Consider the following 56486-nt stretch of genomic DNA (forward strand, 5'->3'; position numbering starts at 1 on the left):
GGTCTCGCTGATCACGTTGAGCGTCGGGTTGCCACGTGTGTAGGGTTTCTGACCTGCGGAATCGTGATTAACCTTCCCGAAAGTTAGGTTAATCGACCGCGAGTTGACGACCCGCGTATGGGTCGGACCGACGACCTGGCGCACCCGGCTGGGGTTCAGCCTGCCGAGTACCGCGCACACGTCCGCCGTGACGAACCACGGTTCCCCGTCGATCATCACGACCCTGATCGGCTGCCCGGTGACCGGGAAGCTCGACCGCACCAGCACCATCTGTTCCCGCTGTTCCTGTTCGTCGTCCATCGGGACGCCCCTCCTTCTTCCGGGTGGTGGCAGGACTGACCGGAACAACGAGGCCGAACAGGTGAGGTGGCTGGTGCCGGGTTGACGCATGGATGCACGAGTGGTGCCGACCCGGCGTGCGGCCGTGCGTGTACGCCGGGTGGCGGGCGCCGGCGGGTCTCAGATGGTGACGGAGAAGTTCGCCAGGACCCGGTCGGCCAGCTCCTTGTCGCCCTCGATCGACACCGGTCCGGGCCGGCCGCGGCCGCAGGCGAGCCGGAGGTACGTCTCCCAGCCCATGGAGAGCTGGACGTCGGGGGCGAGGCTGACCGACTCGTCCACGGTGCAGTGGCCGGTGGCGTCGACCCGGACGGTGCGCAGGAACTCGACCGGGCCGGTGACGTCGAGCACCAGGGCGGTTCCGGCGGGAGCACCGGCCTTGTTGGCGACGGCCTTGGGCAGCAGTTCCAGGAGCAGGTCCCGGGTGATCAGCGCGGCCGGGGCGTCCAGGTTGCCGGGGGCGTCCAGGGCCCGGCGCAGGTCCTGCTCGTGCACCCAGACGTCGAAGGCCCGCATCCGCAGCAGCTCGTGGTACGGGACGTCCCGGGCGAGCGGCCCGGCCGGCCAGCGCACCGGCTCGTCGGGCGTCTGCTTGGCGTTCCGCAGGGCGCGGGAGCGGCGGATGATCGTGTACTCCAGCTCGCTGGTCATCTCCAGCGCGGTGTGGCAGCGGCGCTTGTCGACCGGCAGCTCGACGTAGCGGGCGAACTCGGTGGTCACGTGACGCAGGTCACGCGGCAGCGAGTGGATCGGGCGCGGGTCGCCGAGCAGCTCGGACTCGACCGCGATGACGTGCGAGACGACGTCCCGGACGGACCAGCCCGGGCACTCGGTGGCCCGGTTCCAGGAACCCTCGGGAAGGGGGGCGACCAGCTCCGATATGGACTCGATGCTCTGGGTCCACGCCTCGGTGTAAGCCTGCACGGTCTGGTTGTCCGTCACGGGAATCTCCGGCCCTCCGTCAGCTTCCTTGCCGCCTGCGCCCCGCCGTCACCGCCGGCCGGGTTGGTCCGGCTTCCGGGCGCGCACGCTAACCGCACGTTACGCTGCCGGGAGACAGCTGGGCAGCGCTTTCGGGTGACGATCGTAGGTCTCTTGCGGTGGACGGTGGTACTGTGCGCGCTTCATTGATCCAACTCGCGGTTTCCGACGCCGAGCCGCCCGCCGAGCGGCGGGCCAGGGCGGCGGCACTGGTGCGGGCGCAGCAGGGCGCGGACCTGGTGGTGCTGCCGGAGCTGTGGCCGCTCGGCGGCTTCGCCTACGACCTCTGGTCGGACGGCGCCGAGACGCTGGACGGGCCCACCTCGGACGCGATGGCGGCGGCCGCCCGGGCCGCCGGGGTCTGGCTGCACGCCGGTTCGATCGTCGAACGGGATCCGGACGGGCCGATCTACAACACCTCGATGCTGTTCTCGCCGGACGGCGAGCTGGTGCACACCTACCGCAAGATCCACCGCTTCGGCTTCGACAGCGGCGAGGCGGTGGTGATGGGTGCCGGGCAGGAGATCGTCACCGCGCCCACCGACTTCGCCACCCTGGGCCTGGCCACCTGCTACGACCTGCGCTTCCCGGAGCTGTTCCGGGCGCTGCTCGACGCCGGTGCGCAGCTGCTGGTGGTTCCGGCGGCCTGGCCGGCCCGGCGGCGCGAGCACTGGACGCTGCTGGCCCGGGCGCGGGCGGTGGAGGAGCAGGCCTTCGTGCTGGCCTGCAACACCGCCGGGACGCACGCCGGGGTGGAGCAGGCCGGGCACAGCGTCGTGGTGGACCCGTGGGGCCGGGTGCTGGCCGAGGCGGGGACGGAGGAGCAGGTGCTGACGGTCGAGTTCGACCCGGCCGAGGTGGCGAAGGCGCGGGAGGAGTTCCCGGTGTTGCGGGACCGCCTGCTGGGGATCCCGGCGCCGGTCCAGCGCTGAACCGGGCCGCGCCCCCGGCCGTACCGGAGGGTTGGTTCCGACCCGGCCCCGACGGGTTTGAGAAGATGAGCACTCGTCGTGTTCCCGCCGGCCGAGGGTCGGCCCGATCGGCCCGCCCGAGGAGGTCGCGCCCATGCCTGGCAACGGCGCAGGCGACTCCCCCCGTCCCGTCATCCACCGCAACAGCCTGCGCGAGCAGATCGCCGGCGCCCTGCGCGAGGAGATGATGGCCGGCCGACTGGCGGCGGGCCGCAACTTCACCGTCAAGGAGATCGCCGAGCTGTACGGGGTCTCCGCGACCCCGGCCCGCGAGGCGCTGGTCGACCTCGGCGCGCAGGGGCTGCTGCGGGCCGAGCACCACCGCGGCTTCACCGTGCCCGAGCTGGGCTGGGACGACTTCCTGGAGATCTTCGAGTCCCGGGTCCTGCTCACCGACAGCTTCCACCGGCAGTTCGCCACCCGACGGGCCCTGCCCGACCTCAGCCGGCTGCCCTCGCTGCGCCGCCGCGCCGACGCGGCCGTCCGGGCCGCGCGGGCCGGGAACCTGGACGTGATGGTGGGCTGCGACCGCCGGTTCTGGCAGGAGGTCGCCGGACTGCTCGGCAACCGCCGGATCGCCGACTACCTGGACTGGCTGCGGGTGCAGTCCTGGATGTTCGCCGCCCCCTACCTGCGGGAGATGCCCGACCTGGGCGGAGTCTGCTGGGACCGCCACCCGGACCTGGTCGGCGCTATCGAGGCGCACGACCTGTCCGGCGCGCACCGGATCATCTGCGAGTACAACCTGTCCACCGCCCGGCTGCTGGCCGAGCTGACCGGGCAGCCGCTGGAGTCGGTGACGGTGCTGGGACTGCTCGAGGAGACCACCGGGGCGCTGCCGTCGGCGGGCGCCGTCGACCCGTCGGCCCCGGAGTCCGCGCCCGCGCCGGACCCCGGGGCCGGGGGCCCTGACGCCGGGGGCCCCGCCGACCGGGCCGGCGAGCTCGCCGCCGACCGCGCCACCGGGCCCGCCGGTCGCGGCGAGCGGCCGCTGCGCGGCGACGAGGTCGGCCGGGAGCTCGGCCGCGAGCTGGGACTGGGCCTCGGTCTGGTGCCGCAGCCCCGCTCGGTGCCGTACGGCCGGTTCGGCCGGCGGCTGTCCTCCCCGCCCTCCGAGGCTCAGCGGGGACGGCCCGGTCCGCACGCGGCGCCGGGCCGGTAGGGTGGGCGGGCGTCGGACCGGGCGCCCGCGCAAGGGTCCTCCGGGTGCCGACTCCGCCCCGTCGTCGTCCCGCCCCGCGGGCGATCCCCGCCGCCCGGAGAGGAACTGCCGGCCATGGCCTGCGACCTCTGGCTCGTCCCGCTGGTGGACGTGCTGAGCCACAGCCCCGACAACCCCTTCCGGGACGATCTGGCCCTCTACAACGCGGTGTTGACGTCGCGCGGACTGCCCGAGGTGCCGGTCTACGAGTACGTCCCGGGCTTCAGCGGTGCGGTCGAGCCGATAGCCGCGTTCGACTACGACTCGCTGCACTTCCTGCGCCGCGCCTACCTGCTGGGCCTCACCGGGCTGGACATCACCCCGGTCGACGCGCTCGGCGGCGACTACGAGCAGCTGCTGGAGATGTTCGAGAGCAGCGCCGAACAGTCGCACCTGGTCTGGCACTTCGACCACGCGGGCGCGTACGTGCCGATCGACTTCGCGGTGCCGCTGGTGGACGACGCGCTGCTCGCCACCGGCGGCCCGCTCGGCTCCAGCCACGGACTGCTGCGCGAACTCCAGGCCGTGGCACCGGCGCTGGGCATCGACCCGCTCAACCCGCCGAACCCGACCCGGCCGCTCGGCCCGACCGGCCTGGAGCAGCCGTTCGGGCCGCCGATCGACGACGTGCACCCCTTCGCCCGGGAGCGGCACGCCTGGTCGGGGCTGTACGCGGCGGCGACCAGGAGCGTCACCCAGGGCTCGATGATCGTCTTCGCGTAGGCCCCTCCGAACGCCGCCGCCCGTTCGGAGCTCCGCCGTCCGCTCGGAGCTCCGGGGCCCGCTCGGGCCCCGGGTCCGCTCGGAACTCCGCCGCTCGTTCGGAGCTCCGCCGTCCGCTCGGAACTCCGCCGTCCGCACCGAACCCCGGCGCCCGCTACCGCAGCGGCCCCTCCGGGGGCCGCTGGCGCGGCATGGTGGGCCGGGTGCCCGGCGGCGGCAGCACCCGCACCTGGGCGCCCACCCCCGGCTCGGTGCGCCCGCCCCAGCTCCCGGGGGCCTGGGTGGGCAGCTGGGTCATCGAGGCGCGGAACTCCAGCATCCACTCCGAGGTCTCCGAGCGGACCATGTCCGAGACGTCCTCGCAGAACCGGCGCAGCACGCCCAGGCAGCGCTCGGCGGCCTCGCCCGCGGTGCCCTCGGTCGGGCCGAGCACCTCGCGCACGCACTCCGACGCCCAGTCGAACTGGAAGGCCTCCAGTCGGCGCTGCAGGGCCTGCCCGGTGGAGACGTCCCGCATCCAGCCGGACGTGAGGCCGAAGACCCGGTCGGCGCCGAGGCAGGCGGCGGAGAGCGCCAGGCCGACGTAGCCCCAGCCGGTGCCGTGCGCGAAGCTGCCGGTCAGGTCGACCAGCGGGGCGGTCACCCCGGCCACCGCGAAGCCGGCCGCGGTGAAGCGCAGCAGACGGGCCCACCGGCGCTTCCAGACGCGGTCCCGGCGGTACCACTCGATCGCCTCGACCGCCCGCTCCTCGGACCAGCGGTAGAGCTCCTCCAGCCGCTCGGCGGGCTCGCCCCAGTCCCCGAGCGGGAACTGGCGGGTGCTCAGATCGGTCCGGTGGCGGGTGGAGGCCCGCCGGACCACGGCGGCGGCGGGCGGGTCCTCCTCACCGATCTCCTTGCCCCAGGCACTCTCCTCGGGCTGCATTTCCGGCTGGCTCACCTGTGGGGCTCCCTGTGGCGGGCGGGCGGCTGGGTCTGTCGGCACATCGGCTGACGTGCTGTCCGCCGGTGGTTGTCCAACAGCACTTCTTACCGCCAAATGGCTGACCGTGGGGAACCTTCGCGGTTGATCGTTACCGGTTTCGGCCACCGGAACCCGAGGTGAGCGGGTTGCGGGGCTCGGCGGGATTTCACCCGTCCGAGCGAGGGTCCGGTGACCCGTGGTCGTGACCCGTGCACGCACCGTTCGACGAGCCTCCTCCGATTTGGAGGATTCTCCGCAATCGTCGGCGTACCGACCTCTTCTCCTGGAGGATCCGACGGGACCGGACGGCGGCCGGAACAGGCCACCGACTACGCTTGCGAGGCGTGAAGGTCCTCGTCATCGGCGGCGGCGCCCGCGAACACGCCCTGTGCCGCTCTCTCTCCCAAGATCCCGCCGTGACCGAGCTGCACTGTGCCCCGGGCAATGCCGGGATCGCACAGGTGGCGACGGTCCACCCGGTCGACCAGCTGGACGGTGCGCAGGTCACCGATCTGGCCCGGCGGCTCGACGCCGCCCTGGTGGTGGTCGGCCCGGAGGCCCCGCTGGTCGCCGGCGTGGCCGACGCCGTGCGCGCGGCCGGCATCCCGGTGTTCGGCCCGTCCGCGGCGGCCGCCCAGCTGGAGGGCTCCAAGGCCTTCGCGAAGGACGTGATGGCCGGAGCCGGCGTCCCGACCGCCCGCTCCTACGTCTGCACCACCCCCGAGGAGGCGGCCGAGGCGCTGGACGCCTTCGGCGCCCCCTACGTGGTCAAGGACGACGGGCTGGCCGCCGGGAAGGGCGTCGTGGTCACCTCCGACCGCGAGGCCGCGCTGGCGCACGCCGCCTCCTGCGAGCGCGTGGTCATCGAGGAGTTCCTGGACGGCCCCGAGGTCTCGCTGTTCGCGATCACCGACGGCACCACCGTCGTCCCGCTGCAGCCCGCGCAGGACTTCAAGCGCGCGCTGGACGGCGACGAGGGCCCCAACACGGGCGGCATGGGCGCCTACTCGCCGCTGCCGTGGGCGCCCGACGGCCTGGTCGAGGAGGTCCTGGAGACCGTCCTGCAGCCGACCGTGGACGAGCTGCGCCGCCGCGGCACCGAGTTCTCCGGCCTGCTGTACGCGGGCCTGGCGCTCACCTCCCGCGGCACCCGGGTGATCGAGTTCAACGCCCGCTTCGGGGACCCGGAGACCCAGGTCGTGCTGGCCCGGCTGCGCACCCCGCTGGCCGCCGTGCTGCTGGCCGCCGCCACCGGCACCCTGGACCAGCTGGAGCCGCTGCGCTGGGACGAGGGCGCGGCGGTCACCGTGGTCGTCGCCTCCGAGGGCTACCCGGAGGCGCCGCGGACCGGCGACCCGATCGAGGGCCTGGCCGAGGCCGAGGCCGACGGCACCGCCTTCGTGCTGCACGCCGGGACGAGGGCGGGCGAGGACGGGCAGGTGCTGAGCGCCGGCGGGCGCGTCCTGTCGGTCACCGCGACCGGCGCCGACCTGGCCGAGGCGCGCGAGCGCGCGTACGCCGCCGTGGACCGGATCTCGCTCAAGGGCGGCCGGCACCGCACCGACATCGCGCTGAAGGCGGCCACCGCGTAGGGAAGTTCGGCCGCGCCGGGGGCGCTGCGAGCCGTGGGGACCAACCCCCATGGACGCAGCGCCCCCGGCGTTTCGGGACGGGAGTGGTGCACGGGGCGGACACACCGTTCGGTCGACGGATTCCAGCCCATCGGGTGACAGCACCCGCATCCGGCTGACGTAACGGGGCGCCCGGCCTTATGGTGCGCTGGATCGCAGCGCGCGGGGCCCGTGCGCCGGGGTCGCCGCCGGGTAGCGGCGCTTTCGCGGGGGGATGCTGGACGGCGTCCGGCCGGGGCGGTCGCCGGGTGCTTCGCACCGGACCGGTCGCGGCGTCCGGAATCCGGGCGGCGTCACCGGGACGAGTGGAAACCGGGGCGATCCGGAACGACGACCCGGACCGGGGAGTCGAAAATGTCAGTAACGCCACGCAGCATGCACTACCGGGATCGGACGCCTCCGCTTCCCGGTCGGAACTGATCGTTTCGAGTCGGCTCAGGGCCCGTAGCCGGGCACCCGAGGACTCCGAAGGGGGTGCCGCACCGTATGGCCGCTGTCGACACCGCGCGCGCTCACGCCCAGGCGGTGCTGCGTGTCCGAGGCCTCGCCCGGGCCGCCGCCGTCCTGCCCGCCGCCGTGGCGGTGGTCCTGCTCGCCGGCCGGTTCACCGGCCGGATCGGCGCGCCCGGCGCCGCCGACGCGGCCGGCTGGGACGCCGCCCGCTGGGCGGTCGGCGCGGTCGCCGCGCTGACCCTGCTGGTCGCCGGGCTGACCGCCCGCGCGCTGCGCCGGGCCGAGCCGCCCCGGACCCCCGCCGTTCCGCTGGACCGCACCGCGGCCCCGGAGCTGTACCGGCTGATCGACGAGCTGGCCGACCGGCTCGACGTCCCCGCACCCTCCGCGGTCGCCCTCACTCCGGACTGCGACAGCTGGCTGGAGGACGTCCCGTCGGCCGTCCGGCCGGGCCCGCTGCGACCGCACCCCGAGGCGCCCGCCCCGGTGCTGGTGATCGGCTCGCCCTTCCTCTGGTGGATGCGGGCCGGCGAGCTGCGGGCCCTGCTCGCCCCCGTGGTGGCCGGCACCGCCGCCTCCGCCGACCCGGAGATCGCCGCCGCCCGCCGCTTCCTGCGCAGCCTGGACGCCTGCCTGGACTCCGGTCGGGGCGCGGCCCCCGGGCTCGGCGGCGGCACCCTGGCCGCCCCGCCCCGGCCGCCCCGGCGCGGCCCGGCCGGGCTCGCCGACCGGGTCACCCGCCGGATCACCCGCCGCCTGCTCACCGCCTGCCGAGGCCACTCCGCCGAGCTGGAGCGCTCCGTGGCGAGCTGGGCCTCCGAGCAGGCCAGGGCGGTCGACTACGGCCTGCGGATCGCCGCCCAGGAGCAGGTCGGCCTGGCCTACGCGGGCTGGGACCGCCTGCTCACCCGGGTCGCGCTGCCCGCCTGGCGGCTCGGCCGCCACCCCGCCCACCTCAACGCCGGCGTGGTCGCCGCGCTCACCGAGCTGTCCCGCCGTGACCGGCTGGCCGGCGGGTACGGCAGCCGGCTCGGCGACCGCCCCGCCTGCGACCTGCTGGAGGAGCCCGGCGCCGTCGACCGGGCGGTCTCCCGGCTCGCCGCCGAGCTGTTCTTCGGCCGCCCGGCGGCCGGCGCCTGGCACGAGCTGGAGTGGGCCGACTACCCGGCCGAGGTGGTGGACGCCGGCTGGCGGGCGGGCGCCACCGCCCTGCAGTCCGCCCTGGACCGGCTCGCCCCGCAGTCCCGCCCCGGCTCCCCGACCCTCACCCGGCTGCTGGTCCGGCTCGCCGAGGGCGACGGCGAGCGGCTGGCCGCCGCCCTCGCCGCCCAGCTGGCCCGCACCACCGCCCCTGCCCCGCTGCTCGAACCCGACCGCAGCGGCCGTGACCTGCTGGTCGACCACGTCACCGCGATGGTCTGCTGCGCGGCCGTGGACACCGCCGGCGGCGCGCCCGGCCTGGACTGGCTGGACGGCCCGGTGCTGCAGCTCGGCGGGGTCCGCCGCACCGACCTCGCCGGACCGGTCGCCCAGGCCGTCGAGCAGGGCCAGGACGGCCCGCTGCGCGCCTGGCTGGACGCCGCCGACGTCCGGCTGGAGAAACCCGTACGGCTGTGACGGACGGGACGGCGCTCGGCGCCGCCGCACGCGCCCCCGGACCGGTCGGCCGCCGGTCGTCTCCGCAGGCCGGAGCCCCCCGCCGGAGCGGCCGCGAGAATCGCGGCACCAATCGGCACCGGAGGGTGACGGAGTGCCAGCACTCTGTGGTGTATTGGACGGCACGCACATCCGGGGGGCACGTGCCAACCGGGGCCTCGGTCGAGCGAGGAGTCACGGAAGTGCACTGGGAGGGGCGCGTGGGCACCGAACTCAACCGCCGCTGGGAGTCCGGAACGCACGCGTACAGCGTCTCCGACCCCTTCGGCCAGGGCCCGCTGCCCTGGCTGCGCAGCCCGGACCAGTACCTCGCCGGGGCGGAGGGCGCCGTCCCCTGGTACGTCTCGGTGGACGCGCCCGGTCAGCAGCCGCTGACCGCCGGCGCCCGGCCCAAACCCCCGGTCGGCACCCCGCAGAGCGCCAACGACGTGGACCAGCAGATCAAGGGCTTCGCCTCGGCCGGAGTGATCCGCCCCGGCGGCTCGGTCGACCTCCGGGTCACCGTCAACCCGCCCCGCGAGTTCACCGTGGACGTCTACCGGATCGGCCACTACGGCGGCGACGGCGCCCGCCACATGACCTCCAGCCCGCTGATCGCCGGCCTCGTCCAGCCCGCCCCGATGGTGGCCGACCGGACGGTCTCCTGCCACCACTGGTGGCACTCCTGGCGGCTGCAGGTCCCGGTGCACTGGAAGCCCGGCTCGTACGTCGCCGTGCTGACCACCGCCGACATGCTGCACCGCAGTCACATCCCTTTCACCGTCAGGGACTTCGAGGACCAGGGGCACACCGCCGAGCTGCTCCTGGTGCTCCCCGACGTGACCTGGCAGGCGTACAACCTGTTCCCCGAGGACGGCCGAACCGGCGCCAGCCTCTACCACGCCTGGGACGGCCGGGGCGGCCTGGTCGGCGAGCCGGAGGCGGCCGTCACGGTCTCCTTCGACCGCCCGCACGCCACCGCCGGGCTGCCGCTGCACGTCGGCCACGCGTACGACTTCATCCGCTGGGCCGAGCGCTACGGCTACGACCTGTCCTACGCCACCGCCACCGACCTGCACGCCGGGCTGGTCGACCCGTCCCGGCACCGGGCGCTGGTCTTCCCCGGCCACGACGAGTACTGGTCCGCGCCGATGCGCCGGGCCGCCGAGCGGGCCAGGGACGGCGGCACCTCCCTGGTGTTCCTCTCCGCCAACACCATGTACTGGCGGGTCGAGCTGACCGCGGCCGCCTCCGGCGAGCCCAACCGGCTGCTCAACTGCCGCAAGCGGCAGAAGGTCCGGCCCGGCAGCCCGGCGGCCGGGGTGCCCGGCGCCTCCAGCGCGCTGTGGCGGGACGCGGGCGAGCCCGAGCAGCACCTGCTCGGGGTGCAGTACTCGGGCCGGGTCGCCGCGCCCGTCCCGCTGGTCGCCCGGCACACCGCGCACTGGCTCTGGGACGGCACCGGGCTGCGGGAGGGCGACGAACTGCCCGGCCTGGTGGCCGGCGAGGCCGACCGCTACTACCCCAAGGTGGCGCTGCCCGAGCACACCGAGCGGGTGCTGCTGGCGCACTCCCCGTACCGGGACCTGGCGGGCCGCACCCGCTACCAGGAGACCTCGCTGTACCGGGCGCCCAGCGGCGCGTACGTCTTCGCGGCCGGCACCTTCGCCTGGTCGCCCGCGCTGGGGCGCCCCGGGCTGACCGACGAGCGGATCCAGCGGGCCACCGCCAACCTGCTGGACCGGCTCTGCAAGAACTGAGGTCCACCGGAAAGTCCGCCCTTCGGCGGGCGTGAAAGACTGCGGGGGCAGTGACCTCCCCTTTCGCAGTGCCCCACGCCCGCGAACGACCCCTGAGGACTGAGACACCTTGAGCGGATTTGTCACCAAGCCCGAGCCGGTCCAGGTACCCGGCCTGGTCCACCTGCACACCGGCAAGGTGCGCGACCTCTACCGCACCGAGTCGGGTGAACTGGTCATGGTGGCCAGTGACCGGACGTCCGCCCACGACTGGGTGCTGCCGAACGAGATCCCCGACAAGGGCCGCATCCTCACCCAGCTCTCGCTGTGGTGGTTCGAGCGGATCGCCGACATCGTCCCCAACCACGTGATCTCCACCGAGGTCCCGGCCGGCGCCCCCGCCGACTGGAAGGGCCGCACGCTGGTCTGCCGGAGCCTGGAGATGATCCCGGTCGAGGCGGTCGCCCGCGGCTACCTGGCCGGCTCCGGCCTGACCGAGTACGAGGAGAGCCGCACGGTCTGCGGCATCGCGCTGCCGGAGGGCCTGGAGAACAGCTCCGAGCTGCCCGCCCCGATCTACACCCCGGCGCTCAAGGCCGAGGTCGGCGAGCACGACGAGAACGTGCCCTACGAGGAGACCGCCCGCCGGATCGGCGCCGAGCTGGCGAGCCGGCTGCGCCGCACCACGCTGGACGTCTACGCCCGGGCCCGGGACATCGCCCGGGAGCGCGGCATCATCCTGGCCGACACCAAGTTCGAGTTCGGCCTGCTGGACGGCGAGCTGGTGATCGGCGACGAGGTGCTCACCCCGGACTCCTCCCGCTACTGGCCGGCCGACGACTACGAGCCCGGCCGCTCCCAGGCCTCCTTCGACAAGCAGCTGATCCGCGACTGGCTGGTCTCCCCGGCCTCCGGCTGGGACCGCTACAGCGAGCAGCCGCCGCCGGCGCTGCCCGCCGAGGTGGTCGAGCGGACCCGCGCCAAGTACATCGAGGTGTACGAGCGGCTGACCGGCACCACCTGGGCCTGAGCCGTCCGGAGCGCCCGCGGGCGGCGGCCGGGCTCAGATCCAGCCGTGCTCGCGGGCGATCCGCACCGCCGCGTGCCGGTTCTCCGCGCCCAGCTTGCCGACCGCCGAGGACAGGTAGTTGCGGACGGTGCCCTGGGAGAGCGAGGCCCGCTCGGCGATCTCGGCGATCGAGGTGCCGTCGGCGGCCAGCTCCAGGACGTCCGTCTCGCGCGGCGTCAGCGGGGTCTCCCCGGTGCTGATCGCGTCCGCCGCCAGCTCCGGGTCCACGTACCGGCCGCCGGAGCGCACGGTGCGGATGATGCCCGCCAGGTCGGCGGCCGAGACGGTCTTCGGCAGGAAGCCGCGGACCCCGACCTCCAGCGCCCGCTTCAGGTAGCCGGGGCGGCCGTCCGGCGATCACCTCGGCGACGGTGCCGGTGGTGACGACCTGCCCGCCGTGCATGATGGCCAGCCGGTCGGCCAGCTCCTCGGCCTCCTCCAGGTAGTGCGTGGTGAGCAGCACGGTGGTGCCCTGGGCGCGCAGCTCGCGGACCAGCCGCCAGACGGCGGCCCGCGCCTCGGGGTCGAGGCCGGTGCTGGGCTCGTCCAGGAACAGCACCTCGGGGCGGCCGAGCAGGGCCATCGCGAGGTCGAGCCGGCGCCGTTCGCCGCCGGACAGCTGCTTGACCCGGACGCCCCGGCGGTGGCCGAGGCCGACCAGCTCCAGCGCCTCCTCGACCGGGCGCGCGCCGCTGGTCAGCCCGGACCAGACGCGGCCGGTCTCGGCGGCGGTGAGGTCCCCGGAGAAGCCGCCCTCCTGGAGCATGATGCCGATCCTCGGCCGGACGGCGGCGCGCTCCAGGTGGGGGGTCGTGGCCGAGCACCCGGACGGTGCCGCCGCTGGGGGCGGCCAGGCCCTCGATGAGCTCCATGGTGGAGGTCTTGCCGGCCCCGTTGGTGCCGAGCAGGGCGAACAGCTCGCCGCGGCCGACGGTCAGGTGGACGCCGCGGACGGCGTGGAAGCCGGTGCTCCCGGTGCCGTAGTGGCGGTGCAGGTCGGTGACCTCGATCACGCTGTCGCTGGGCCCGGAGGGGCGGCTCGTTTCCATGCCCCCAGCCTTCCGCCGCCGGGAGCGCGCGGGCAGTGCGCGCCGTCATGACCTCGCGGTGGGGATCCACGGGTCGGCGGTGACAAATGTCACGGACGACGGTCGGGAATGCCGAAGGGCCCCCTCGATCGAGGGAGCCCTTCTTTCTGAGCGGACGACGAGATTCGAACTCGCGACCCTCACCTTGGCAAGGTGATGCTCTACCAACTGAGCCACGTCCGCAGGTCAAACTATTGAGTTGTGCTGTGCTCGCGCACTGCGAGCGGACGACGAGATTCGAACTCGCGACCCTCACCTTGGCAAGGTGATGCTCTACCAACTGAGCCACGTCCGCGTGGTGCCCGGTGGGGCACCCGCCGCCTCTTCGGATCTCTCCGTTGCGGCGACGAGGAATACTCTACAGCATCGTTCGGGGTGGTCGCCCCACCCTTTCGGTCCAGGGTGGGCGGGGCGACCTCGGGCGGCGCCCCGGGCGGGTCAGTTCGCCTCGGCGAACGCCTCGTACACGTGCTTGGGGATGCGGCCGCGGGCCGGCAGTTCCATGCCGCGGGACAGTGCCCAGGCGCGGACGGCGGCGGGGTCGGGGGTGAGCGCGGTGCGGCGGAAGGACTTTCCGGTGCGGCTCTGGCGACGGCCGGCGGCGACGAACGGGGCGAGGGCCTCGCGCAGCTTTTCCGCGTTGTCCACGGACAGGTCGATCTCGTACGACTTCCCGTCGACGCCGAAGTGGACGGTTTCCGCGGCGGCGCCGCCGTCCAGGTCGTCGGAGAGCGTGACAACTACACGCTGAGCCATGGGCGTCAATCCTCTCGGCAATTCGGCCACCGGTCCGCGGGGTACGCCCCGGGGCCTGATGTGCACCAACTCGCGCAAGCGCATACGGGCAGGCCCGGTGGCCCGCCTGATACGCAGCACTTGTCGCGACAGGTGGCCCTATTCTGCACCCGAAGGGGGTCGAAATCGAAGAGTCCGGCATTCTTTTCCGGATATTCACGTGTCTTCGCGGGACTGCCGGATACCGATGTGCGGGACGGGCGGTTCTGTCCCCAAGTGCCGTATTCGGGTGTTCTCCGGGGGTGTCGTTCGGGGTGCCGAATCCGTGGAAACCGGCCGCTGGGGGCGGGGGCTCGGGGGCCCGGATCCCTTGCGGCGTAAGGGTCCCGGGTCTACGCGCGTCGCTATCCCCGGCCAGCAATCCTGCCCGAAACCACCGGTAGTCTGGAGTTCCCCCGCCTCACCGAAGACACCACCGGGAGTGCCAGTGGCACGCGTCGTAGTCGACGTCATGCTCAAGCCGGAGATCCTCGACCCCCAGGGACAGGCGGTGCAGCGCGCACTGCCCCGTCTCGGATTCACCGGGATCGCCGACGTCCGCCAGGGCAAGCGTTTCGAGCTGGATGTGGAGGGCCCGGTCGACGACGCGGCGCTCGCCCGTATCCGCGAAGCCGCCGAGACCTTTCTCGCCAACACCGTGATCGAGGACTTCACCGTCCGGGTCGAGGAGGAGGGCAAGTGACCACCCGCGTAGGCGTCGTCACTTTCCCCGGCTCGCTCGACGACCGCGACGCCCAGCGGGCGGTCCGCCTCGCCGGCGCCGAGCCGGTCGCCCTCTGGCACCGTGACAAGGATCTCCACCAGGTCGACGCCGTCGTCCTGCCGGGCGGATTCAGTTACGGCGACTATCTGCGCTGCGGTGCGATCTCCCGCTTCTCCCCGGTGATGGAGACGGTCATCGAGCAGGCGAAGCTCGGAATGCCGGTCCTCGGTATCTGCAACGGCTTCCAGGTGCTCTGCGAATCCCACCTGCTGCCCGGTGCGCTCACCCGCAACGACTCGCTGCACTTCATCTGCCGCGACCAGAAGCTGCGCATCGAGAACGCCGGCACCGCCTGGACCCGGGATTACGCGGCCGGCCAGGAAATCGTCGTGCCGCTGAAGAACGGCGAGGGCCGCTTCGTCGCCGACGAGCACGTCCTGGACGAGCTGGAGGCGGAGGGCCGGGTGGTCGCCCGTTACCTGGACGTCAACCCGAACGGTTCGTACCGCGACATCGCCGGCATCACCAACGCCGCCGGCAACGTCGTCGGCCTGATGCCGCACCCGGAGCACGCCGTGGAGCCGCTCACCGGTCCGACCACCGAGGGCCTGGGCTTCTTCACTTCCGTCCTGAAGCAGCTGGTGAACGCCTGATGAGCCTCGACACCGTCAAGAACGCCGAGCAGACCCCGGACGCCGCCCAGCCCTGGGCCGAACTCGGTCTCAAGGAGGACGAGTACGCGCGCATCCGGGAGATCCTCGGCCGCCGCCCCACCGGCGCCGAGCTCGCGATGTACTCCGTCATGTGGTCGGAGCACTGTTCGTACAAGAGCAGCAAGGTCCACCTGAAGCAGTTCGGCGAGAAGAAGCCCGATTCGGACGCGATGCTCGTCGGCATCGGCGAGAACGCCGGTGTGGTCGACGTCGGCCAGGGCTACGCGGTCACCTTCAAGGTCGAGTCGCACAACCACCCGTCGTACATCGAGCCCTACCAGGGCGCGGCCACCGGCATCGGCGGCATCGTGCGCGACATCCTCGCCATGGGCGCCCGCCCGGTCGCCGTGATGGACCCGCTGCGCTTCGGTGCGGCCGACCACCCGGACACCCGCCGCGTGCTGCCCGGGATCGTCGCGGGCATCGGCGGCTACGGCAACTGCCTGGGCCTGCCGAACATCGGCGGGGAGGTCGTCTTCGACTCCTGCTACCAGGGCAACCCGCTGGTCAACGCGCTCTGCGTGGGCGTCATGAAGCACGAGGACATCCACCTCGCGCAGGCCTCCGGTGCCGGCAACAAGGTCATCCTGTACGGCGCCCGCACCGGTGGCGACGGCATCGGCGGCGTCTCGGTGCTGGCCTCCGAGACCTTCGACGACACCAAGCCGGCCAAGCGCCCAGCGGTCCAGGTCGGCGACCCGTTCCAGGAGAAGCTCCTGATCGAGTGCACCCTGGAGATCTTCCGCGAGAAGCTCGTCAAGGGCATCCAGGACCTCGGCGGCGCCGGTCTGTCCTGCGCCACCAGCGAGCTGGCCTCGGCCGGCTCCGGCGGCATGCGGATCGAGCTCGACACCGTGCACCTGCGCGACCACACGCTCTCGCCCGAGGAGATCCTCATGAGCGAGTCGCAGGAGCGCATGTGCGCGATCGTGGAGCCCGACAAGGTCGACCGCTTCCTGGAGATCTGCGAGAAGTGGGACGTCATCGCCAACGTCATCGGTGAGGTGACCGACGGCGAGCGCCTGGAGATCTACTGGCACGGCGAGCTCGTGGTGGACGTCCCGCCGCGCACCGTCGCCCACGAGGGCCCGACCTACCAGCGCCCGTACGCCCGCCCGAGCTGGCAGGACGCGCTGCAGGCCGACGCCCCGACCGCCGAGCGGCTGGCCCGCCCGACCACCGGCGAGGGCCTCAAGGCCGACCTGCTGAAGGTCGTGAGCCACCCGAACCAGGCCTCCAAGTCCTGGATCACCGACCAGTACGACCGCTACGTGCTCGGCAACACCGTGCTCTCGCACGGCGAGGACTCGGGCATGATCCGGATCGACGACGAGACCAACCTCGGCGTCTCGGTCGCCACCGACGGCAACGGCCGCTTCGCCAAGCTGGACCCGTACACCGGCGCCCAGCTGGCCCTGGCCGAGGCGTACCGCAACGTCGCGGCCGGCGGCGCCAAGCCGCTGGCCGTCTCCGACTGCCTCAACTTCGGCTCCCCCGAGGACCCGGACGTGATGTGGCAGTTCGCCGAGGCGACCCGCGGCCTGGCCGACGCCTGCCTGGTGCTCGGCACCCCGGTCACCGGCGGCAACGTCTCGCTGTACAACCAGACCGGCGACGTCGCCATCCACCCGACCCCGGTGGTCGCGGTGCTCGGCGTCATCGACGACGTCACCCGGCGCACCCCGGTCGCCTTCGCCGAGGAGGGGCAGCTGCTCTACCTGCTCGGCGACACGGCGGACGAGCTCGGCGGCTCGGCCTGGTCCCAGGCGGTCCACGACCACCTCGGCGGTCTGCCGCCCAAGGTCGACCTGGAGCGCGAGCGGCTGCTCGGCGAGATCCTGATCTCCGCCTCGCGCGACGGCATGATCGACGCCGCGCACGACCTGTCCGACGGCGGCCTCGGCCAGGCGCTCGTGGAGAGCTGCCTCAAGGGCGGCCACGGCGCGCGGATCGTCGTGCCCGAGGGCATGGACCCGTTCGTCCTGCTGTTCTCCGAGTCGGCCGGCCGCGCCGTCGTGGCGGTGCCGCGCAGCGAGGAGCTCCGGTTCAACGACATGTGCACCGCGCGTGGCCTGCCGGCCACCCGGATCGGTGTCGTGGACGGCGACAGCATCGATGTCCAGGGGCAGTTCAGCGTGACGCTGGCCGAGCTGAAGGACGCCCACACCGGCGTCATCGAGGCCCTGCTGGCCTGACGCACCCGTCCTGAGGGGTGGTCGGCTCCGTGGAGCCGACCACCCCTCGGCGTATCTTGGGGCCCATGCCTGCCAAGTCCCGTACGTACCAGCCGCAGAAGGTCCGCGCCGCACTGGCCGCACAGACCGGGGCGCTGCGCTCGGCCGTGGACGGCCTCACCGCGGAGCAGCTGGACCTGCCGACCAGGCTGGGGGAGTGGACGGTCCGGGACCTTCTGGCGCACCTCGCCGTCCAACTCGACTTCGTACCGGCGCACCTGGACGATCCGCTCCAGGGCAGGCCGTCCCTGGACCTGTCGGGGTGGGCGGCGGGGGTCGGCACCGTCGCGGCCGTGCTGGACGAGCAGGCCAGGGAGCGGGCCGCGGCGGACTTCGGCGGGGACCCGTCCTCGGTGGCCGCGGCCTTCGGGCGCGCCGCGGACGCGCTGACCGGACTGCTGGAAAGACCCGAAGCGGCCGACCCGACACGGCGGTTCGAGATCCGCCTCGGCTCGATGACGCTCGCCGACATGCTGGTGACCCGCCTGGTGGAGACCGTCGTGCACGCCGACGACCTGGCCGACTCCCTCGGCCTGGACGCCTTCCCGCACGACCGGCAGGCCCTCGCCGCCGTCTCCCGGATGCTGGCCGACGCCTTTGCCGACCGCGCCCCGGGCGGGGCGGTCGAGCTGCGGATCCCGCCGTACGCCGTGGTGCAGGCCGTCGAGGGCCCGCGGCACACCCGCGGCACCCCGCCCAACGTGGTCGAGACCGACCCGCTGACCTGGATCCGGCTCGCCACCGGCCGCACCACGTGGGCCGCCGCGGTGGACGCCGCCGCGCTGTCGGCCTCGGGTGAACGCAGCGACCTGAGCGGGTACTTGCCGGTGCTGGGCTGACGAGAGCGGGGTCGGCCTGCGCTCGGCTCCGCGCCGCCGGGACCGCGCGGTGCGGGCACTACGGGGCTTCGCGGCACCGGCGGATTCACGGCACTGGCGGCTTCGCGGCACTGGCGGGTTCACGGCACTGGCGGGTTCACGGCACCCCTGGGGTCCTGGCACCGGCGGGTTGCGGCACCGCCGGGGTGTCAGGGCACCGACGGCCCGCTCAGGTACGTCCCGTCCGCCGAGTACGGCCAGGCGTTGGGGGTGCAGCCCTTGAGGCCGTAGATCTGCTGCATCATCGCGGGCGCGGGCTTGCCCGGCCCGGGGCAGGTCTCGTGGCCGTGGCCGATCCGGTGGCCGACCTCGTGGTTGACGATCAGTGCCCGGTAGTCCTCGATCGGCCCGCTGAACTGCGGTGAACCAGTGTTCCAGCGCTTGGAGTTGACCAGCACCTGGTCGCCGACGTTGCAGTTGACCTCGCCGTGGGTGTCCAGGCCGGAGGCGCCGCAGATCCGGTCCACGGTGGCGGGCGAGGCGATCTTCACGGTGAAGTTGTACGGGCCGCTCGCGACGAGTTGGAAGCCGTCCTTCTGGTCGGTGGTCCAGCCGCGCGGGTCGCCGAGGATGCCGTGGATCTGGGCGGCGGCGGCCGAGGCGTCGATGCCGATGCCGTCCTCGACCTCGACCCGGTAGCGGCGCACGTTGCCGCGGCCGACCGGCTTGGCGGTGGCCGGGGCGATGGTGAAGGTGCCCGCGCCCTTGGTGGGGCCGGCGTCCGGCTCGGTGGGGGTGGGCGTCGGGGTCGGCGTCGGCGTCGGAGCGGGGGCGGCGGTCGGCGTGGGCGTCGGTGCCGACGCGGGTGCCGCCTCCGCGGGCGGGATGGCCCGGGCCTGGGTGGCGGGAGTGGCCGTCGGCGTGCCGGAGGGCCGGTTCAGCAGGAGCACCGAGGCGCCCAGCACCAGGACGGACAGCACCAGCGCCGTGAGCATGCCAGGGCCGACTCTCCGACGTGGCCGGCGGCGTCTCCGGCCGCCCTTGCGGTTCGGGGCGGCTCGCCTACAGGCGGGTCGGGATTCGGGCACGAGCGTCACCATGACATGGCGAACGGGTGAATGTCCATGTACCCGGTATGCAGATCGCGTGGCGGCCGTCGACCCTCCGCGCCGGGCACCCGCGCGATGCGGCGGTTGACCCCCGCGCCTCGGGTGGCAGACTTCAGGGCATGGCGATTCACAGGAATCTTCTCGACGGTCCCGAACCGACCCTCCTGCCTGAGGAGGAGCGGCCCTACCGGATGCTGGCGGAGGAGTCGGCCTCACCGACCCAGGTGGCGGCCGACTTCCCGGCCTTCTGCCTCGCCTGGGCCATGCTCGCCGACGACGCCTACGCGGCCGGCCGGTACGTCGAGTCGTACGCCTACGCCCGCACCGGCTACCACCGGGGCCTGGACGCGCTGCGGCGCAACGGCTGGAAGGGCCACGGCCCGGTGCCGTGGGAGCACCGCGGCAACCGCGGGTTCCTGCGCTGCCTGGCCGCGCTCGCGCGGGCGGCCGGCGCGATCAAGGAGACCGAGGAGGAGGCCCGCTGCTGGCAGTTCCTGAAGGACAGCAGCGCGGAGGCGTACGCGGAGCTCAAGCAGTAGCAACCCCCGGACGTGCGGGTGCCCCCGGCGGTCCTCCGCCGGGGGCACCCCCGTCCCGTACGGCCGTCGCGGTCGCTCGACGCGACCGCCGGGCTCACTTCAGGCGCTTGCCGGCCGAACGCAGCTGCTCGGCGGCCTCGACCACGCGGGCGGCCATGCCGGCCTCGGCCAGCTTGCCCCAGGTGCGGGGGTCGTAGGTGTTCTTCTTGCCGACCTCGCCGTCGACCTTCAGCACGCCGTCGTAGTTGGCGAACATGTGGCCGGCGACCGGGCGGGTGAAGGCGTACTGGGTGTCGGTGTCCAGGTTCATCTTCACGACGCCGTTCTCCAGCGCGGTGGCGATCTCCTCGGCGGTGGAGCCCGAGCCGCCGTGGAAGACGAAGTCGAACGGGTCGGTCTTGCCGTACTGCTTGCCGATCGCGTCCTGCAGCTCGCGCAGCAGCTCCGGCTTCAGCACGACGTTGCCCGGCTTGTACACGCCGTGCACGTTGCCGAACGAGGCGGCCAGCAGGTAGCGGCCGTTCTCGCCCAGGCCCAGCGCCTCGGCGGTGCGGACGGCGTCGTTGACGGTGGTGTACAGCTCGTCGTTGATCTCGTGGGAGACGCCGTCCTCCTCGCCACCGGTCGGGGTGATCTCGACCTCGAGGATGATCTTGGCGGCGGCGGCCTGGGCCAGCAGCTCCTGGGCGATGGCCAGGTTGTCGGCGAGGGTCTCGGCGGAGCCGTCCCACATGTGCGACTGGAACAGCGGGTTCTCGCCCTTGGCCACGCGCTCGGCGGAGATCGCCAGCAGCGGGCGGACGTAGCCGTCCAGCTTGTCCTTCGGGCAGTGGTCGGTGTGCAGCGCGACGGTGATGTCGTACTTGGCGGCGACGATGTGGGCGAACTCGGCCAGCGCGACGGCGCCGGTCACCATGTCCTTGTTGTGCTGGCCGCCCAGGAACTCCGCGCCGCCGGTCGAGATCTGGATGATGCCGTCGCTCTCGGCCTCGGCGAAACCGCGCAGCGCGGCGTGCAGGGTCTGCGACGAGGTGACGTTGATGGCCGGGTAGGCGAACTTGCCCGCCTTGGCCCGGTCCAGCATCTCGTTGTAGACCTCGGGAGTTGCGATGGGCATGCGATCCGCTCCTGTCGGGTTGCGGCGTACGGACGGTGCTGTCCGACGCTGTGTACGCCTTCTTGACGACTCCGTGCCGGCCCGCCGACGCGCGGCGTTGCGAGGTGGCTCTCCGGCACCAAGGTATCGAGGCGACCTCCGCGGTACGGCCACGAGGGTGGTGGAGCCGCCGCGGACCGGGACGCCTCGGACATCTTCCCAGACTCGTGCCCGCAGGTCAGCAGGAGCCCGCCAGTCGAAACGCCGCGGCCCGGGGCCGGTGGGGCGGGTGGGGCGGCCCTGCCGCGGCGCGGCCACCCGGCCTTGCCGCGGCCCGGGCACCCGGCCCTGCCGCGGCGCGGGCGCGGGCCCCCGGGCCGGGTACGGGGGGCCCGCGGCCACCGTGCGCCCGACCGGTCGCAAGGTACGCCCGCTATCCTGCGCCCGTGGACTACAACCAGCTGGCCGTCAACCTGCTCGACGCCAAATCCCTGATCTCGTCCCTCGGCGCCATCGGGCTGATCGCGATCATCTTCGCGGAGACCGGCCTGCTGGTCGGCTTCTTCTTCCCGGGCGACTCGCTGCTGATCCTCGCGGGCGTCGCCGCCTCGAGCGCCGCCTCGTCGGTGCTCGGTGACGGCGCCAGGCTGCCGATCGCGGTCCTGCTCGTCGGCTGCCCGATCGCGGCGATCGCCGGCGCCCAGCTGGGGCACCTGATCGGGGCCAAGGTCGGGCCGAAGATGTTCGACAAGCCCGAATCGAAGATCTTCCGCCGCGAGTACGTGGTGAAGGCGGAGGAGTACTTCAACAAGTTCGGCTCCGGCAAGGCCGTGGTGCTGGCCCGCTTCATGCCGATCATCCGGACCTTCCTCAACCCGGTCGCCGGCACCCTGGAGATGCCCGCCAGGACGTTCTTCCTGTGGAACGTCGTCGGCGGTGTGCTCTGGACCGAGTCCATGCTGCTGATCGGCTACTTCTTCGGCGACGCGCTGGCCCCGGTGATCGACAAGTACCTGATCCCGGCGGTGCTGCTGATCGTGCTGCTGTCGCTCTCGCCGATCCTGGTCGAGGTCCTGCGCGAGCGCAGGAAGAAGAAGGCGGGCGGCGCCGAGGGCGTCGACGAGGCCCCGGCGCAGGCCGGTGGCGGTCGGCACCGGCGCGGCTGACCCCGCACGCACCGGAGGGCCGGGCCCGTTCCACGTGTTTCACGTGAAACGGACCCGGCCCTCCGTCGTCCACCGGGCGGGTCAGAGACCCAGGTCGTCCAGGGTGTACGCGGTCACGTACTCCAGGCCCTGCTCCGCGACGGCACCCGCGCCGCCGCGCTCCACGATCACCGCGACGCCCACCACGTCGGCGCCCGCCTCGCGCAGCGCCTCGACCGCCTGCAGCACCGAGCCGCCGGTGGTGGAGGTGTCCTCGACCGCCAGCACCCGCCGGCCCTTCACGTCCGGGCCCTCGATCCGGCGCTGCAGACCGTGCGCCTTGCCGGTCTTGCGGACCACGAAGGCGTCCAGCCGCCGCCCGCGCGCGGCGGCGGCGTGCAGCATCGAGGTGGCCACCGGGTCGGCGCCCAGGGTGAGACCGCCGACGGCGTCGTACTCCAGGTGCGAGGTCGCGTCCAGCATCACCCGGCCGACCAGCGGGGCGGCCTCGCCGTCCAGCGTGATCCGGCGCAGGTCGACGTAGTAGTCGGCCTCCTTGCCGGAGGAGAGGGTGACCTTGCCGTGCACGACGGCCTTGTCCTTGATCTGCGCCAGCAGGGCGTCGCGGTCGTTGCTCATGAGCGTTCAGTCTAGGCCCTGTGCTCGGCCCGCCGCCCGCCCGGCAGCGCCCGCGACGCTCTCCGCTACCGCCGCCGAAGGGCCCTGACCAGCACCACGGCACCGCCCAGCAGCGCCACCGAGCCGCCGATCACCCACGGCACCGCGCTGCGGCCGCCGGTGCCCGGCACCACGATCCCGCCGGCCTCGCCACCCCAGCGGGACGCCGCCCGGGCCCGCGCGCTACGGGCCGGCAGCGCCGGGGCGTACGGCCCGCGCGGCGGGGCGTGGTCCACCTCCTCGGCGGACCGGCCGACGATGCTGCGGCGCACCGGGCCGGAGAGCACCGGCTCGTCCTCGTACGCGAACAGCGGCTCGACGGGGACCTCCTCGGCGACGGCGTCCCGCCCGGCGGAGCCGTCCTCGACGTCGTCCGCCGCCTCGACGGCGTCCCGGTCCCCGCCCCCGGACCCGTTCCGGTCGTCCTCGTCGTCCGTCTCGTCCGTCTCGTCCAGGTCGTCCTCGACATCGGCGTCATCGGCGTCATCGGCGGCGGAGCCGATGGGGAGGCCGAAGCGCTCGGCGTCGGCGTCGGAGAAGGCGATCAGGTCGGAGAGGTCGTCGTCCAGGTCGTCGCCGGGCTGGTCCTGGCGGTCCTCGATGAAGACGACCCCGGCGGTCGCCGCCCCGGCGTCCTGGTCCTGCTCGTCGTCCTGCTCGTCCTGCTGCTCGCCCTCGGGGGCGACCAGGGCGGTGGCGAACCTGTCCAGCAGCCGGCGGCCGGTGGCGTCGAGGGTCTCCTCGTCGAACTCGGTCAGCCGACCGGTGGCGCTCAGGTCACCGGTGAAGCGGATCACGGCGGAGCCGTCCTCGGCGCCGTCGGCGACGCTCACCCGGACGGTGGCGGTCGCCTCCCCGCTGCCCCGCGCCTCCTGGCCCTCGGCGAGCACGGTCAGCACGCCCTTACGGCCCTCGATCAGCGACAGCACGCCCTTGTAGGTGATCGTGGAGCCGCCGATGCGCAGCTTCAGCCGCCCGCCGATCTCCTCGGCCGACCCGCCCCCGACGGCGGCCGGCTCGGTGCTCAGTCCCGGCACACTCCGCGCCAGCAGCGCCGGATCCTGCAAGGCCTGCCGCACCAGCTCGGCGGACATCGGGACGACAACCTCATGCTCCATGCCACGGAGCCTACCGACCCGACCGCGCCCGGTCCCTACCCACCACCACCCGACTTTCCCCGCCCCACCCCGACACCCCTCGCCCCACCCGCCCCCGACCTCGGCTCCCGTCCCCCGGCCCCGCCTCGGCGGCCCCGCGCGCCGCCGCAGCCCGTTCGGGTCGGGGGAGACCACGCCCGGGGCGGACGAGCGGATCGTCCTCGCAGGGGCGCGTGGCAGGGTCAGCGGGGTCCGAGGAGGGTGAGGGCGGCCGGGGGCCGGGTGGGGCGGGCGGCGTCGAGGTGGACGGTGGAGGCGCGGAGGGTGTCGGGGGTGAGGGCGCGGGGCGGTGGGGCGTCGGGGGCGAGGGTGAGCGGGGGGTGCGTGGCGGCGGCGAGGAGGTAGTTCTGGGCGGTGTCGGGCTGTCCGGGGCGGCAGGTGGCGGTGGGGCTGCCGGGGACGGCGTACGGGGCGGTCCGCAGTCCGGCCGTCCGCAGGCCGGACTCGATCTGCCAGAGGCCGTCCGGGTCGCTCCCGGCCCGGACGGCGATCCGGCCGCCGGGGGAGAGCAGCCGGGCGGCGAGGCCGTAGAACTCCTGGGAGTGGAACTTGACCGGTCCGCCGTCGGCCGGTGCGGGCAGGTCGGCGAGGACCACGTCGTACGGCCCCTCCCCGCCGGCGGCGTCCGCGCCGCGCAGCCAGGCCATCGGGTCGGCGGCGGTGGTGCGGACCCTGGGGTCGTCGAGGGAGTGGTCGCCGAGCGCGGCGAGCGCGGGGTCGGCGCGGGCGAGCCGGGGGAGGGCGGGGTCGGCGTCGACCAGCCGGACGGAGCGCACGCCCCGGTGCCGCAGCACCTCCCGCAGGGCGAGCCCGTCTCCGCCGCCGAGCAGCAGGACCCGGCTGTCCGGGCCGGCGGCCATGGCCGGGTGGACGAGCCCCTCGCTGGCCCGGTACTCGTCGGGCCCGCAGACGGCGAGCCGCCCGTCCAGGTAGAGCCGGAGCGGGCCCTCGACGGGGCCGGTGAGCACGATCTCCTGGTGGCGGCTGCGGGTGGCGTAGCGGACCTGGTCGCCGTAGAGGGCGTGCCGGGCGGCGCGTTCGACGGCGTCGGAGCCGGCCGCGGCCGCGGCGAGTGCGGCGAGGACGAGCAGGCAGCCGCCCCAGAGCAGCCGTCGTATCCGCGGGGCGGGTTCCTCCCGGAAGAGCCAGAGCACCACGGCGGAGCCGGCGAGGGCGTTGACGGCGCCGGTGAGGAGGGCGCCGTCGCCGGGGCCGAGCGCGGGCAGGATCAGGAACGGGAAGGCGAGGCCGCCGATCAGCGCGCCCACGTAGTCGGCGGCGAACAGGTCGGCCGCGGCGCGTCCGGCGTCCTCGCGGCGGATCCGCTGGATGAGGGTCATCAGCAGGGGGATCTCGGCGCCGATCAGGATGCCGATGAGACAGGTGAGGCCGACCATCGCGGTCTGGTAGTGGCCGAGCCAGGCCCAGCAGGAGTAGAGGCCGAGGACGGAGAGTCCGCCGGTGAGGGCGAGGGCGCATTCGACCAGGGCGAAGGCGGTGGCGGGCCGGCGGGTGAGCCGCTTGGCGAGCAGGGAGCCGAGGCCCATCGCGAACACCATGACGGACAGCACGACGGAGGTCTGGGTGACGGTGTCCCCGAACAGGAAGTCGCCGAGCGCGACGAGTTCGAGTTCGTAGACCAGTCCGCAGGCTGCGCAGACGAAGGCGGCGACCAGGACGGTCAGGCGGGCGAGCCGGGGGCGGGATCGCAGCCGGGACCGACGGCGGGCGGGCAGGGGCGCGAGGCCGTGCCCGGGCCTGGGTGGGGTGCCGTCGTCGAGGTCCACTCGCGGGCGGGCGGGTGGACCGGCCGGATGGTTGATCACGAACAAACGCTAGGGGACGTGCGGGACGGATGGCTGCGCCCATCCGACGGACAGCGGACGGTATCGGATTGACGAATCGTTCCTGCGTGCGATTCAGGAGCCTGCGCCGTGCAGCGTATGCCCGGCTCGGTGTGCGTGCCCGGGGTTTCGGCGGTCATGCTCCGGACACTACGAGTGAGGAGCGGGTGCACACCAGTTGGCCCTCCTGCGGGTAGGCGTGCCAGGTCCGCCAGAGCAATCGGTCGGTGCCGCCCTGGGTGACCAGGGCGGTGAAGGCGCTGGGATCGCCGGGGAAGACCCCGGCGAGGCCCCTCGGGTGGCCCTCGACCAGGGCCAGCAGCTCCTGGGCGCGGGCCGCGAAGTCGTGCGGCGGCAGCGCCTCGATCCGGGCGGCGAACTCGTACTCCCAGCCGCCGACCTGTTTGGCCACCCGGGCCGGCAGCGGGGTGCGGCGGCCGGGCAGGCAGGCGACGGTCTCCAGGCAGTGGCCGGGACCGGCGTCGATCACCACCTGGTGCGAGGCGCCCAGCAGCCGCAGCTGGAGCGTGCCGGTGGGGTGCGGACGGCCGCCTCCGTCGAGTCTCAGGTCGCGGACCGCCAGAGCGGGCAGCGGCTCGCCGCCGAGGCACCAGGCGAGGTCACCGGCGCGGGTGTCCGTGTAGGAGGTCTGCAGTGTGGTGAGCATGCTCGGCTCCGCGTTTCAGCTCCGTGCGCGCCCACCGAGCAGCAGCGAGTAGGCCTAGGCGATGGCGAGGCTGTTCGTGGCTGTACGGCCCTGGGCGCGGCCGACCGTGGAAGGAAGGATTCCGGCTGGAGATTCAGCAGCAGAGAAGCACGAATACGCCGGGTCCGCCGGTGATTTACCCAACTTTGTCAAGCATTCACCGTTTCGAGCACACCCGCTTCCCGGCTCTGATCGACCCGGTGTGCGACTCTGCACAGCGCGCGCCCCTGTCGCCGGGTTGTGCGCCGTGCGCGCCGGTCGTGCGCCGTCAGCGCGCATCACGCGCCGCCGCCCTCCTCGCGGGGTGCGGGGAGGGCGGCGGTTCCGTGCCGGAGGGGCGGTCGGTTTTGCCTTGGTGGCACGAAGTGGGTAAGCGGCGAAGGGGAGTTGATGGAGCGTCAGAACAGCTGTCCGGGGGTTCCCGCTGCTGTTCGATCGGCGTGGAAGGGGGCGCGCGGGGCCCTCAGAGGCGCTGCAGACGAGCCACGGCCTCCTGGAGGACGTCGTCCTTTTTGCAGAAAGTGAAGCGGACCAGGCTAAGGCCGGCCTCGACGTCGTCGTAGAACACGGCGTTGGGGATGGCGACCACCCCGCAACGCTCGGGCAGGGCGCGGCAGAACGCGATGCCGTCCTTCTCGCCGAGCGGGGTGATGTCGGTGGTGACGAAGTAGGTGCCCTCGGGGGTGAAGACCCGGAACCCCGCCGCCGCCAGGCCGTCGACCAGCAGGTCGCGCTTGCGCAGCAGGTCGGCGCGGAAGGCCTCGAAGTACGTGTCGGGCAGCCGCAGCGCTTCGGCGACGGCGTACTGGAACGGGCCGGCGCTCACGTACGTCAGGTACTGCTTGGCGGTGCGCACGGCCGCGACCAGGGCCGGGCTCGCGGTGACCCAGCCGACCTTCCAGCCGGTGAAGGAGAAGGTCTTGCCGGCGGAGGAGATGGTGACGGTGCGCTCGCGCATGCCGGGGAGGGCGGCGATCGGGTGGTGGGTGGCTCCGAAGACCAGGTGTTCGTAGACCTCGTCGGTGACCACCAGCAGGTCGTGCTCGACGGCGAGTTCGGCGATGGTAGCGAGCTCGTCGGCGGTGAGGACGGTGCCGGTGGGGTTGTGCGGGGTGTTGATCAGCAGCAGCCGGGTGCGCGGGGTGATCAGGGCGCGCAGTTCGTCCAGGTCGGGGCGGAAGGTCGGGGCGCGCAGGGTGAGCGGGCGGCGGACGGCGCCCGCCATCGCGATGCAGGCGGCGTAGGAGTCGTAGAAGGGCTCCAGGGCGATGACCTCGTCCCCGGGCTCGAGCAGCGCCAGCAGGGCCGCGGCGATGGCCTCAGTGGCGCCGGCGGTGACCAGCACCTCGGTGTCCGGGTCGTACGCGAGGCCGTGGAAGCGCTGCTGGTGCTCGGTGACGGCGGTGCGCAGCTCGGGGATGCCGGGGCCGGGCGGGTACTGGTTGCCGCGGCCCTCGCGCAGGGCCCGGACGGCGGCCTCGCGGACCTCTTCGGGCCCGTCGGTGTCGGGAAACCCCTGGCCGAGGTTGATCGAGCCGGTGGCCGTGGCCAGGGCGGACATCTCGGCGAAGATCGTCGTGCCCATCCCGTCCAGTCGGCGGTTCAGCAGCGGCCTGGTTCCCATCGGGGCTCCTCACACGGGTCGTCGTCGCGCCCATCCTGGGACAGCCGGGGGCGGGGGACAAGAACGGCCCGCCACCGACGCGAACGCGGTGGCGGGCCGTACCGGAGTCGACCGGTGCGTGCCTCGTGGGGCCGGACGGGGCAGGGCGGGGCCGGGCCGGGCGGTTTCCCGGCGGGTCCGGCCGGACCGGGCGGGATCAGGCCTCGTCGGTGCCCTCGGGGGCCTCGCCGTCCTCGCCCTCGATCTCGTTCTGCAGGCCGAGGCGCTCGACGATCCACTGCTCGAAGCCGACCGCGGCCTGGGTCCAGTTGGCGGTGGTGGTCACGAAGTAGTCCAGGTTGACGCCGGTGCCGACGATCATCTGGGCCTCGCCGATCAGGCGGACCACGCCGTCCTCGTGGGTGTGGGTGTAGACCTTGGGCCACAGGGTCTCGCGGTTCCACTCGTCGATCAGGTCGAGGATCTCGCCCTTCTTCTCCAGCGGGTACGCGCGGTCGTAGAAGGCGCGGACCGCGAAGAGCTCCTTCTGCTCGCCGCGGAACATGTAGTAGACGCGGAAGCCCTCCCAGGGCGCGGTGAGGTCGCCCTCCTCGTCCACGACGTGCTTGAGCTGCATCTGGTCGAGCAGCTGGGCGACCAGGCCCTGGTCCGGGACGATGATCGGCGGCGGGCCGGCCGGCTGACCGCCCTGGCCGCCGGGCTGACCGCCCTGGGGCACGCCGAAGGACGGGATGGACGACGGGTCGATGCTCATGGGGGTCCTCTTCCTCAGTGCACGTGGTGGCCGGCAATGAGAGGCCGCCCTTTCCACCTCCCATCCTGCCTCATCCGGGCCTCCGCTCACAGGGGCACCCGGGGGTCCGCCGATCTTCGTTCCGGCGCTGATCGGAGGGCCTCGGGGGCGGCCGGGGGGCACCGGTCACGGAGGGTGGCCGGGGGTGGGGCGGGGGCGGCGCCGAGGGGGCGCGAGTGAGCCACGTCACGCGCCCGGGGCGCGGGTTCGCCTGCCGTGCGAACCGGATGCGGTTAGCGTGCGACGGAACTCACTTCACGCAAAGCCCGTCCCGTACGGGCACGTTGAGCCGGCCTGAGTTGAGGGGGGAACACACGTGGACGGAACGGTGACGGGGGAGGGCGCATCGCTCGGGGCGCTGCTGCGGACCATCCGGCTGGACCGGGGGATGACGCAGGAGCAGCTCGGTGACGCGACGGGGTTGAGCGTGCGGTCGATCCGGGACCTGGAACGGGGGGTGTCCTGTCCACGGGTGTCGACCTTGCGGCTGCTGACCCAGGCGTGGAACCTGCCGGACGCGCAGGGGGCCGAGCTGCACCGGCTGGCGCGCAGCTGGCGGGACCGGTCGCGGCGGCGGCTGCGACGGGGCGCGGCCGAGTGACCGCGGCGGCCGGGTGACAACGGCGGCCGGGTGACTGCGTCTTCCGGGTGACCGAAGCTGCCGGGTGGGCGCGGCGGCCGGGACCATGACGCCCGGGTGAGCGCGGCGGCCGGGACCGTGACGGCCGGGTGACCCGGACGTGACGGCGGGCCGTTCCCCTCCGCCCGGAGAGGACCGGAAGGGAACGGCCCGCGCGCACCGCGCTACTTCTCCAGCGGCCCCCGGCCGCGGACGGTCAGCCCGTCGCCCTCCTCGTTCCGCTCGACCAGGACGGTGTCCCCGTCGTGCACCGCGCCGGACAGGATCGCCCGGGCCAGCTGGTCGCCGATCGCCGACTGCACCAGCCGGCGCAGCGGCCGCGCGCCGTACGCCGGGTCGTAGCCGGCGAGCGCCAGCCAGTCACGGGCGGCCTCGGAGACTTCCAGGGTGAGCCGCCGCTCCTTGAGCCGCTCGCCGAGGCGGGCCACCTGCAGGTCCACGATCCGGCTCAGCTCGGCGGTGCCCAGCGCGTCGAAGACCACGATGTCGTCCAGCCGGTTGAGGAACTCCGGCTTGAACGCGGCGCGGACGGCGCCCAGCACCAGCTCCCGCTTCTCCGCCTCCGGGGTGGCCGGGTCGACCAGGTACTGGCTGCCCAGGTTGGAGGTGAGGATCAGGATGGCGTTGCGGAAGTCCACCGTGCGGCCCTGGCCGTCGGTGAGCCGCCCGTCGTCCAGCACCTGGAGCAGGACGTCGAACACCTCGGGGTGCGCCTTCTCCACCTCGTCCAGCAGGACGACGCTGTACGGGCGGCGGCGGACCGCCTCGGTGAGCTGGCCGCCCTCCTCGTAGCCGACGTACCCGGGCGGGGCGCCGACCAGGCGGGAGACCGAGTGCTTCTCGCCGTACTCGCTCATGTCGATCCGGACCATCGCCCGCTCGTCGTCGAAGAGGAAGTCGGCGAGCGCCTTGGCGAGTTCGGTCTTGCCGACACCGGTCGGGCCGAGGAAGAGGAAGGAGCCGGTGGGCCGGTCCGGGTCGGCGATGCCGGAGCGGGTGCGGCGCACCGCGTCCGACACGGCCTGCACGGCCTCCGTCTGGCCGATCAGGCGACGGCCCAACTCCTCCTCCATGCGCAGGAGTTTGGCGCTCTCGCCCTCCAGCAGCCGGCCGGCCGGGATGCCCGTCCAGGAGGCGACCACGTCGGCCACGTCGTCCGGGCCGACCTCCTCCTTCACCATGGGGGCGGTGGCGGACCCGGCCTCGGTGTCCGCCGTGGCGGCGCGCTCCTGGGCCTCGGCGAGCTCCGCCTCGGCGGCCGGGATCTCGGCGTACATCAGCTTGGACGCCCGCTCGAAGTCCCCGTCGCGCTGGGCGCGTTCGAGCGCACCCTGCAGGTCGTCCAGCCGCTCCTTGAGCTCGCCGACCCGGTTGAGGCTCTTCTTCTCCTGCTCCCACCGCGCGGTGAGCACGCTCAACTGCTCGTTCCGGTCGGCGAGATCGCGCCGCAGCCGGGCCAGCCGGTCGACCGAGGCCGGGTCGGACTCCTTCTCCAGGGCCAGCTCCTCCATCCGCAACCGGTCGACGGAGCGCTGGAGTTCGTCGATCTCGACCGGGGAGGAGTCGATCTCCATCCGCAGCCGGGAGGCCGCCTCGTCGACCAGGTCGATCGCCTTGTCCGGCAGGAAGCGGGCGGTGATGTAGCGGTTGGACAGGGTGGCCGCGGCGACCAGGGCGGCGTCCGAGATCTGCACCTTGTGGTGCGCCTCGTACCGCCCCTTGAGGCCGCGCAGGATGGCGATGGAGTCCTCCACGCTGGGCTCGCCGACCATCACCTGCTGGAAACGGCGCTCCAGGGCCGGGTCCTTCTCGATCCGCTCGCGGTACTCGTCCAGCGTGGTCGCGCCGACCATCCGCAGCTCGCCGCGGGCCAGCATCGGCTTGAGCATGTTGCCCGCGTCCATCGCGGAGTCGCCGCCGGCGCCCGCGCCGACCATGGTGTGCAGCTCGTCGATGAAGGTGACGACCCGGCCGTCGGAGGCCTTGATGTCGTTCAGGACGGCCTTCAGCCGCTCCTCGAACTCGCCGCGGTACTTGGCGCCCGCGACCATCGCGCCGAGGTCCAGCGCGACCAGCCGCTTGCCGCGCAGCGACTCCGGCACGTCGCCGGCCACGATGCGCTGGGCCAGGCCCTCGACCACGGCGGTCTTGCCGACGCCCGGCTCGCCGATCAGCACCGGGTTGTTCTTGGTCCGGCGGGAGAGCACCTGGACCACCCGGCGGATCTCGTGGTCCCGGCCGATGACCGGGTCGAGCTTGCCGTCCCGGGCCGCCTGGGTGAGGTCGGTGCCGTACTTCTCCAGCGCCTTGTAGGTGCCCTCCGGGTCGGGCGAGGTGACCTTGCCGCTGCCCCGGACGTCCTTGAACGCGGCGAGCAGGGCCTTCGGCGTCGCGCCCTGGTGCACCAGCAGCTCGGCGACCGGACCGCCCTCGGCGGCCAGGCCGACCATCAGGTGCTCGGTGGAGACGTACTGGTCGTCCAGGTCCTCCGCGCGTTTGCCGGCCTCGGTGAGCACCGCGAGGGTGTCCCGGGCGAGCTGCGGCGCGGCGACCGTCGAGCCCATCGCGCTGGGCAGCGCGGCGGCCTGGCGGCGCGCCTCGGCGTCGATCCGGGCGGCATCCGCCCCGACGGCCTCCAGCAGGGGCCGGGCGATGCCCTCGGGCTGCTCCAGCAGGGCGGTCAGGATGTGCACCGGCTTGACGTCCGGGTTGCCTGCCGCGCCCGCCTGCCGGATCGCGGCGGACAGGGCGTCCTGCGTCTTGGTGGTGAACTTGCTGGCGTCCACTGCTGGGGGATCCTCCCTCGTCGTCCTGCACGGTTCGCTGCGCCCGCAGGTGCCGCGCGTTCCACGGCGTCCTGCGGGCCTCTGCGTGCGTCTGCTACGTCTGCGTCTGCGTCTGCTAGGTCTAGGTCTGCTGCGTCTGCTGCGGTCTTCTACGGCTTCTCGGCGTCTGCTGTTTCCAGCATGCACTAAGTTGAGTCTATTCCACTCAACTTTCCGGTGAACGTTCCAGGGGCCGGGCCCCGGCCCGGTTCACCTCCGGGCCGCCCGCGCGGCGGAGCTGGTGCGGCTCCTGCGGGTCAGCCCCAGCAGCTCCCGCGCCGGGCCGCCCGGCCGCTGCCCGGCCGGCCAGACCGCGCGCAGCGGCCGCCGCAGGTCCAGCCCCTCCGCCAGCGGCACCTCGACCAGCCGCCTGGTCGCCAGCTCCTCCACCACCGCCAGCTCGCTCAGGCAGACCGGCCCGGCCCCCGTCATCGCCGCCGCCTTCAACGCGGTGGACGAGGCCAGTTCGAGGCGGGGCCGCGCGGCGCCCCCGTACGGCCGCAGCGCGGTCTCCAGCACCTCCCGGGTGCCCGAACCGGGCTCGCGCAGCACCAGGGGGGTGGCCGCCAGCTCCGGACCGGTCAGCGGGGTGCGGCGGCGTGCCCACGGATGGCCGGGTGCCACCACGACGACCAGCCGGTCCGCCGCCACCACCGCGCCGGCGAGGCCGGGCGGGGTGCCCGGGCCCTCGACGAAGCCGAGGTCGGCGTGCCCGGCCAGGACGTGCCCGGCGACCTCCGCCGAGTTCGCGGTCCGCAGCGTCACCGCGGTGCCCGGACTGGCCTCGGCGAGCCCCATCAGCCATCCCGGCATCAGGTACTCGGCGACGGTCAGGCTGGCCACCACCCGCAGCTTGGCGTCCCGGCGCTCGCGCAGCGCGTCGATCCCGGCGTCCAGCGCCTGCGCCGCCTCCACCACCTGCCGGGCCCACTCGACCACCAGCCGGCCCGCCTCCGTCGGCCTGCTGCCGCGCGGCGAGCGGTCCAGCAGCGGGACGCCGATCTGCCGCTCCATGCCCTTGATCCGGGCGCTGGCGGTCGGCTGGCTGACGCCCAGCTCGGCCGCCGCCCGTCCGACGCTGCCCAGCCGGGCCACCGCGAGCAGCAGTTCCAGAGCGCCGAGTTCGGGGACGTGCGGGGAGAGGGCCATAGGTTCAGGCTATGCCCCCATAGATTCCCCGGCGCTACCGGCGGCCCGGTCCGGGGCGGAAGGTGGGGAGCATGTCCGCCTTGGCCGAAGTCCGCCCCCTGACCCGCCCCGCCGTCCGCCGCTCCCGGTACGACCTCTCCCAGCTCGGCCCCAACTGGTACGCCGCCGTGATGGGCACGGCGATCCTCGCCAACGGCGCCGCCGCGCTGCCCGTACGACTGCCCGGGCTGACCGGTCTCGCCGAGGTGACGTGGGCGCTCGGCCTGGCCGCGCTGCTGGTGCTCGGCTCGGCCCGGCTGGTCCACCTCACCCGGCACCGCGCGGCCGCCCGGGCCCACCTGCTGGAGCAGCCGGCCGTCGCCGTCTTCTACGGTTGCCCGCCGATGGCCCTGCTGTCGGTCGGCCTCGGGACGCTGCTGGTCGGCTCCCGGGTGATCGGCACCGGTCCGGCGGTCGCGGTGGACGCCGTGCTGTGGGGCGCCGGGACCCTGTACGCGCTGGCCGTCGCCGGCGGCATCCCGTACCTGATGATCACCCGGCACCGGATCTCCGCCCTGGAGTCCAACCCGACCTGGCTGCTGCCGGTCGTCGCCCCGCTGGTCGCCTCCGCCTGCGGCCCGGCGCTGGTCCCGCACCTGCCGGCCGGGGCACCGCAGCAGGCCATGCTGTACGCCTGTTGCGGGCTGTTCGGGATCGGACTGCTGGCGACCCTGGTGCTGCTGCCGGTCGTGTTCACCGGGCTGTTCCACAGCAAGCTGCCCACCCTGGTGCTCACCCCCTCGCTGTTCCTGGTGCTCGGCCCGCTCGGCCAGTCCGTCACCGCCGTCCACCAGCTCGCCGACGCCGCCCGCCCGGTGCTGCCCGCACTGGCGCCCGCCATGCTCGACCTCGCCGAGCTGTACGGCGTCGCCGTGATCGGCGTCGCCCTGCTCTGGCTGGCCGTCGCGCTCGCCGCCAACCTGCGCGCCCGCCGGGCCGGGATGCCCTTCGCGATGACCTGGTGGGCGTACACCTTCCCGATCGGCACCTGCGTCACCGGCACCTCCGCGCTCGCCAGGCACACCGGCTTCGTGGGCTTCACCGCGCTGGCCGCCGGGCTGTACCTGCTGCTGGCGGTCGCCTGGGTGCTCGCGGCGGGTGGGACGGCGGCCGGGCTGGCGCGCGGCCGACTGCTGGCCCGCTGAGCCCGGCGGGCGGGTGGCGGAGCCGAGCGAGCACCGCGCGTAGACACGCAGCTCAGGCGAGCACGCCGCCGTTGCAGGAACGCGCAGCCGAGAGATGACCGTGCACTGCCAACCGGCGGTACCGCCGGGCGCCGTCCACACCCCCCGCTGGCCTCGGGCTTTACCGGAATCCGGGCCGCCGCCCGACTCCCCGCTCCCCCACCGGCCTGCAGATAGCTGCAATTGCGCGAACCTGCACTCGGACGGCACTTGTTCACCGGCCGTCACGCTGTGAGGGTGGAGACACGTCAAGTCGTCCGGGCGACCGCAGCCCGATGACGGCGATTGCTCTTCGGTACTGACCGCCGGCGCACGAATCCGGCGCCGGTGGAACGGGGGGAGAGAAGAGCACCGCCCGGGGACCATGTGTGGTGATGGCCTCCGGGACCGGAGCCGTCGAGGCGTTGCTGCTCCGCCTCGACGGAATCGCCGTGTCCTTGACGTACGGACGGCGGCCCCCGGAGGCCCCGGTGCGACGGCACCCGGGGCCCGGGGCCCGCCGTCCCGCCCGGTACCGTGACCGCCGACCGCGTGATCACGCCGTGCCGACACCCGGTACCGTGAGCCCGCCCGGCCCCGGTACCCGCGGCTCGCGCCACGGGGGAGCGCGGGCGGCACCAGGGGAGCGGCATCCGGCAGGGAGAGTGCGACGTGACGGCGGAACAGACGGTCGCGCCGCACCAGGCCGGGCCCGTGGGCGGAGAACCCGACGAGGCCGCCCAGCAGCTGTACCTGGCGATCATCGCCGAGGGCGGCCGCATCCCCTGCGCGGGCGTCGCGGACACCGACCGCGGCCCCCTCCAGCAGCTCATCGACATCGGCCTGCTGATGGTCAACCCGGTGGACCGCTGCTACACCGCCGTCAGCCCGCGCTCGGTCAGCGACCGGCTCGGCGCCGAACTCCGCAGCGAGGCCACCCGCCTGCTGGTCCGCGCCGAGAACCTCCCCGGCGCCCTGGACGGCCTCACCCGCGCCTACGACGCGATGCCCCGCCCCTCCGGCCGGGCCGGCGGCGCCGTCCACGTCGAGGGGCACGTCCACATCCGCCAGCGGATCTCCCAGCTCGTCTCCGACTGCCGCTCCGAAGTCCTCACCGCCCAGCCCGGACACCGCCCCGCCGACACCCTGCAGGTCGCACTCCTCCAGGACGTCCAACTCCTCCAGCGCGGCTGCTCACTGCGCACCATCTACCAGCCGATCGCCCTCGCCGAGCCGCCCGCCCTCGCCTACGCCGCCGAGGTCACCCGGCACGGCTCCCTCATCCGCGTCCTCGACGAGCCCTTCCAGCGGCTCATCGTCTTCGACCGGAGCGTCGCCGTGATCTCCGCCAGCGAGGACAACAGCACCGCCGCCTTCATCAGCGACCCCGCCACCATCGCCTTCCTGGTCGGCACCTTCGAACGCGACTGGGCCCGCGCCGACACCACCGAAGCCGCCGCCGCCCTCGGCCAGGGCCCCGCCCGCACCATCCCGGACCGGGTCGGCCGCCTCCTCGCCCGCGGCCTCACCCAGCGCGCCGTCGCCACCCGCCTCGGCCTCAGCGAACGCACCGTCGCCGCGCACATCTCCCGCCTCCGCGACCGCTACGGCGCCCAGACCCTCTTCCAACTCGGCTGGCTGATGAGAGGCGCCCGCGATGACCGATGAACCCGCCCCCGCCGAACGCCCCGCCCTCGCCGCCCACTTCGACCGCGACTGGGCCCGCGCCACCCCCGCCGGCCGCCACCTCGACCCCCCGCACCCCACCGCCCTCCGCATCGGCCGCCTCCTCGCCCGCGGCCTCACCCAGCGCGCCGTCGCCACCCGCCTCGGCCTCAGCGAACGCACCGTCGCCGGCCACATCGCCCGTTTCCGGGAGCTGCACGAAGCCGAGACCCTGTTCCAGCTCGGCTGGCAGATGAGGGGTGAGCACCAGTGACCGACCTCGGCTTCGCCCTTCCCGATGCCGATGCCCGCGGGTTCTACCAGGCTGTCCTGCGCGATGGCGGGCGCATTCGGATCGCCGAGATTCCGCCGGAGGACGGAGAGACAGTGCAAGCCCTGCTGGAACTGGGGCTGCTGAAGCCCTACATCTCCGACGGCTCGCTCAGCGCAGTCGACCCGCGCTCGGTCACCACCCGGATCGGCACCGACCTGCGCGCGGCGGGCGCCCGTCTGTTGCGGCAGGCCGAAGGACTACCGGACGTGTTCGGCGACCTGATCGCCGCCTACGATGCGGCGCCCCGCCGCCCTGGCCGCACCGGGGCCACCCGAGTCGTCGAAGGCATGGAGAACATCCGGCACCTGATCTCCCAACTGTCCGCAGAACTCCGCCACGAGGCGCTCACCGCCCACCCGGGCGGCGCCCGCCCGGCGGAGGCCGCAGACGACACCGTGGACCACGTCCGCGGCTTCCTGTCGATGGGCGGGTCGATCCGCACCCTCTACGAGTCTGCGGCCAGACTGGACCCCGCTACGGCTCAACTGGCCGCCAGGCTGACCGAGATCGGATGCCACATCCGCGTCGCGCCCTCCTCGCTCTCCCAACTGATGATCTTCGACCGTACCGTTGCCGTGGTCTCCATCACGGCGGACCGGGCCGGCGCGGCGGTCATCGAAGATCCGGCCGTGGTCGACTTCCTGGTACGCGACTTCGAACTCCACTGGCAGGACGCCGAAGGCGTCAACTGGGTGTCCCTCGCTGCCGGTGCGATCGAACCGCCCGTCTCCGACCAGGTCGGCCGCCTGCTCGCCCGCGGCCTCACCCAGCGCGCCATCGCCTCGCGCCTGGGCCTCAGCGAACGCACGGTGGCGGGCCACATCGCCCGCCTGCGGGAGCTGCACGACGCCGAGACCCTGTTCCAGCTCGGCTGGCAGATGAGGGGAGCCCGTGATGCCTGAGCTCGACCTGTCCGAGGCCGCCCGCGAGCTCTACCGGGAGATCCTCAATGAAGGCGGGCGCCTCCACATCGGTGACATCCGCCCCGAGGACGAACCGACGGTCAAGCAGCTCACCGACCTCGGCCTCCTGGCCTTCCGCATCGCCGACAGCGCCTACAGCGCGGTGAACCCGCGGGCCGTCGGCGAGCGGATCGGTGCCGGCCTCCGCGAGGAGAGCGCCCGCCTGCTGGCCCGGGCCGCGCTGGTCCCGGACCTGCTGGAGGACCTTGCGCAGGCCTACGATGCGGCGCCCCGCCGACGTCCGTCGGGCCGTGGCATCCGGCGGGTGTCCGGCATGGTCGAGATCCGTCACCTGATCTCGCAGACGACCAGGGACTACCCGCACGAAGCGCTGGCCGCCCAACCAGGCGGGCCTCGTCCGCACGACCACATGGCGGACGCGCTGGACCAGGCCCGCCGCTACGTCGAGGGAGGGGTGCCATGCTGACCCTCTTCGAGCCCTCGGCCTGCTCCGACCCGCGAACCGTCGAGTACGCCGCGCAGTCCACGCGGCTCGGTGCCCCGATCCGGCTGCTGGACGGACCGTTCACCAGGACGCTGATCTTCGACAGGGCCGTCGCGCTGATCCCGGCCACCGTCGATCACACGGTGGCCGCTGTGGTGGAGGATCCGGCGATGGTCGCCTACCTGGTGGGCGTCTTCGAACGGCAGCGGGAGCAGGCCCAGGTGGTGGACTGGGAGGCGCTCGCCGACGGATCCGCAGGGTCCACGCCCCTGGAGCAGGTGGGTCGCCTGCTCGCCCGAGGGCTCACGCAGCGGGCGATCGCCAGCCGGATGGGGCTGAGCGAGCGTACGGTCGCGAGTCACATCGCCCGGCTGCGTGAGCTGTACGACGCGGAGACGCTGTTCCAACTGGGGTGGCAGATGCGGGGAGCCCGGACGGGGGAGTCCGGTGGCTGAGCGCTGCTCAGCCGGTGGCGGCCGGCCAGTAGCCGGGGACCGGGGGCTGCTGCCGGGGGACGTTGAACTGCTCGCCGGGGGCGGTCCAGAAGCCCTCGCGCAGGGAGAGGGCCATGCCGGCCCAGTCCAGGGCGGTCTCGACCGTGTGGTTGAGGGCCTCCTGCGACCAGGTGTCGTCGAAGACCAGCGGCAGGACGGGGGCGACCTGCTCGATGGTGGCGATCAGCGGGTTGTGGGTGATGGCCTCGTCGACGAGGAGGACGATCGGCTTCCGCAGCGCCGAGGCCCAGCCCAGCTCCAGGCTCACACCGGCCGAGAGTGGCGCTCCCACGTAGGCGAACACGAGGTCCGCGGACTGCAGGGCGCGGAAGTCGGAGGGAACGCGGGGCTCCGGGGCGCGGCCGGAGATGGTCCAGGCGTCACTGTGGTGCGCGCTGTACACGGCGGCACCGCTGCGGAGCAGGGTGGTGCGGAGCGTCGTCAGCCGCGTCCGGCTGGCGAGCGTCACCACACTGTCGGCCGGGCCGGTCAGCCGCATCAGCGGCGCGGCCAGGAACACACGCGCACGCCGGCCCTCAGGGGCACTGTCGAGGTGACGGGTAGTGGAGCCCTGGTAGTGGTCAGTCATGTCGACTCCGTTGAAAGGCCGACCGGGTCGGGGACGGGTCCCAGTGGCTGCTGCTGTTTGGGGTGATACGCGCGCTCATAGCTGTTGTGCTTGCGTGCATTATTGATGTGGACACATCCGTCTGCGTCGCGCTTTGGGTGGCGATCAGTCGGTGCACTGATCGTGTCGCTGCGCCTGCCTGCGAGTCCACTGGTGCGAGGTGTCATCTCGCTGCCTGGCAGCGAGATGACAGGCTGACCGCCTTCGCAGCACCTTGGGGCTTTGGAAGAGTTGCGCTGGGGGTGAGCGTCGCAGAGGTCCCTCGATGACACGTTCGGGATTGTGCAGCATAATCAGCGCTGCAGCTCATGCGAGGCCGATTGGCTGAAAGCTCAACGTTGTCGGAGAGGGAGTGGTCACAGTGCCAAAGGCGCGCCGGTTCGCGACCGCAGTGGTACTGGCTGTAGCGGCGATCCTGCTCGGTTCGACTTCTGCGCAGGCTGACGTGATCTGGACGACGCCACAGGCCCACGCCCAGCAGCCGTCGTCCGCTGTCGCGCAGATGCCGCTCGTGGCAGCCCAGGCAGACGATGTGATCTGGACTTGAGCTGGGCTCAGTAGGGCGTCTCGTTCTCATTGAACAGCGGCATGGCACGTCGGCTTTCCGCCAGTTTCCATCCGAGCTGGAACAAGGTGTCTGCGGCGTGTTCTTCCCGCATTTCCGCGATGTGTCTGGCGAGCGTGCGTTCACTCAAGCCGAGATTTCTGGCGATGACGCGGTGGCCGATGCCTTGCAGCATCATTCCGACGATGTTCTCGCGCAGTCTTGACACAACTTCTGGCGGGACGTCTAGGCCGCCCTGGAAAGGTATGGCCCGCTCCCAGAAGCTCTCGAACAGGCTGACCATGAAGCCGATCACAGCCTCGTCCTGAATGAACGCCGCTCGGTGCTGGTCGCCCGTAACGGGAATGATTGCGGCGGTGCGATCAACGATGATCATTCTCGTGAAGGGCTCGCCCAATGTGCGGACCTCACCGCCAGCGGTGGTCATGGCTGCGACGTACTCCCGTGTAGGCGCAGAATACCGTGTGCTCGGCTGGTACAAGGTCCGCCGCGAGACCCCCCGGCGAAGCATCTCGGTGTCCAGCGCGATCGCTGCCTCTGTGGGGAACGAGCGCGAGCCTCCGCCTGGCTGGGCGCTCAGCACTTCCTCACGACTGCTCTCCATGAGTTCAACCAGCCGACGATTGATCTCCGCTAGGCCGTGAAGGTGTTCGATAGGACCGCCATCGCGCCCACTGCTTACTCCATTTCCGTAAGCTTGAGCGAGTTCTTGGAAGTCTGATGGCAACGCAGCAGCCCGACTGAGCAGATCAAGCGCCTTGCGTTGCCACACGGCTGTGAGGCTGTTGGTGAGATGCTTCGGGTCGACGGCGACAAGCATTCCGGGATTCTCTACGTCAGGCACCAGCAAGCCGATATCGACCAATTCGCGGAGATGGTCGCTGCACTCCTCGACCTCAGCCGGGATCACTCTGCCGTGTTCTTGAACAACAGCCTTATAGAGTGATCTGGCTTCGGGAGAGAGCTGAGTGTGCGCGTTGGTCATGGGACCGGATGCTTCAGCCCCACCCATCTGTCGCTCCTTGCCCTCGGCGGGGGCCTTTCGGCCTTGCTAGGTCGTACTCCCGTGCCAGATTTCCGATGCAACTGTCGCACAGTCATTCGCCAACGCGCAGCTGAACTGGCACCCACCCGGCAGGAAGGAGGGTGCCACACCGAAGCTGCCGCCGGCACCCCCCGGACAGGAGGGGGCCGGCGGCGGGGCCGTGCGGGGTGTCGGTCAGCGCTTGGGGCGCCAGACGACGAGGGCGCTGGACTGGGGGGTGGGGGGCTGGTACGGGACGAGGTCGCGGCGGTAGGAGGCGTGGACGGCGGCCTCGCGCTGCTGGAGGGCGGTGGCGGCGCCTTCCAGGGAGTCGACGAGTTCGGCGACGCGCGACTGGAGGGCGGCGACCTGGTTCTCCAGCTCGATGATCCGCTTGATGCCCGCCAGGTTGATGCCCTCGTCCTGGGAGAGCCGCTGGACCTCGCGCAGCTGCTGGATGTCGCGGGCGGAGTAGCGGCGCCCGCGGCCGGCGGTGCGGTCGGGGCAGACGAGGCCGAGGCGGTCGTACTGGCGCAGGGTCTGCGGGTGCAGGCCGGACAGTTCGGCGGCCACCGAGATGACGTACACCGGGGTGTCCTCGGTGAGGACGTACTGCGGTGTGGCCGAGGGGGCCCGGCGGGGGCGGCGGGTGCCGCCGCCGGGGAGGCCTTCGCCGACGCCGGGGGCGATCGGGCCCTCGGCGTTGAGCGGGTCGATCGGGTTGATCGGGTTCATCGGGGACATCTGGTCGTCACGCTCCCTTCGCCGCCCGGAAGAGGGCGGCTCGCGGATCGTCGGAGGCGGTGGCCTCGCGGTACTGCTCCAGGGCGTCCAGCGCGTCGCCGGTGACGTGCTGGGGCACCACGACCTCGACGGTGACGAGGAGGTCGCCGCGGGTGCCGTCCTTGCGGGTGGCGCCCTTGCCGCGGGCGCGCATGGTGAGGCCGTTGGCGCTGCCCGGGGGCAGCTTGAGCTTCACGGAGGGGCCGCCGAGGGTGGGGACCTCGATGGTGGCGCCGAGGGCGGCCTCGGGGAAGGTGACCGGGACGGTGACGGTGAGGTTGTCGCCCTTGCGGCCGAAGACCGGGTGCGGGTCGACGTGCACGGTGACGTAGAGGTCGCCGGGCTGGCCGCCGCGTTCGCCCTGGGCGCCCTTGCCCTTGAGCCGGATGCGCTGGTCGGCCTGGACGCCGGCCGGGATGCGGACCTGCATGGTGCGGGCCGAGCTGGCCCGGCCGCTGCCGTGGCAGTCGGTGCACGGGTCGTCGACGATCATGCCCCGGCCGCGGCAGTCCTTGCACGGCTCGGAGAGCGCGAACGCGCCCTGGCCGCGGCTGACGGTGCCCGCGCCGACGCAGGTGGGACAGACCCGCGGGGTGGTACCGGACTTGGCGCCGGTGCCGTTGCAGGTGCGGCAGGGCGCCTGGCTGGTCATCCGCAGCGGGACGGTGGCGCCGTCGACCGCCTCCTCGAAGGAGAGCGTCACCTCGGTCTCGACGTCGGCGCCGCGCCGGGGCTGGGCCTGCCGGGGGCCGCCGCGGTTGAAGAGGCCGCCGAAGACGTCGCCGAGTCCGCCGCCGCCGCCCTGGTTGCCGCTGAAGAGGTCGCCGAAGTCGAAGCTGTAGCTGCCGGTGCCGCCGGGGCCGCCGGCCCGGAAGCCGCCGTTGGCGAAGAGGCTGCGGGCCTCGTCGTACTCCTTGCGGCGCTTCTCGTCGGACAGGACGTCGTACGCCTCGGAGATGTCCTTGAACCGCTCCTCGGCCTTGGTGTCACCCTTGTTGGCGTCGGGGTGGAACTCGCGCGCGAGCTTGCGGTAGGTCTTCTTGATCTCGGTGGCGGTGGCGTCCTTGGGCACGCCGAGGACCTTGTAGTAGTCCTTCTCGACATAGTCCTTGCCACTCACGGCTCGCGCCACCTCCCGATGTCCGTCGTCACTGCACTGAGGGTGCTGTCGACAGCGGTGGAACGCGCCGCCGTCGACAGAGCGCTGCGGAGCCGGCCGCCGTACTGGCCGGCGTACGACTCCGCAGCGCACTGGTTGTCAGCTGTCACAGGTGGTCAGCTGTCCGAGCCACCGTCGGACTTGTCCGCTTCGCCGGACTTCGCCTCGGTGTCCGGGCCGGCGGCCGTCTGGGTGCCCGGCTGGGGCTCCGCGACGGCGACCATCGCCGGGCGGATGATCCGCTCGCCGATGCGGTAGCCGGGCTGGAGGATCTGCACGCAGGTGTCCTCGGTGACGTCCGAGGAGTAGCTGTGCATCAGCGCCTCGTGCATGGTCGGGTCGAAGGGCTCGCCCTCCTTGCCGAACTGCTGCAGGCCCAGCTTGGCGACGACCGTCTCCAGGGACTCGGCGACGGACTTGAAGCCGCCCGTGACCTCGCCGTGCTCGCGGGCGCGGCCGATGTCGTCCAGGACCGGGATCAGGGACTCCAGGATGTTGGAGACCGCGATCTCGCGGACGGTCAGCCGGTCGCGCTCGACCCGCTTGCGGTAGTTCTGGTACTCGGCCTGCAGGCGCTGCAGGTCGCCGGTCCGTTCGGCCAGTTCGCGCTTGGCGGCGGCGAGCTCCTCCGGGGCGCCCTCGGCGGCACCCGCCGCCGCGGCCTCCTCGGCGGCCTTGATCACGGCCTCCTCGGCGGCGGAGTCGTCGCCGGGCTTGCCGCCCTGCGGCTTGTCCGTCATGCCGACGCACCGCCCTTGGGCTTCTCGTCGTCCACGATCTCGGCGTCGACGACGTCGTCCTCGGCCTTGGCCTGGGTGGAGTCGCCGGCCGCGGCGGCACCGGCGGCGTCGGCGTTGGCGTAGAGCGCCTGGCCGAGCTTCTGCGCGGTGGTGGAGACCTTCTCCGAGGCCTCGCGGATCTTCGCGATGTCCTCGCCCTTCAGGGCCTCCTTGAGCTCGCCGATGGCGCTCTCGACCTCGGTCTTGACGTCGCCCGGGAGCTTGTCGGAGTTGTCGGCGATGAACTTCTCGGTCGAGTAGACGAGCTGCTCGGCGGAGTTGCGGGTCTCCACGGCCTCGCGGCGCTTGTGGTCGTCCTCGGCGTACTGCTCGGCCTCGCGGCGCATGCGGTCGACCTCGTCCTTCGGCAGCGAGGAGCCGCCGGTGACGGTCATCTTCTGCTCCTTGCCGGTGCCGAGGTCCTTCGCGCCGACGTGCATGATGCCGTTGGCGTCGATGTCGAAGGTGACCTCGATCTGCGGCAGGCCGCGCGGCGCCGGCGGCAGGCCGGTCAGCTCGAACATGCCCAGCTTCTTGTTGTACGCCGCGATCTCGCGCTCGCCCTGGTAGACCTGGATCTGCACGGACGGCTGGTTGTCCTCGGCCGTGGTGAAGATCTCGGAGCGCTTGGTCGGGATCGTGGTGTTGCGCTCGATCAGCTTGGTCATGATGCCGCCCTTGGTCTCGATGCCGAGGGACAGCGGGGTGACGTCGAGCAGCAGGACGTCCTTGACCTCGCCCTTGAGGACACCGGCCTGGAGCGCGGCGCCGATGGCGACGACCTCGTCCGGGTTGACGCCCTTGTTGGCGTCCTGGCCGCCGGTCAGCTCCTTGACGAGCTCGGCGACGGCCGGCATGCGGGTCGAGCCGCCGACGAGGACGACGTGGTCGATCTCGGAGAGCGAGATGCCGGCGTCCTTGATGACGTTGTGGAACGGGACCTTGCAGCGCTCGAGCAGGTCGGCGGTCAGCTGCTGGAACTGGGCCCGGGTGAGCTTCTCGTCCAGGTGCAGCGGGCCCTCGGCGGAGGCCGTGATGTACGGCAGGTTGATCGAGGTCTCGGAGGACGAGGACAGCTCGATCTTGGCCTTCTCGGCGGCCTCGCGCAGACGCTGCAGGGCCATCTTGTCCTTGGACAGGTCGACGCCGTGGCCGGCCTGGAAGACCTTGACCAGGTGGTCGACGACGCGCTGGTCCCAGTCGTCGCCACCGAGGTGGTTGTCACCGTTGGTGGCCTTCACCTCGACGACCCCGTCGCCGATCTCCAGCAGGGAGACGTCGAAGGTGCCGCCGCCGAGGTCGAAGACCAGGATGGTCTGGTCGTCCTTGTCGAGGCCGTACGCGAGGGCGGCCGCGGTCGGCTCGTTGACGATGCGCAGGACGTTGAGGCCGGCGATCTCACCGGCCTCCTTGGTGGCCTGGCGCTCCGAGTCGTTGAAGTACGCCGGGACGGTGATGACGGCGTCGGTGACGGTCTCGCCCAGGTACGCCTCGGCGTCGCGCTTCAGCTTCTGCAGCACGAAGGCCGAGATCTGCTGCGGGTTGAAGTCCTTGCCGTCGATGTTGATCTTCCACCCGGTGCCCATGTGGCGCTTCACCGAGCGGATGGTGCGGTCCACGTTGGTGACCGCCTGGCGCTTGGCCACCTCGCCGACCAGGACCTCGCCGTTCTTCGCGAAGGCCACGACGGACGGCGTGGTCCGCGCACCCTCGGCGTTCGTGATGACGGTGGGCTCGCCACCCTCCAGAACGCTGACGACCGAGTTCGTCGTGCCGAGGTCGATGCCGACCGCGCGTGCCATCGTAGATACCTCCACGGAAGAGTTGAGCTTTACAGGCTCAAGGATGCACGACCCCCACGGCAGCGTCAACAGCTATGAGTGCGGTCCGCTCAACTTTGCTGAGCGCGGGCGGCCGAGCCGGCGCGGCGCGACGGCCGAGCGGGTCATGGTGGGGCGGGGCGCGGGTGTGGTCACGTGACTGCCGCCATAGCTTGGGAAGCTTCTGGGGAACTGTTGCCGACCGGTAATGTCCGGGCCGTCGGCCCGGCAAGTTACCGACCAGTACACTCAGCTCCGTAGGACCGGGAACCGCAGGACCCGCAGGACCCGCAGACACTGCTCAACCGCAAGCCGCAGGAGACGGAGAGCGATGCAACTAGCAGCGATCGTCATCTCGCTGGTCACCTTCGTGATCGGCACCGCGCTCGCCCTCCGTGCGGCGTGGCACATCTTCAAGGTGGTGCTGACCGGCGCGCCGGATTCCACCCGCTTCGGGAAGCCCGCCCAGCGCGTGAAGACCGTCGCGGTCGAGTTCGTCGGCCACACCAGGATGAACCGCTGGGGGATCGTCGGCATCGCCCACTGGTTCGTCGCGGTCGGCTTCTTCAGCCTGGTGCTGACCCTGGTCAACGCCTTCGGCCAGCTCTTCGACGCCGACTTCGCGCTGCCCGTCATCGGGCGCTGGACGGTCTGGCAGCTCTTCGTCGAACTGATCGGCACCCTGACCACGCTGGGCATCGCGACCCTGATCGTGATCCGGCTGCTGAGCCTGCCGTCCCGGTCCGGCCGCAAGTCCCGCTTCGCCGGCTCGATCGCCTGGCAGGCCTTCTACGTCGAGTACACGATCCTCGGCATCGGCATCTGCATCCTGATGCTGCGCGGCCTGGAAGGCGCCCTGGAGAACGTCGACTCGTACGGGCTGGAGCACCTGGTCTCCTACCCGATCGTCGCCGCGTTCGACGGGGTGTCGCACGGCACGCTGGAGAACCTGATCTACGTGTTCGCGATGCTGAAGATCTGCATCTCGTTCGCGTGGGCGATCACCATCGGCATCAACCCCTCGATGGGTGTGGCCTGGCACCGCTTCCTCGGCTTCTTCAACATCTATTTCAAGCGCGAGGAGGACGGCGGCACCGCGCTCGGCGGGCTCCGTCCGATGACCAGCAAGGGTCAGCCGATCGACTTCGAGGACCCGGCCGACGACGCCGTCTTCGGCGTCTCCCAGGTCGAGCACTTCTCCTGGAAGGGCATCCTCGACTTCTCCACCTGCACCGAGTGCGGTCGCTGCCAGTCGCAGTGCCCCGCCTGGAACACCGGCAAGCCGCTCTCGCCGAAGCTGCTGATCATGAGCCTGCGCGAGCACGCCTACGGCAAGGCCCCGTACCTGCTGGCCGGTGGCGGCAAGGACATGGAGGGCACCGAGCAGGCGACCCCCGAGCAGCTCAAGGACGTTCCGGCGGCCGCGCTGGCCGAGGCCGAGCGCCCGCTGATCGGCACCGCCGAGGAGAACGGCGTCATCGACCCGGACGTCCTGTGGTCCTGCACCACCTGCGGCGCCTGCGTCGAGCAGTGCCCGGTGGACATCGAGCACATCGACCACATCGTCGACATGCGCCGCTACCAGGTGATGATCGAGAGCAACTTCCCGACCGAGGCCGGGACGATGCTCAAGAACCTGGAGAACAAGGGCAACCCGTGGGGCCTGGCCACCAAGGCGCGCCTGGACTGGGTCAAGGAGCTCAAGAAGGAGACCGGCATCGAGGTGCCGGTGATCGGCGAGGACATCGACCCGGCCGAGGTCGAGTACCTCTACTGGGTCGGCTGCGCCGGTGCCCTGGAGGACCGCGCCAAGAAGACCACCAAGGCCTTCGCCGAACTGCTGCACACCGCGGGCGTGAAGTTCGCGATCCTCGGCAAGGAGGAGACCTGCAGCGGTGACTCCCCGCGCCGCCTGGGCAACGAGTTCCTGTTCCAGATGCTCGGCGCGCAGAACGTCGAGACGCTGAACGCCGCGCTGGAGGACGCCCCGACCAAGCGGATCGTGGCCACCTGCCCGCACTGCTTCAACACCATCGCCAACGAGTACCCGCAGCTCGGCGGTCACTTCGAGGTGATCCACCACACCCAGCTGCTGCAGCACCTGATCGACGAGGGCAAGCTCGTCCCGGTCAACCCGGTCGAGGGCCTGATCACCTACCACGACCCCTGCTACCTGGGCCGCCACAACAAGGTCTACAGCCCGCCGCGCGAGATCATGGACAAGGTCCCCGGTCTGCGCCAGCAGGAGATGCACCGTCACAAGGAGCGCGGCTTCTGCTGCGGGGCCGGCGGCGCCCGGATGTGGATGGAGGAGCGCATCGGCAAGCGGATCAACACCGAGCGCGTGGACGAGGCGCTGTCGCTCAACCCGGACATCGTCTCCACCGCCTGCCCGTTCTGCCTGGTGATGCTCTCCGACTCGGTCAACGGCAAGAAGAACGAGGGCGCGGCCAAGGAGAACCTGAAGGTGGTCGACGTGGCCCAGCTGCTGCTCGACTCCGTGAAGGCCACTCCGCCGGCCGAGACCGAGGAGCGGCCCGCGACGGTGGACGCGTAGCGTCCCCCGCCGGACAGCCCCGCTGTTCGACAGTTCTGCTACAACTGCCCGGCCCGGTGGACGCCGCCAACGCGCCCGCCGGGCCGGGCTTTTGGCCCGTTCCGACGGCCCGCGGCGGTACGGCGGGCGAACCGGGGGTGACGTCCGTCGCACAGGGGCCGGACGGGCATTCGGTCGGAAGGAAATACAGTAGGCGCCGGACCGGCTCCGAGCCGGTCGACCCGTTCCGGACGGGTCCAGCACACCGACGGAGACATCGGCCCGCCGGGCCGGGCCGCAGAGACCACAAGGGGAACAGCGCAGACCATGACCGAGGCGATCATGCTGGTCGGTGGTAAGGGCACGCGACTGCGTCCGCTGACCACCCACACCCCCAAGCCCATGCTGCCGGTGGCAGGCGTCCCGTTCATCGCGCACCAGCTGGCCCGTGCGGCCGCCGCCGGGGTGACCCGCGTGGTACTGGCCACCTCGTACCTGGCCGAGGTGTTCGAGGACCACTTCCAGGACGGCACCCCGTACGGCATCGAGCTGGTCTACCTGACCGAGCGGGAGCCGCTGGGCACCGGCGGGGCCATCCGCAACGCCGCCTCCGGCCTGACCTGCGGCCCCGACGAGCCGGTCCTGGTCTTCAACGGCGACATCCTGTCCGGCGTCGACATCGCCGCCCTGCGCGACGGCCACGTGGCCGCCGGGGCCGACGTCACCCTGCACCTGACCCGGGTCGAGGACCCGCGCGCCTTCGGCCTCGTCCCGACCGACGAGAACGGGCGGGTGCTGGAGTTCCTGGAGAAGCCGGAGACCCCGGAGCAGATCGTCACCGACCAGATCAACGCCGGCTGCTACGTCTTCACCCGCTCCGTGATCGACCGCATCCCGGTCGGCCGCGAGGTGTCCGTCGAGCGCGAGACCTTCCCCGAGCTGCTCGCCGGCGGAGCCCTGCTGCGCGGCGTGGTCGACACCTCCTACTGGCTGGACCTCGGCACCCCGGCCGCGTTCGTCCGCGGCTCCGCCGACCTGGTGCTCGGCAAGGTCGACTCCCCGGCCGTCCCCGGACCGACCGGTGAGGCCCTGCTGCTGCCCGGCGCCACCGTCCACCCGGGCGCGGTGCTCAGCTGCGGCACCGTGGTCTCCGAGGACGCGGTCGTCGAGGCCGGCGCGATCGTCGAGGGCAGCGTGATCCTGCCGGGCGCCGTGATCGGCCCGGACAGCCTGGTCAAGGACTCCATCGTGGGCGCCTACGCCAGCATCGGCGACCGTTCGGCGCTGGACGGCGCGGTGATCGGCGACGGCGCGATCGTGGAGCCGGACAACGAGCTGCCGAACGGCATCCGGATCGCCTGCGGCACGCTGCTGCCGGTCGGCGCCGTCCGCACCTCGGCCGGCCCGGGCGGCTGCCCGGCCGGCACCAGCGCCGCGGCGGCGGTGCACGGGCCGTCGGTCACCGCGCAGCGGTAGCCGGCGCCCCAGGGCCGCCCCGGGATCCCAGGGCGGGCTTTCGGCCCCGTTCGTCTCAGCCTGGCTGCAAACCGGCCCCGGCTCCGTCCGGGGCCCACGCGGCTTGGGCCGGACGGGTACCTTCAGAGCGTGGCTGGTAATCGATACGACAGCGGTCAGGGTGCCGACCGCCCGCACGGCGGGTGGTCGGCGCCTTTGCCCCCGCCGGCGGGGGCGCCCGGGGGGTACGGGCGGACGGACGGGCCGGAGTACTTCACGGCCCCGCACCCGGCCGCCGCCGACGGACCGGGGGGCGCGGCCGGCGCCGGGCACGACCCGTACGCGGCCGACCGACCGGGCAGCACCCGCGCGTTCCCGACCGGCGACCCGTACGCGGGCGGCGGCCCGTACGGGCAGCAGCAACCGCCGCACCACGGGTACGACGACCGGGGCGGCCACCCGGACCAGGGCCAGTACTGGGACCAGGGCCGGTACCCGGACCAGTACGCCCAGTACCCGCCGTACGAGCAGCAGCCCTACGAGCCGCAGCAGGCGCCGTACGGCCGGGACAACGTCGCCGTCTACCGGGCCGGCGGCCAGTCCTCCCCGCACGTGGCCGGCCCCCGGCCGCACTGGCGCGAGCTGTTCGTCGGCCTCTTCCGCAGTCCGACCGCGATGTTCGACCGCACCCGCGACCACCAGGTCTGGCTGCCCGCCCTCACCGTCTCGCTGCTGTACGGCGCGCTCGCGGTGCTCGGCATCGGGCTGACCCACGACGACATCGTCAACTCCACCTTCACGGTGGCGCTGACCGGCATCCTCGCCGCCGCCATCGGCTTCACCGTGGCCGGCGCGCTGTTCGGCGCGGTCACCTACGGGCTGGCCCGCCAGCTGGGCGGCGACGGCCCGTGGAAGTCGACCGTCGGCCTGGCCGCGCTGATCGGCTGGCTGACCGACGCGCCCCGACTGCTGCTCGACCTGGTGCTGCCCTCCGGCAGCGTCGTGGTCCAGGTCGTCGGCTGGGCGACCTGGGGGCTCTGCGCGTTCCTGCTGACCAGCATGGTCCGACGGCTGCACGACCTGCCCTGGGGCAAGGCCGCCGCCGCCTCGGCGCTGCAACTGCTCGCGCTGCTGGTGCTGATCAAGCTGCCGACACTGGGCTGACGGACGAAGGGCAGAATGGGACGGGCCGCGGCCGAGCGCCGGGGCCCGTCCACCGTCCTTCGTCCCACGTCCACCGGAGCCAGGCATGACCCTCCCCACCACCCACGTCAGCTTCCCGGCCGGGGCGGTGACCGGCGAGTCCCCGGTGCTCGCGGTGCACCCGCTGGCCGACGGCCGGTACGCCGTCGTGACCGCGGCGACCCCGTTCCACCCGCTCGACCACACCTGGCCCGACCAGCCCGCCGACCTCGGCACCCTCACCGTGGACGGCACCGAGCTGTCCGTCGTCGACTGCCTGACCGGCGCCGTCGGCCCGGAGGACGACGCGCTGCTGGTCGGCGCCGACATCCCGGTCCGGCGCGGCGACGAGGAGTGGTCCTGGCTGGTGCTGCACGTCCTGGACACCGACCCCGGGGACGTCGTCGGCCGCACCGCCGTGCTCGCCGTCGACGCCGACCGCCGGGGCGCCCTCAGCGCCTCGCACAGCGGCTGCCACCTGCTCGCCCTCGCCCTCAACGCCGCGCTCGCCCCGCGCTGGCGCAAGGACCCGGGCCGCTCGGACGCCTTCGGCAACCCGGACTTCGACAGCCTCGCCATGGCGAGCTCGGTGATGGACACCGAGGCCAGCACCGACACCTACCGGCTCGGCAAGTCGCTCAAGAAGAAGGGCTTCACGGCGGACGCCACCGAGGAGTTCCCCGCCCTGGCCGACGCCCTGCCCGCCCTCACCGAGGACGTCAACGCGCGGCTCGCCGCCTGGGTGGCCGCCGACGCCCCAGTCCGCATCGAGGTGCCCGGCCCGGAGCTCACCGCCCGCCGCCAGTGGCACTGCGAGCTGCCCGAGGGCGGCGCGCAGATCTTCTGCGGCGGCACCCACCTGCACCACCTCGGCGAGCTGGCCGAGCTGCGCACCGAGCTGCGGCTGTCCGAGGACGGCACCGAGCTGGTCGCCGTCACCCGTCCCAAGCGGGCCTGAGGAACGCCGCGGGCGGCCACCCCCGTGGTGGGGGTGGCCGCCCGTCCGCATGCGCTCTGTCCGGTGCCCGTCGTCCGCTGTGCGCTGTGCGCTGTCCGTTGCCCGGTGTCCGGGGGTGCCCGCTGCGGCGATCAGACCTGGCTGCGGTGGAAGTTCAGGTACGAGCGGGACGGCGTCGGGCCGCGCTGGCCCTGGTAGCGCGAGCCGTAGCGCTCCGACCCGTACGGGTGCTCCGACGGCGAGGAGAGGCGGAACAGGCAGAGCTGCCCGATCTTCATGCCCGGGTACAGCTTGATCGGCAGCGTCGCGACGTTCGACAGCTCCAGCGTCACGTGGCCGCTGAAGCCGGGGTCGATGAAGCCCGCCGTGGAGTGGGTGAGCAGGCCCAGTCGGCCCAGGCTCGACTTGCCCTCCAGCCGGGAGGCCACGTCCTCGGGCAGCGTGATGACCTCGTACGTCGAGGCCAGCACGAACTCGCCGGGGTGCAGGATGAACGCCTCGTCGCCCTCCGGCTCGACGAGCCGGGTGAGGTCCGGCTGCTCCTCGGAGGGGTCGATGTGCGGGTACTTGTGGTTCTCGAACACGCGGAAGAAGCGGTCGAGGCGCACGTCGATACTCGACGGCTGGATCATCGCCGGGTCGAACGGGTCGATGACGACCCGGCCCAGGTCGATTTCGGTCCGGATGTCCTTGTCAGAGAGCAGCACGCTTCGAGGTTACGTGCAAGAAAGGGCCCCGGACGAATCCGTCCGGGGCCCGTCCGCCCGTCCGCGTGCCGTCAGGCCAGGAACTCCGCGGCCTCCAGCCGCATCGCCCGCGCCAGTTGCGGCTCCGACAGCTCCCGCACGTCGGCCAGCACCGAACTCCGCAGCCGTCCGCACTGCGGACAGCGGATCAACCGCCCGGGGCCGAGCCGGCCCGGACCGAGGTTCTGCATCGGGAACGTGGTGGTGCTGAACAGGTGCCCCTCGGCACAACGAACGACGGCGCGCTGCTCCATCGATCCCCTTCCCATCCCTAACCCAGTACTCACCCGTACTCACACGCCCCGGCGACCCGAGCCCCGGGACAGCGTCACATTAGGGGATGTTCCGGACATTCCTCACCGTGGCTCGCCGCCGCGACCCCACCCGCCGGAGCACTCGTACGCGGCCCACACAGTACGCCCCCGCCCCCACCCCCACCCGGCTCCGCCGCGCACCCGAACCCCCTGTGCAACCACAGTCTCGGATGGGGTACAGTGGCACTGGATCGAGCGGTCTCTGACGGCTCATCAGGCGGGCGTAGTTTAATGGTAGAACATGAGCTTCCCAAGCTTAGAGCGCGAGTTCGATTCTCGTCGCCCGCTCCATATCGAAAGCCGCAGGTCTTCTGACCTGCGGCTTTCGTGTTGTCCGGGTCCCGCGGCGGGCCGTGGGCGCCCGGTTCAGCGGGTGGTGAGGGCTTCGAGGGTGGGGACGAGGGCGGCCGGGGTGGGGAGGGCGTCGTTCTCCGCCCGCACCCGCTGGGCGGCCTCGCGCAGGTCGGGGTCGGTGAGGAGGCGGGTGAGCAGGGCGGTGTCCACGGCGTCCGAGGTGGAGCTCAGGGCGGCGCCGCTCGCCGTCATGGCCTCGGCGTTGGCGAAGTGGTCCGCGCCCTGGGGGAGGAGCAGCTGGGGCAGGCCGGCCTGGAGGGCGGTGAGCATGGTGCCGGAGCCGCCGTGGTGGACCAAGGCGTCGGCGCGGCCGAGCAGTTCGTTGAGCGGCACCCAGGGCAGCCCGCGGACGTTGGCGGGCAGGGTGCCGAGCGGGGCGAGGTCGGCGCCGCCGACGGCCAGCAGGAAGTCCGCGTCGACCTCGGCGGCCGCCTCGACCAGGCGTACCACCGCCCGGACGCCGTCGAGCTCGGCGAGGACGGTGCCCAGGGTGACGACGACCCGCGGCCGGTCGGCGGGGCGGAGGAACTCGGTCGGGACGACGCCGCCGCCGTTGTAGGGGACGTAGCGCATCGGCAGGCCGTCCGGGTCGCCGCCGAGCGGGCCGAGGTTGAGCGCGGCGGTGGTGGCCGGGCCGGTCAGGCCGTGCCGCTCGTAGAGGTCGGTGACGTACCCGGCGAGCCGGTCGACCATCGGGAGGCCGGCGCTGACCCCGAAGTTGTGGACCACCGAGGGGATCTTGAGCAGGCCCGCGACCAGCGGCGGAGCGGCGTGGAAGGAGTCGTGGACGATCAGGTCGGCGCCCCAGCCGGTGGCGGCCGCCAGCAGGTCGTCGACGGCGGGACGGGAGGCGTGCGCGAAGATCGCGGCCGCCCTGTCGAAGATCTCCTCCTGCGACTTGTCCTCGGCGACGTACTCGATCTTGCCGCCCTGGTGCTCCTCGAACATCTCCCGCAGGCCGCGTCCGTCGCCGATCTCGACGACCGGGAAGCCGGCGCTGCGGAGCTGGTCGAGCGGCTGCCCGCAGGCGAACAGGACCTCGTGCCCGGCGGCGCGCAGCGCCTGGGCGGTCGGCACCATGGGGAAGAGGTGGCCGGCCGCGGCGGGGCCGGTGAAGAGTATGCGCATGGGGTCTGCTCCTTGCCGGTGACACTGACAAGGCAGTCTCACCTCGGAAGTTGACGTGCAGTCAATTCGACGGGGATCACCATGCGCGGTAATCGGCCTTTTTGATCAGGGGCTTGTCATCGGGGCGGCGGTCTGCTCGAAAGATCCGTCCGCCGCCCCGCCCCGGTGGGCTTCACGCGGCGTCGAGGAACTCCCGGACGGTCTTGGTGAACGCCTCGGTCTCCTCGGCGAGGACGACGTGGCCGGTGTCGAACTCGGCGTAGACGCTGCCCGGGAGTGCCGCGTGCAGGCGCCGGGCGTTGCGCACCGGGACGGTGGCGTCCTGGGTGCAGCCGATCACCAGGGCCGGGGCCTGGACGCGGGGGAGCAGCGGGGTGAGGTCGAGGTCGAGGTCGAGGGCGATGTGCCGCAGGGTGCCGGGAGTTGGCCGCATGTAGGCGGTGTTGGCCTCGACGGCGGCCCGGCCGATCCGGTCGAGGAAGCCGCTGCTGAAGGCGGTGAGGGTGGCGTAGCCGCCGAAGGCGCTCGGGTGGTCGGCGAGGGAGAGCCAGGTGGCCATGGACAGGCGCAGGTACTCGTCCTGCTCGGCGCTGATCCAGCCGGCGGCCGCGACCAGGCGGCGGACCTGGTCGGGGCGCCGGGCGGCGGCCGCGGTGGCGACGACGGCACCGAGCGAGAAGCCGACGACGTCGGCGGGGCCGCGGCCGGCGTCGTCGATCACGGCGTTGACCTGGGTGGCGAGGGTCTCCAGGGTGAGCGGGCCGCCGTCGTCCTCGGCGGCTTCGCTGCCGGAGAGGTCGGGCAACAGCACGGTGTAACGGTCGGTGAAGGAGTCGAGCAGCCCGTCCCACATGCCGGAGCCGGGGCCGGTGCCGTGGACCAGGACGAGGGTGTCGGGGCCGTCGCCGACGACGCGGTAGGGGATGCGGGCGGTGCCGACGGTGATGGTGGGCATGACGGTGTCCTTCCGGAGGTCTCGGTGCCGCGGGTTCGGCGGGCTGTTCCCGTCGGCGGCACGAGAAGTAAACTACACAGTGCAGAGCAATGATTCAACTGCACCGTGCGGTGCAATTCGAGGAGTGACGAGCCTGCGGTGGAACTGCCCGCACCCGTCCGCCGTCCACGCAGTGACGGGATGTCAGCCCGGGTTGAACGCCGGGAGGAGTGCGGAGGGCCCTGTGCGGTCAGGTGGTGCCGAACTCGACGTCGGAGGCCCGGGCGGCGGCTGTTCCGGCGGTGGGAGCCCGGGCGGGGTGCCGGTCGCGGCCGCGCTGCGGTGGACGGGGCGGGAGCCGGAGCCGGCGATCGATCAACTCGCCGCCGCCGAGCGCTGCGAGACGTTGCTCCGGGACACCGTGGACGCCATCGATCCGGCGCCGGCCTGGCAGGAGGCGGCACCCCGGGCGGGCGCGCGGCTGCCGCGGCCGGGGGGTGGCTCGGGGGTGCTCTGGTACGTCACCCGGGGGCGCCACATCCTCACCGTCGTCTCGCTGCCCCGGCGGGTGGTGCTGGCGGGTGTCGTGGAACGGCACTGGCGGCGGCTCGGTGGGACGATCGCCGCGCTGAACACCGATCCGGACCGGCCCGGGGTCGCGGCGACCACCCGGGACGGCTACCGACTGGCGCTGCGCTTCGGGGAGTCGGGCGAGGCCGGGCTGACCGCGCGTTCGCCCGGGGTGGCCCGTTCGGAGCGGATCCCGGTGCCACCGGCGGTCGGTGTCCGCGCGCCGGCGCCGCTGCCGTACGTGTGCTGCCCGTACTGGAGCGCGTGGGCGTAGCCGACGGTCGGCGCGGCTGGGAGGAAGCGGCGGGAGCGGCGGGAGCGGCGGGGACCGGGGGAGGCGTGGAGCGAGTCCCCCCGGACCCGCTCCACGCCGCCTCGTCGCGCGGCTTCGGCGTCGCCGCTCCCCCCGACACCCCGGCAGCCTCGCCGTTCCCCCCTGGCGCTGCCCTCCGGCGAGAGCGGTCCGCACAGGCCCCGGCGAGTCCCCACCCCCGGGGACGTCGTTGACCTCACGCTAACAAACCGCGTGGTTGGTTTGTCAATAGTGGGATCCACGAAACATCCACATTGTGGGGGGCCGCCCCGGAGTGCCTCGACAGGCGCTGGACCAGGCAGTTGTGGGTCCTTCGGGGCGTCGACCGCCGGACGCGTACACCGGGGAGGACCCGCGCGCCGTTCACGCGCCGGCCTGGAACCCGACATTCCGAGCATCATGGCAGCACGCAGTGACACCGCGCGAGCGCCCAGTGCAGCCGGGGCGGCCGGAGCGCGCGGCGGGCTCAGCGCAGCAGCCGGCGCTCCTTCGCCACCGCCACCGCGCCCGCGCGGGTGTCCACGCCCAACTTGCCGTAGATCCGGCCCAGATGCGTCTTCACCGTGGCCTCGCTGATGAACAGCGCCCGCGCGATCTCCCGGTTGCCCAGCCCCTGCGCCAGCTGTTCCAGGATGTCCGACTCGCGCTCGGTGAGCTGGGGCGCGGGCGCCCGCATCTGCGCCATCACGCGGGAGGCGACGGGCGGGGAGAGCACCGTCCGGCCGTGCGCGGCCGCGTGCACGGCGGCGAACAGCTCCTCCGGCCGTTCGGCCT

General features: G+C 72.7%; 49 protein-coding genes, 3 tRNA genes and 3 pseudogenes (2 of these 55 running past the window's edge). 26 read left to right on the forward strand and 29 right to left on the reverse strand.

From position 1 onward, the window contains the following. Both ACZ6Y7_RS01695 and ACZ6Y7_RS01700 read right to left on the reverse strand, forming a co-directional pair. Window positions 1-300, reverse strand: the start of a protein-coding gene (locus ACZ6Y7_RS01695; protein WP_465755875.1) for a BRO-N domain-containing protein. It extends 534 nt beyond the left edge of the window; 300 of the gene's 834 nt are visible here — the first part of the coding sequence; the start codon lies at window positions 298-300; its stop codon lies off the left edge, out of view. A 159-nt stretch (window positions 301-459) separates the two neighbouring features. Further along, complete coding sequence (locus tag ACZ6Y7_RS01700; protein WP_465755876.1) at window positions 460-1281, reverse strand: maleylpyruvate isomerase family mycothiol-dependent enzyme; 822 nt, start codon at window positions 1279-1281, stop codon at window positions 460-462. A gap of 173 nt (window positions 1282-1454) precedes the next feature. Between ACZ6Y7_RS01700 and ACZ6Y7_RS01705 the strand changes: the two genes are divergently transcribed. The 3 genes from ACZ6Y7_RS01705 to ACZ6Y7_RS01715 all read left to right on the forward strand — a co-directional run bounded on the left by ACZ6Y7_RS01705 (window position 1455) and on the right by ACZ6Y7_RS01715 (window position 4215). Beyond that, window positions 1455-2252, forward strand: a complete 798-nt coding sequence (locus ACZ6Y7_RS01705; protein ID WP_402216154.1) for a carbon-nitrogen family hydrolase — start codon at window positions 1455-1457, stop codon at window positions 2250-2252. Between the two features lie 133 nt (window positions 2253-2385). Continuing rightward, complete coding sequence (locus ACZ6Y7_RS01710) at window positions 2386-3453, forward strand: GntR family transcriptional regulator (protein ID WP_465755877.1); 1068 nt, start codon at window positions 2386-2388, stop codon at window positions 3451-3453. 114 nt (window positions 3454-3567) lie between these two features. Continuing rightward, a complete protein-coding gene (locus ACZ6Y7_RS01715; RefSeq protein WP_465755878.1) occupies window positions 3568-4215 on the forward strand; it encodes a hypothetical protein in 648 nt (215 codons plus the stop codon). Window positions 4216-4369: 154 nt separating this feature from the next. Here the strand turns inward: ACZ6Y7_RS01715 and ACZ6Y7_RS01720 are convergent, their stop codons facing one another. After that, window positions 4370-5155, reverse strand: coding sequence for an SLATT domain-containing protein (locus tag ACZ6Y7_RS01720; RefSeq protein WP_465755879.1), 786 nt, complete (start codon window positions 5153-5155; stop codon window positions 4370-4372). Between the two features lie 368 nt (window positions 5156-5523). Here ACZ6Y7_RS01720 and purD point away from each other — a divergent pair, with 368 nt between their 5' ends. The 4 genes from purD (at window position 5524) to ACZ6Y7_RS01740 (ending at window position 11667) form a co-directional block, all read left to right on the forward strand. Then, complete coding sequence (gene purD / locus ACZ6Y7_RS01725; RefSeq protein ID WP_465755880.1) at window positions 5524-6771, forward strand: phosphoribosylamine--glycine ligase; 1248 nt, start codon at window positions 5524-5526, stop codon at window positions 6769-6771. A gap of 525 nt (window positions 6772-7296) precedes the next feature. Then, window positions 7297-8880 (forward strand): hypothetical protein, encoded by a 1584-nt coding sequence (locus ACZ6Y7_RS01730; protein WP_465755881.1) that lies wholly within the window; start codon window positions 7297-7299, stop codon window positions 8878-8880. 239 nt (window positions 8881-9119) lie between these two features. After that, on the forward strand, window positions 9120-10658 hold the full coding sequence (locus ACZ6Y7_RS01735; RefSeq protein ID WP_465755882.1) for a N,N-dimethylformamidase beta subunit family domain-containing protein: 1539 nt from the start codon (window positions 9120-9122) through the stop codon (window positions 10656-10658). A 109-nt stretch (window positions 10659-10767) separates the two neighbouring features. Continuing rightward, window positions 10768-11667, forward strand: coding sequence for a phosphoribosylaminoimidazolesuccinocarboxamide synthase (locus tag ACZ6Y7_RS01740; RefSeq protein WP_465755883.1), 900 nt, complete (start codon window positions 10768-10770; stop codon window positions 11665-11667). Window positions 11668-11700: 33 nt separating this feature from the next. Here the strand turns inward: ACZ6Y7_RS01740 and ACZ6Y7_RS01745 are convergent. The 5 genes and pseudogenes from ACZ6Y7_RS01745 to ACZ6Y7_RS01765 all read right to left on the reverse strand — a co-directional run. Beyond that, window positions 11701-12054: pseudogene (locus ACZ6Y7_RS01745) on the reverse strand (response regulator transcription factor); the annotation flags it as partial. Beyond that, window positions 12041-12755: pseudogene (locus ACZ6Y7_RS01750) on the reverse strand (ABC transporter ATP-binding protein); the annotation flags it as partial. The pseudogenes ACZ6Y7_RS01750 and ACZ6Y7_RS01745, both read right to left, overlap by 14 nt. Window positions 12756-12904: 149 nt before the next feature. Next, a tRNA-Gly gene (locus ACZ6Y7_RS01755) sits at window positions 12905-12977 on the reverse strand. A gap of 39 nt (window positions 12978-13016) precedes the next feature. Beyond that, window positions 13017-13089 (reverse strand) — tRNA-Gly (locus tag ACZ6Y7_RS01760). Between the two features lie 143 nt (window positions 13090-13232). Next, window positions 13233-13550 (reverse strand): histone-like nucleoid-structuring protein Lsr2, encoded by a 318-nt coding sequence (locus ACZ6Y7_RS01765; protein ID WP_030056585.1) that lies wholly within the window; start codon window positions 13548-13550, stop codon window positions 13233-13235. A 466-nt stretch (window positions 13551-14016) separates the two neighbouring features. Here ACZ6Y7_RS01765 and purS point away from each other — a divergent pair, with 466 nt between their 5' ends. From purS to ACZ6Y7_RS01785, 4 genes are all read left to right on the forward strand, one after another. Beyond that, the gene (gene purS, locus ACZ6Y7_RS01770; RefSeq protein WP_049654013.1) at window positions 14017-14271 is read left to right on the forward strand and encodes a phosphoribosylformylglycinamidine synthase subunit PurS; all 255 of its coding nucleotides are present in this window, start codon (window positions 14017-14019) and stop codon (window positions 14269-14271) included. Then, window positions 14268-14945: a phosphoribosylformylglycinamidine synthase subunit PurQ gene (purQ, locus tag ACZ6Y7_RS01775; RefSeq protein WP_402216189.1), complete on the forward strand. Its 678-nt coding sequence runs from the start codon at window positions 14268-14270 to the stop codon at window positions 14943-14945. Before purS ends, purQ begins: the two co-directional genes overlap by 4 nt. Continuing rightward, window positions 14945-17200 (forward strand): phosphoribosylformylglycinamidine synthase subunit PurL, encoded by a 2256-nt coding sequence (purL, locus tag ACZ6Y7_RS01780; protein WP_465755884.1) that lies wholly within the window; start codon window positions 14945-14947, stop codon window positions 17198-17200. The genes purQ and purL overlap by 1 nt, the downstream gene beginning before the upstream one ends. 65 nt (window positions 17201-17265) lie before the next feature. Further along, entirely contained in the window at window positions 17266-18078 is an 813-nt protein-coding gene (locus ACZ6Y7_RS01785; protein WP_465755885.1) for a maleylpyruvate isomerase family mycothiol-dependent enzyme, read from the forward strand. Window positions 18079-18266: 188 nt separating this feature from the next. Here ACZ6Y7_RS01785 and ACZ6Y7_RS01790 read toward each other — a convergent pair whose 3' ends face one another. Further along, window positions 18267-19052, reverse strand: a complete 786-nt coding sequence (locus tag ACZ6Y7_RS01790; protein ID WP_465755886.1) for a DUF3152 domain-containing protein — start codon at window positions 19050-19052, stop codon at window positions 18267-18269. 233 nt (window positions 19053-19285) lie between these two features. Here ACZ6Y7_RS01790 and ACZ6Y7_RS01795 point away from each other — a divergent pair, with 233 nt between their 5' ends. Next, window positions 19286-19705, forward strand: a complete 420-nt coding sequence (locus ACZ6Y7_RS01795; RefSeq protein WP_465755887.1) for a DUF3151 domain-containing protein — start codon at window positions 19286-19288, stop codon at window positions 19703-19705. 94 nt (window positions 19706-19799) lie between these two features. Here the strand turns inward: ACZ6Y7_RS01795 and fbaA are convergent, their stop codons facing one another. Then, on the reverse strand, window positions 19800-20822 hold the full coding sequence (gene fbaA / locus ACZ6Y7_RS01800) for a class II fructose-bisphosphate aldolase (protein WP_465755888.1): 1023 nt from the start codon (window positions 20820-20822) through the stop codon (window positions 19800-19802). 425 nt (window positions 20823-21247) lie between these two features. Between fbaA and ACZ6Y7_RS01805 the strand changes: the two genes are divergently transcribed. Further along, window positions 21248-21967, forward strand: a complete 720-nt coding sequence (locus ACZ6Y7_RS01805) for a DedA family protein (protein ID WP_465755889.1) — start codon at window positions 21248-21250, stop codon at window positions 21965-21967. 81 nt (window positions 21968-22048) lie between these two features. Here ACZ6Y7_RS01805 and pyrE read toward each other — a convergent pair whose 3' ends face one another. The 6 genes from pyrE to ACZ6Y7_RS01835 form a co-directional block, all read right to left on the reverse strand. Beyond that, on the reverse strand, window positions 22049-22585 hold the full coding sequence (gene pyrE / locus ACZ6Y7_RS01810; protein ID WP_465755890.1) for an orotate phosphoribosyltransferase: 537 nt from the start codon (window positions 22583-22585) through the stop codon (window positions 22049-22051). A gap of 65 nt (window positions 22586-22650) precedes the next feature. After that, on the reverse strand, window positions 22651-23742 hold the full coding sequence (locus tag ACZ6Y7_RS01815; protein WP_465755891.1) for an SRPBCC family protein: 1092 nt from the start codon (window positions 23740-23742) through the stop codon (window positions 22651-22653). A 221-nt stretch (window positions 23743-23963) separates the two neighbouring features. Next, complete coding sequence (locus ACZ6Y7_RS01820) at window positions 23964-25607, reverse strand: polyamine aminopropyltransferase (RefSeq protein ID WP_465755892.1); 1644 nt, start codon at window positions 25605-25607, stop codon at window positions 23964-23966. Between the two features lie 154 nt (window positions 25608-25761). Continuing rightward, window positions 25762-26292, reverse strand: a complete 531-nt coding sequence (locus tag ACZ6Y7_RS01825; RefSeq protein ID WP_465755893.1) for a DUF2617 family protein — start codon at window positions 26290-26292, stop codon at window positions 25762-25764. Between the two features lie 502 nt (window positions 26293-26794). Next, complete coding sequence (locus ACZ6Y7_RS01830; RefSeq protein ID WP_465755894.1) at window positions 26795-27955, reverse strand: pyridoxal phosphate-dependent aminotransferase; 1161 nt, start codon at window positions 27953-27955, stop codon at window positions 26795-26797. A 196-nt stretch (window positions 27956-28151) separates the two neighbouring features. Then, entirely contained in the window at window positions 28152-28709 is a 558-nt protein-coding gene (locus tag ACZ6Y7_RS01835; protein ID WP_465755895.1) for a type III secretion system chaperone family protein, read from the reverse strand. A 355-nt stretch (window positions 28710-29064) separates the two neighbouring features. Between ACZ6Y7_RS01835 and ACZ6Y7_RS01840 the strand changes: the two genes are divergently transcribed. Next, window positions 29065-29349 (forward strand): helix-turn-helix domain-containing protein, encoded by a 285-nt coding sequence (locus ACZ6Y7_RS01840; RefSeq protein WP_465755896.1) that lies wholly within the window; start codon window positions 29065-29067, stop codon window positions 29347-29349. Window positions 29350-29552: 203 nt separating this feature from the next. Here the strand turns inward: ACZ6Y7_RS01840 and clpB are convergent, their stop codons facing one another. Both clpB and ACZ6Y7_RS01850 read right to left on the reverse strand, forming a co-directional pair. Further along, entirely contained in the window at window positions 29553-32174 is a 2622-nt protein-coding gene (gene clpB / locus ACZ6Y7_RS01845; RefSeq protein ID WP_465755897.1) for an ATP-dependent chaperone ClpB, read from the reverse strand. A 249-nt stretch (window positions 32175-32423) separates the two neighbouring features. Next, window positions 32424-33362, reverse strand: a complete 939-nt coding sequence (locus ACZ6Y7_RS01850; RefSeq protein ID WP_465755898.1) for a LysR family transcriptional regulator — start codon at window positions 33360-33362, stop codon at window positions 32424-32426. A 71-nt stretch (window positions 33363-33433) separates the two neighbouring features. Between ACZ6Y7_RS01850 and ACZ6Y7_RS01855 the strand changes: the two genes are divergently transcribed. From ACZ6Y7_RS01855 to ACZ6Y7_RS01880, 6 genes are all read left to right on the forward strand, one after another. After that, the gene (locus ACZ6Y7_RS01855) at window positions 33434-34546 is read left to right on the forward strand and encodes a TDT family transporter (RefSeq protein WP_465755899.1); all 1113 of its coding nucleotides are present in this window, start codon (window positions 33434-33436) and stop codon (window positions 34544-34546) included. A 690-nt stretch (window positions 34547-35236) separates the two neighbouring features. Beyond that, on the forward strand, window positions 35237-36232 hold the full coding sequence (locus tag ACZ6Y7_RS01860; protein WP_465755900.1) for a LuxR C-terminal-related transcriptional regulator: 996 nt from the start codon (window positions 35237-35239) through the stop codon (window positions 36230-36232). Further along, window positions 36222-36503 (forward strand): helix-turn-helix domain-containing protein, encoded by a 282-nt coding sequence (locus ACZ6Y7_RS01865; RefSeq protein ID WP_465755901.1) that lies wholly within the window; start codon window positions 36222-36224, stop codon window positions 36501-36503. Before ACZ6Y7_RS01860 ends, ACZ6Y7_RS01865 begins: the two co-directional genes overlap by 11 nt. Continuing rightward, entirely contained in the window at window positions 36500-37465 is a 966-nt protein-coding gene (locus ACZ6Y7_RS01870; protein WP_465755902.1) for a LuxR C-terminal-related transcriptional regulator, read from the forward strand. The genes ACZ6Y7_RS01865 and ACZ6Y7_RS01870 overlap by 4 nt, the downstream gene beginning before the upstream one ends. Beyond that, window positions 37458-37952 (forward strand): hypothetical protein, encoded by a 495-nt coding sequence (locus tag ACZ6Y7_RS01875; protein WP_465755903.1) that lies wholly within the window; start codon window positions 37458-37460, stop codon window positions 37950-37952. The genes ACZ6Y7_RS01870 and ACZ6Y7_RS01875 overlap by 8 nt, the downstream gene beginning before the upstream one ends. Continuing rightward, window positions 37946-38425 (forward strand): helix-turn-helix transcriptional regulator, encoded by a 480-nt coding sequence (locus tag ACZ6Y7_RS01880; RefSeq protein WP_465755904.1) that lies wholly within the window; start codon window positions 37946-37948, stop codon window positions 38423-38425. The genes ACZ6Y7_RS01875 and ACZ6Y7_RS01880 overlap by 7 nt, the downstream gene beginning before the upstream one ends. A 7-nt stretch (window positions 38426-38432) precedes the next feature. Here ACZ6Y7_RS01880 and ACZ6Y7_RS01885 read toward each other — a convergent pair whose 3' ends face one another. From ACZ6Y7_RS01885 to dnaK, 6 genes are all read right to left on the reverse strand, one after another. After that, a complete protein-coding gene (locus tag ACZ6Y7_RS01885) occupies window positions 38433-39053 on the reverse strand; it encodes a hypothetical protein (protein ID WP_465755905.1) in 621 nt (206 codons plus the stop codon). Between the two features lie 593 nt (window positions 39054-39646). After that, a complete protein-coding gene (locus ACZ6Y7_RS01890) occupies window positions 39647-40642 on the reverse strand; it encodes a TrmB family transcriptional regulator (protein ID WP_465755906.1) in 996 nt (331 codons plus the stop codon). A 234-nt stretch (window positions 40643-40876) separates the two neighbouring features. Beyond that, window positions 40877-41416 (reverse strand): heat shock protein transcriptional repressor HspR, encoded by a 540-nt coding sequence (locus ACZ6Y7_RS01895; protein WP_465756459.1) that lies wholly within the window; start codon window positions 41414-41416, stop codon window positions 40877-40879. 16 nt (window positions 41417-41432) lie between these two features. After that, on the reverse strand, window positions 41433-42584 hold the full coding sequence (dnaJ, locus tag ACZ6Y7_RS01900; RefSeq protein ID WP_465755907.1) for a molecular chaperone DnaJ: 1152 nt from the start codon (window positions 42582-42584) through the stop codon (window positions 41433-41435). 155 nt (window positions 42585-42739) lie between these two features. Beyond that, window positions 42740-43363, reverse strand: coding sequence for a nucleotide exchange factor GrpE (gene grpE, locus ACZ6Y7_RS01905; RefSeq protein WP_465755908.1), 624 nt, complete (start codon window positions 43361-43363; stop codon window positions 42740-42742). Next, the gene (dnaK, locus tag ACZ6Y7_RS01910; protein ID WP_465755909.1) at window positions 43360-45204 is read right to left on the reverse strand and encodes a molecular chaperone DnaK; all 1845 of its coding nucleotides are present in this window, start codon (window positions 45202-45204) and stop codon (window positions 43360-43362) included. Before dnaK ends, grpE begins: the two co-directional genes overlap by 4 nt. Before the next feature lie 349 nt (window positions 45205-45553). Between dnaK and ACZ6Y7_RS01915 the strand changes: the two genes are divergently transcribed. The 4 genes and pseudogenes from ACZ6Y7_RS01915 to ACZ6Y7_RS01930 all read left to right on the forward strand — a co-directional run bounded on the left by ACZ6Y7_RS01915 (window position 45554) and on the right by ACZ6Y7_RS01930 (window position 51353). Then, on the forward strand, window positions 45554-47779 hold the full coding sequence (locus ACZ6Y7_RS01915) for a (Fe-S)-binding protein (RefSeq protein ID WP_465755910.1): 2226 nt from the start codon (window positions 45554-45556) through the stop codon (window positions 47777-47779). A gap of 306 nt (window positions 47780-48085) precedes the next feature. After that, window positions 48086-49159, forward strand: a pseudogene (gene manB, locus ACZ6Y7_RS01920) (mannose-1-phosphate guanylyltransferase); the annotation flags it as partial. 204 nt (window positions 49160-49363) lie between these two features. Continuing rightward, window positions 49364-50377: a Yip1 family protein gene (locus ACZ6Y7_RS01925; RefSeq protein WP_465755911.1), complete on the forward strand. Its 1014-nt coding sequence runs from the start codon at window positions 49364-49366 to the stop codon at window positions 50375-50377. 85 nt (window positions 50378-50462) lie between these two features. Continuing rightward, a complete protein-coding gene (locus tag ACZ6Y7_RS01930; protein ID WP_465755912.1) occupies window positions 50463-51353 on the forward strand; it encodes an alanyl-tRNA editing protein in 891 nt (296 codons plus the stop codon). A 131-nt stretch (window positions 51354-51484) separates the two neighbouring features. On the opposite strand, the gene dcd is transcribed toward ACZ6Y7_RS01930, so the two are convergent. Further along, on the reverse strand, window positions 51485-52060 hold the full coding sequence (gene dcd / locus ACZ6Y7_RS01935) for a dCTP deaminase (RefSeq protein WP_270145836.1): 576 nt from the start codon (window positions 52058-52060) through the stop codon (window positions 51485-51487). A 71-nt stretch (window positions 52061-52131) separates the two neighbouring features. Then, complete coding sequence (locus tag ACZ6Y7_RS01940; RefSeq protein WP_174315667.1) at window positions 52132-52353, reverse strand: hypothetical protein; 222 nt, start codon at window positions 52351-52353, stop codon at window positions 52132-52134. Window positions 52354-52630: 277 nt separating this feature from the next. Here ACZ6Y7_RS01940 and ACZ6Y7_RS01945 point away from each other — a divergent pair. Continuing rightward, window positions 52631-52704 (forward strand) — tRNA-Gly (locus ACZ6Y7_RS01945). 75 nt (window positions 52705-52779) lie between these two features. Here ACZ6Y7_RS01945 and ACZ6Y7_RS01950 read toward each other — a convergent pair. Beyond that, on the reverse strand, window positions 52780-53895 hold the full coding sequence (locus ACZ6Y7_RS01950; RefSeq protein WP_465755913.1) for a nucleotide disphospho-sugar-binding domain-containing protein: 1116 nt from the start codon (window positions 53893-53895) through the stop codon (window positions 52780-52782). Window positions 53896-54067: 172 nt separating this feature from the next. Then, window positions 54068-54850, reverse strand: a complete 783-nt coding sequence (locus ACZ6Y7_RS01955; RefSeq protein ID WP_465755914.1) for an alpha/beta fold hydrolase — start codon at window positions 54848-54850, stop codon at window positions 54068-54070. 223 nt (window positions 54851-55073) lie between these two features. Here ACZ6Y7_RS01955 and ACZ6Y7_RS01960 point away from each other — a divergent pair, with 223 nt between their 5' ends. Then, the gene (locus ACZ6Y7_RS01960) at window positions 55074-55673 is read left to right on the forward strand and encodes a hypothetical protein (protein ID WP_465755915.1); all 600 of its coding nucleotides are present in this window, start codon (window positions 55074-55076) and stop codon (window positions 55671-55673) included. Between the two features lie 505 nt (window positions 55674-56178). Here ACZ6Y7_RS01960 and ACZ6Y7_RS01965 read toward each other — a convergent pair. Beyond that, window positions 56179-56486: the 3' end of a response regulator gene (locus ACZ6Y7_RS01965; RefSeq protein ID WP_465755916.1), read on the reverse strand. 340 nt of this gene lie beyond the right edge of the window; 308 of the gene's 648 nt are visible here — the last part of the coding sequence; its start codon lies off the right edge, out of view; it ends in the stop codon at window positions 56179-56181.

The sequence above is a fragment of the Kitasatospora sp. NPDC053308 genome (assembly GCF_055585785.1).

Coding starts and splice junctions, on each gene's coding strand:
- purL (WP_465755884.1), top strand. CDS start 14,945: ATGAGCCTCGACACCGTCAAGAACGCCGAGCAGACCCCGGACGCCGCC.
- ACZ6Y7_RS01890 (WP_465755906.1), bottom strand. CDS start 40,642: ATGACCAACGCGCACACTCAGCTCTCTCCCGAAGCCAGATCACTCTAT.
- ACZ6Y7_RS01895 (WP_465756459.1), bottom strand. CDS start 41,416: ATGAACCCGATCAACCCGATCGACCCGCTCAACGCCGAGGGCCCGATC.
- ACZ6Y7_RS01955 (WP_465755914.1), bottom strand. CDS start 54,850: ATGCCCACCATCACCGTCGGCACCGCCCGCATCCCCTACCGCGTCGTC.
- ACZ6Y7_RS01795 (WP_465755887.1), top strand. CDS start 19,286: ATGGCGATTCACAGGAATCTTCTCGACGGTCCCGAACCGACCCTCCTG.
- ACZ6Y7_RS01855 (WP_465755899.1), top strand. CDS start 33,434: ATGTCCGCCTTGGCCGAAGTCCGCCCCCTGACCCGCCCCGCCGTCCGC.
- fbaA (WP_465755888.1), bottom strand. CDS start 20,822: ATGCCCATCGCAACTCCCGAGGTCTACAACGAGATGCTGGACCGGGCC.
- ACZ6Y7_RS01885 (WP_465755905.1), bottom strand. CDS start 39,053: ATGACTGACCACTACCAGGGCTCCACTACCCGTCACCTCGACAGTGCC.
- ACZ6Y7_RS01930 (WP_465755912.1), top strand. CDS start 50,463: ATGACCCTCCCCACCACCCACGTCAGCTTCCCGGCCGGGGCGGTGACC.
- dnaK (WP_465755909.1), bottom strand. CDS start 45,204: ATGGCACGCGCGGTCGGCATCGACCTCGGCACGACGAACTCGGTCGTC.
- ACZ6Y7_RS01950 (WP_465755913.1), bottom strand. CDS start 53,895: ATGCGCATACTCTTCACCGGCCCCGCCGCGGCCGGCCACCTCTTCCCC.
- ACZ6Y7_RS01825 (WP_465755893.1), bottom strand. CDS start 26,292: ATGCTCACCACACTGCAGACCTCCTACACGGACACCCGCGCCGGTGAC.
- grpE (WP_465755908.1), bottom strand. CDS start 43,363: ATGACGGACAAGCCGCAGGGCGGCAAGCCCGGCGACGACTCCGCCGCC.
- ACZ6Y7_RS01830 (WP_465755894.1), bottom strand. CDS start 27,955: ATGGGAACCAGGCCGCTGCTGAACCGCCGACTGGACGGGATGGGCACG.
- ACZ6Y7_RS01880 (WP_465755904.1), top strand. CDS start 37,946: ATGCTGACCCTCTTCGAGCCCTCGGCCTGCTCCGACCCGCGAACCGTC.
- ACZ6Y7_RS01815 (WP_465755891.1), bottom strand. CDS start 23,742: ATGGAGCATGAGGTTGTCGTCCCGATGTCCGCCGAGCTGGTGCGGCAG.
- ACZ6Y7_RS01915 (WP_465755910.1), top strand. CDS start 45,554: ATGCAACTAGCAGCGATCGTCATCTCGCTGGTCACCTTCGTGATCGGC.
- ACZ6Y7_RS01730 (WP_465755881.1), top strand. CDS start 7,297: ATGGCCGCTGTCGACACCGCGCGCGCTCACGCCCAGGCGGTGCTGCGT.
- ACZ6Y7_RS01765 (WP_030056585.1), bottom strand. CDS start 13,550: ATGGCTCAGCGTGTAGTTGTCACGCTCTCCGACGACCTGGACGGCGGC.
- ACZ6Y7_RS01875 (WP_465755903.1), top strand. CDS start 37,458: ATGCCTGAGCTCGACCTGTCCGAGGCCGCCCGCGAGCTCTACCGGGAG.
- pyrE (WP_465755890.1), bottom strand. CDS start 22,585: ATGAGCAACGACCGCGACGCCCTGCTGGCGCAGATCAAGGACAAGGCC.
- ACZ6Y7_RS01940 (WP_174315667.1), bottom strand. CDS start 52,353: ATGGAGCAGCGCGCCGTCGTTCGTTGTGCCGAGGGGCACCTGTTCAGC.
- ACZ6Y7_RS01835 (WP_465755895.1), bottom strand. CDS start 28,709: ATGAGCATCGACCCGTCGTCCATCCCGTCCTTCGGCGTGCCCCAGGGC.
- ACZ6Y7_RS01715 (WP_465755878.1), top strand. CDS start 3,568: ATGGCCTGCGACCTCTGGCTCGTCCCGCTGGTGGACGTGCTGAGCCAC.
- ACZ6Y7_RS01790 (WP_465755886.1), bottom strand. CDS start 19,052: ATGCTCACGGCGCTGGTGCTGTCCGTCCTGGTGCTGGGCGCCTCGGTG.
- ACZ6Y7_RS01785 (WP_465755885.1), top strand. CDS start 17,266: ATGCCTGCCAAGTCCCGTACGTACCAGCCGCAGAAGGTCCGCGCCGCA.
- ACZ6Y7_RS01865 (WP_465755901.1), top strand. CDS start 36,222: ATGACCGATGAACCCGCCCCCGCCGAACGCCCCGCCCTCGCCGCCCAC.
- ACZ6Y7_RS01850 (WP_465755898.1), bottom strand. CDS start 33,362: ATGGCCCTCTCCCCGCACGTCCCCGAACTCGGCGCTCTGGAACTGCTG.
- ACZ6Y7_RS01710 (WP_465755877.1), top strand. CDS start 2,386: ATGCCTGGCAACGGCGCAGGCGACTCCCCCCGTCCCGTCATCCACCGC.